General features: G+C 71.7%; 61 protein-coding genes and 2 pseudogenes. 20 read left to right on the top strand and 43 right to left on the bottom strand.

Annotated elements, in window-relative coordinates:
• Positions 1 to 94 precede the first annotated feature (94 nt).
• On the bottom strand, positions 95 to 472 hold the full coding sequence (locus EDF31_RS14155; RefSeq protein ID WP_165901432.1) for a hypothetical protein: 378 nt from the start codon (positions 470 to 472) through the stop codon (positions 95 to 97).
• On the bottom strand, positions 469 to 1,143 hold the full coding sequence (locus EDF31_RS14160) for a DUF433 domain-containing protein (RefSeq protein WP_165901433.1): 675 nt from the start codon (positions 1,141 to 1,143) through the stop codon (positions 469 to 471). The genes EDF31_RS14155 and EDF31_RS14160 overlap by 4 nt, the downstream gene beginning before the upstream one ends.
• Positions 1,144 to 1,329: 186 nt before the next feature.
• Between EDF31_RS14160 and EDF31_RS14165 the strand changes: the two genes are divergently transcribed.
• Positions 1,330 to 2,088, top strand: coding sequence for a glycoside hydrolase family 16 protein (locus EDF31_RS14165; protein ID WP_131846575.1), 759 nt, complete (start codon positions 1,330 to 1,332; stop codon positions 2,086 to 2,088).
• 11 nt (positions 2,089 to 2,099) lie between these two features.
• Here EDF31_RS14165 and EDF31_RS14170 read toward each other — a convergent pair whose 3' ends face one another.
• From EDF31_RS14170 to EDF31_RS14185, 4 genes are all read right to left on the bottom strand, one after another.
• Complete coding sequence (locus EDF31_RS14170; protein WP_131846576.1) at positions 2,100 to 2,402, bottom strand: antibiotic biosynthesis monooxygenase family protein; 303 nt, start codon at positions 2,400 to 2,402, stop codon at positions 2,100 to 2,102.
• Positions 2,403 to 2,482: 80 nt separating this feature from the next.
• Positions 2,483 to 3,367 carry a biotin-dependent carboxyltransferase family protein gene (locus EDF31_RS14175; protein WP_131846577.1) on the bottom strand — a complete coding sequence of 295 codons (885 nt, stop codon included), beginning with the start codon at positions 3,365 to 3,367 and terminating at the stop codon, positions 2,483 to 2,485.
• Positions 3,364 to 3,996, bottom strand: a complete 633-nt coding sequence (locus tag EDF31_RS14180; protein WP_131846578.1) for an allophanate hydrolase subunit 1 — start codon at positions 3,994 to 3,996, stop codon at positions 3,364 to 3,366. The genes EDF31_RS14175 and EDF31_RS14180 overlap by 4 nt, the downstream gene beginning before the upstream one ends.
• Complete coding sequence (locus tag EDF31_RS14185; RefSeq protein WP_131846579.1) at positions 3,993 to 4,754, bottom strand: 5-oxoprolinase subunit PxpA; 762 nt, start codon at positions 4,752 to 4,754, stop codon at positions 3,993 to 3,995. Before EDF31_RS14185 ends, EDF31_RS14180 begins: the two co-directional genes overlap by 4 nt.
• A gap of 172 nt (positions 4,755 to 4,926) precedes the next feature.
• Between EDF31_RS14185 and EDF31_RS14190 the strand changes: the two genes are divergently transcribed.
• Positions 4,927 to 5,109, top strand: a complete 183-nt coding sequence (locus tag EDF31_RS14190; protein ID WP_123291734.1) for a hypothetical protein — start codon at positions 4,927 to 4,929, stop codon at positions 5,107 to 5,109.
• 132 nt (positions 5,110 to 5,241) lie between these two features.
• On the opposite strand, the gene EDF31_RS14195 is transcribed toward EDF31_RS14190, so the two are convergent.
• The gene (locus EDF31_RS14195; protein ID WP_131846580.1) at positions 5,242 to 5,826 is read right to left on the bottom strand and encodes a TetR/AcrR family transcriptional regulator; all 585 of its coding nucleotides are present in this window, start codon (positions 5,824 to 5,826) and stop codon (positions 5,242 to 5,244) included.
• 132 nt (positions 5,827 to 5,958) lie between these two features.
• Between EDF31_RS14195 and EDF31_RS14200 the strand changes: the two genes are divergently transcribed.
• The 3 genes from EDF31_RS14200 (at position 5,959) to EDF31_RS14210 (ending at position 9,404) form a co-directional block, all read left to right on the top strand.
• The gene (locus tag EDF31_RS14200) at positions 5,959 to 7,323 is read left to right on the top strand and encodes an MFS transporter (RefSeq protein ID WP_123939344.1); all 1,365 of its coding nucleotides are present in this window, start codon (positions 5,959 to 5,961) and stop codon (positions 7,321 to 7,323) included.
• A gap of 99 nt (positions 7,324 to 7,422) precedes the next feature.
• Positions 7,423 to 8,256: a sugar phosphate isomerase/epimerase gene (locus EDF31_RS14205; RefSeq protein ID WP_131846581.1), complete on the top strand. Its 834-nt coding sequence runs from the start codon at positions 7,423 to 7,425 to the stop codon at positions 8,254 to 8,256.
• On the top strand, positions 8,253 to 9,404 hold the full coding sequence (locus EDF31_RS14210; RefSeq protein ID WP_131846582.1) for a Gfo/Idh/MocA family oxidoreductase: 1,152 nt from the start codon (positions 8,253 to 8,255) through the stop codon (positions 9,402 to 9,404). Before EDF31_RS14205 ends, EDF31_RS14210 begins: the two co-directional genes overlap by 4 nt.
• 102 nt (positions 9,405 to 9,506) lie before the next feature.
• Here EDF31_RS14210 and EDF31_RS20400 read toward each other — a convergent pair.
• From EDF31_RS20400 to EDF31_RS14225, 4 genes and pseudogenes are all read right to left on the bottom strand, one after another.
• Positions 9,507 to 9,629: pseudogene (locus EDF31_RS20400) on the bottom strand (DivIVA domain-containing protein); the annotation flags it as partial.
• A gap of 36 nt (positions 9,630 to 9,665) precedes the next feature.
• Positions 9,666 to 9,761: pseudogene (locus EDF31_RS20405) on the bottom strand (DivIVA domain-containing protein); the annotation flags it as partial.
• Positions 9,762 to 9,836: 75 nt separating this feature from the next.
• A complete protein-coding gene (locus EDF31_RS14220; RefSeq protein ID WP_131846583.1) occupies positions 9,837 to 10,181 on the bottom strand; it encodes a hypothetical protein in 345 nt (114 codons plus the stop codon).
• A 146-nt stretch (positions 10,182 to 10,327) separates the two neighbouring features.
• Complete coding sequence (locus tag EDF31_RS14225) at positions 10,328 to 11,158, bottom strand: alpha/beta hydrolase fold domain-containing protein (RefSeq protein WP_131846584.1); 831 nt, start codon at positions 11,156 to 11,158, stop codon at positions 10,328 to 10,330.
• A gap of 64 nt (positions 11,159 to 11,222) precedes the next feature.
• Here EDF31_RS14225 and EDF31_RS14230 point away from each other — a divergent pair, with 64 nt between their 5' ends.
• Positions 11,223 to 11,831, top strand: a complete 609-nt coding sequence (locus EDF31_RS14230; protein WP_131846585.1) for an LppP/LprE family lipoprotein — start codon at positions 11,223 to 11,225, stop codon at positions 11,829 to 11,831.
• Here the strand turns inward: EDF31_RS14230 and EDF31_RS14235 are convergent.
• Positions 11,822 to 12,487, bottom strand: coding sequence for a hypothetical protein (locus tag EDF31_RS14235; RefSeq protein WP_131846586.1), 666 nt, complete (start codon positions 12,485 to 12,487; stop codon positions 11,822 to 11,824). The two genes, EDF31_RS14230 and EDF31_RS14235, sit on opposite strands and share 10 nt — an antisense overlap.
• Positions 12,484 to 13,167 (bottom strand): hypothetical protein, encoded by a 684-nt coding sequence (locus tag EDF31_RS14240; RefSeq protein ID WP_131846587.1) that lies wholly within the window; start codon positions 13,165 to 13,167, stop codon positions 12,484 to 12,486. Before EDF31_RS14240 ends, EDF31_RS14235 begins: the two co-directional genes overlap by 4 nt.
• 57 nt (positions 13,168 to 13,224) lie before the next feature.
• Here EDF31_RS14240 and EDF31_RS14245 point away from each other — a divergent pair, with 57 nt between their 5' ends.
• Entirely contained in the window at positions 13,225 to 14,256 is a 1,032-nt protein-coding gene (locus EDF31_RS14245) for a putative sulfate exporter family transporter (protein ID WP_131846588.1), read from the top strand.
• Positions 14,257 to 14,276: 20 nt separating this feature from the next.
• Here EDF31_RS14245 and EDF31_RS14250 read toward each other — a convergent pair whose 3' ends face one another.
• The 10 genes from EDF31_RS14250 to EDF31_RS14295 are packed head-to-tail and all read right to left on the bottom strand — an operon-like array spanning position 14,277 to position 25,481.
• Positions 14,277 to 15,095: a GntR family transcriptional regulator gene (locus EDF31_RS14250; protein WP_131846589.1), complete on the bottom strand. Its 819-nt coding sequence runs from the start codon at positions 15,093 to 15,095 to the stop codon at positions 14,277 to 14,279.
• Positions 15,092 to 15,748, bottom strand: a complete 657-nt coding sequence (locus EDF31_RS14255) for a TetR-like C-terminal domain-containing protein (RefSeq protein WP_131846590.1) — start codon at positions 15,746 to 15,748, stop codon at positions 15,092 to 15,094. Before EDF31_RS14255 ends, EDF31_RS14250 begins: the two co-directional genes overlap by 4 nt.
• On the bottom strand, positions 15,745 to 16,368 hold the full coding sequence (locus tag EDF31_RS14260) for an isochorismatase family protein (protein WP_131846591.1): 624 nt from the start codon (positions 16,366 to 16,368) through the stop codon (positions 15,745 to 15,747). The genes EDF31_RS14255 and EDF31_RS14260 overlap by 4 nt, the downstream gene beginning before the upstream one ends.
• Positions 16,369 to 16,414: 46 nt before the next feature.
• Positions 16,415 to 17,872, bottom strand: coding sequence for an MFS transporter (locus tag EDF31_RS14265; protein ID WP_165901434.1), 1,458 nt, complete (start codon positions 17,870 to 17,872; stop codon positions 16,415 to 16,417).
• A gap of 43 nt (positions 17,873 to 17,915) precedes the next feature.
• Positions 17,916 to 19,592 (bottom strand): amidase, encoded by a 1,677-nt coding sequence (locus EDF31_RS14270; RefSeq protein ID WP_131846593.1) that lies wholly within the window; start codon positions 19,590 to 19,592, stop codon positions 17,916 to 17,918.
• The gene (locus EDF31_RS14275; protein ID WP_131846594.1) at positions 19,589 to 20,500 is read right to left on the bottom strand and encodes a carbon-nitrogen hydrolase family protein; all 912 of its coding nucleotides are present in this window, start codon (positions 20,498 to 20,500) and stop codon (positions 19,589 to 19,591) included. Before EDF31_RS14275 ends, EDF31_RS14270 begins: the two co-directional genes overlap by 4 nt.
• Positions 20,497 to 21,597 (bottom strand): pyrimidine utilization protein A, encoded by a 1,101-nt coding sequence (rutA, locus tag EDF31_RS14280; RefSeq protein WP_131846595.1) that lies wholly within the window; start codon positions 21,595 to 21,597, stop codon positions 20,497 to 20,499. Before rutA ends, EDF31_RS14275 begins: the two co-directional genes overlap by 4 nt.
• A gap of 55 nt (positions 21,598 to 21,652) precedes the next feature.
• Complete coding sequence (locus EDF31_RS14285) at positions 21,653 to 22,690, bottom strand: ABC transporter permease (RefSeq protein WP_131846596.1); 1,038 nt, start codon at positions 22,688 to 22,690, stop codon at positions 21,653 to 21,655.
• Complete coding sequence (locus tag EDF31_RS14290; RefSeq protein ID WP_243650060.1) at positions 22,690 to 24,303, bottom strand: sugar ABC transporter ATP-binding protein; 1,614 nt, start codon at positions 24,301 to 24,303, stop codon at positions 22,690 to 22,692. Before EDF31_RS14290 ends, EDF31_RS14285 begins: the two co-directional genes overlap by 1 nt.
• Positions 24,300 to 25,481, bottom strand: a complete 1,182-nt coding sequence (locus EDF31_RS14295) for a sugar ABC transporter substrate-binding protein (protein WP_131846597.1) — start codon at positions 25,479 to 25,481, stop codon at positions 24,300 to 24,302. The genes EDF31_RS14290 and EDF31_RS14295 overlap by 4 nt, the downstream gene beginning before the upstream one ends.
• 624 nt (positions 25,482 to 26,105) lie before the next feature.
• On the opposite strand from EDF31_RS14295, the gene EDF31_RS14300 reads away from it, so the two are divergent.
• On the top strand, positions 26,106 to 26,621 hold the full coding sequence (locus EDF31_RS14300; RefSeq protein ID WP_123341258.1) for an NAD(P)H-dependent oxidoreductase: 516 nt from the start codon (positions 26,106 to 26,108) through the stop codon (positions 26,619 to 26,621).
• Positions 26,618 to 27,121, top strand: a complete 504-nt coding sequence (locus EDF31_RS14305; RefSeq protein WP_123673676.1) for a flavin reductase family protein — start codon at positions 26,618 to 26,620, stop codon at positions 27,119 to 27,121. Before EDF31_RS14300 ends, EDF31_RS14305 begins: the two co-directional genes overlap by 4 nt.
• An 83-nt stretch (positions 27,122 to 27,204) precedes the next feature.
• On the opposite strand, the gene EDF31_RS14310 is transcribed toward EDF31_RS14305, so the two are convergent.
• From EDF31_RS14310 to EDF31_RS14330, 5 genes are all read right to left on the bottom strand, one after another.
• Complete coding sequence (locus EDF31_RS14310; protein ID WP_131846598.1) at positions 27,205 to 28,281, bottom strand: ABC transporter permease; 1,077 nt, start codon at positions 28,279 to 28,281, stop codon at positions 27,205 to 27,207.
• Positions 28,278 to 29,159, bottom strand: coding sequence for an ATP-binding cassette domain-containing protein (locus EDF31_RS14315; RefSeq protein ID WP_131846599.1), 882 nt, complete (start codon positions 29,157 to 29,159; stop codon positions 28,278 to 28,280). Before EDF31_RS14315 ends, EDF31_RS14310 begins: the two co-directional genes overlap by 4 nt.
• A gap of 315 nt (positions 29,160 to 29,474) precedes the next feature.
• Positions 29,475 to 30,182, bottom strand: coding sequence for a response regulator transcription factor (locus tag EDF31_RS14320; protein ID WP_131846600.1), 708 nt, complete (start codon positions 30,180 to 30,182; stop codon positions 29,475 to 29,477).
• Complete coding sequence (locus EDF31_RS14325) at positions 30,164 to 31,438, bottom strand: sensor histidine kinase (protein WP_243650062.1); 1,275 nt, start codon at positions 31,436 to 31,438, stop codon at positions 30,164 to 30,166. Before EDF31_RS14325 ends, EDF31_RS14320 begins: the two co-directional genes overlap by 19 nt.
• Positions 31,439 to 31,448: 10 nt before the next feature.
• A complete protein-coding gene (locus EDF31_RS14330; protein ID WP_131846601.1) occupies positions 31,449 to 32,123 on the bottom strand; it encodes a peroxiredoxin-like family protein in 675 nt (224 codons plus the stop codon).
• A gap of 146 nt (positions 32,124 to 32,269) precedes the next feature.
• Here EDF31_RS14330 and EDF31_RS14335 point away from each other — a divergent pair, with 146 nt between their 5' ends.
• Positions 32,270 to 32,608 carry a YciI family protein gene (locus tag EDF31_RS14335; protein ID WP_131846602.1) on the top strand — a complete coding sequence of 113 codons (339 nt, stop codon included), beginning with the start codon at positions 32,270 to 32,272 and terminating at the stop codon, positions 32,606 to 32,608.
• Here EDF31_RS14335 and EDF31_RS14340 read toward each other — a convergent pair.
• A complete protein-coding gene (locus EDF31_RS14340; protein WP_165901435.1) occupies positions 32,514 to 33,767 on the bottom strand; it encodes an MFS transporter in 1,254 nt (417 codons plus the stop codon). The genes EDF31_RS14335 and EDF31_RS14340 overlap by 95 nt on opposite strands.
• Positions 33,768 to 33,790: 23 nt before the next feature.
• On the opposite strand from EDF31_RS14340, the gene EDF31_RS14345 reads away from it, so the two are divergent.
• Together EDF31_RS14345 and EDF31_RS14350 are read left to right on the top strand one after the other, a co-directional pair.
• Entirely contained in the window at positions 33,791 to 34,351 is a 561-nt protein-coding gene (locus EDF31_RS14345; protein WP_131846604.1) for a TetR/AcrR family transcriptional regulator, read from the top strand.
• Between the two features lie 140 nt (positions 34,352 to 34,491).
• Positions 34,492 to 35,385, top strand: a complete 894-nt coding sequence (locus EDF31_RS14350) for a hypothetical protein (protein ID WP_207896233.1) — start codon at positions 34,492 to 34,494, stop codon at positions 35,383 to 35,385.
• 118 nt (positions 35,386 to 35,503) lie between these two features.
• Here EDF31_RS14350 and EDF31_RS14355 read toward each other — a convergent pair whose 3' ends face one another.
• The 3 genes from EDF31_RS14355 to EDF31_RS14365 are packed head-to-tail and all read right to left on the bottom strand — an operon-like array spanning position 35,504 to position 37,125.
• Positions 35,504 to 35,986 (bottom strand): RimK/LysX family protein, encoded by a 483-nt coding sequence (locus EDF31_RS14355; protein ID WP_131846605.1) that lies wholly within the window; start codon positions 35,984 to 35,986, stop codon positions 35,504 to 35,506.
• 33 nt (positions 35,987 to 36,019) lie between these two features.
• A complete protein-coding gene (locus tag EDF31_RS14360) occupies positions 36,020 to 36,652 on the bottom strand; it encodes an RES family NAD+ phosphorylase (RefSeq protein ID WP_131846606.1) in 633 nt (210 codons plus the stop codon).
• Entirely contained in the window at positions 36,649 to 37,125 is a 477-nt protein-coding gene (locus tag EDF31_RS14365) for a hypothetical protein (RefSeq protein ID WP_123939325.1), read from the bottom strand. The genes EDF31_RS14360 and EDF31_RS14365 overlap by 4 nt, the downstream gene beginning before the upstream one ends.
• A 338-nt stretch (positions 37,126 to 37,463) precedes the next feature.
• Here EDF31_RS14365 and rimK point away from each other — a divergent pair, with 338 nt between their 5' ends.
• The 4 genes from rimK to EDF31_RS14385 are packed head-to-tail and all read left to right on the top strand — an operon-like array spanning position 37,464 to position 43,496.
• Positions 37,464 to 38,642 (top strand): 30S ribosomal protein S6--L-glutamate ligase, encoded by a 1,179-nt coding sequence (gene rimK, locus EDF31_RS14370; RefSeq protein WP_123291758.1) that lies wholly within the window; start codon positions 37,464 to 37,466, stop codon positions 38,640 to 38,642.
• Positions 38,643 to 38,695: 53 nt separating this feature from the next.
• Entirely contained in the window at positions 38,696 to 39,802 is a 1,107-nt protein-coding gene (locus EDF31_RS14375; RefSeq protein WP_131846762.1) for a 3-oxoacyl-ACP synthase III, read from the top strand.
• A complete protein-coding gene (locus tag EDF31_RS14380; protein ID WP_243650064.1) occupies positions 39,799 to 42,513 on the top strand; it encodes an alpha/beta fold hydrolase in 2,715 nt (904 codons plus the stop codon). Before EDF31_RS14375 ends, EDF31_RS14380 begins: the two co-directional genes overlap by 4 nt.
• A complete protein-coding gene (locus EDF31_RS14385; RefSeq protein ID WP_131846607.1) occupies positions 42,510 to 43,496 on the top strand; it encodes an NAD-dependent epimerase/dehydratase family protein in 987 nt (328 codons plus the stop codon). Before EDF31_RS14380 ends, EDF31_RS14385 begins: the two co-directional genes overlap by 4 nt.
• Here EDF31_RS14385 and EDF31_RS14390 read toward each other — a convergent pair.
• From EDF31_RS14390 to EDF31_RS14440, 11 genes are all read right to left on the bottom strand, one after another.
• Positions 43,472 to 44,122 carry a gamma-glutamylcyclotransferase family protein gene (locus EDF31_RS14390; protein WP_243650065.1) on the bottom strand — a complete coding sequence of 217 codons (651 nt, stop codon included), beginning with the start codon at positions 44,120 to 44,122 and terminating at the stop codon, positions 43,472 to 43,474. The two genes, EDF31_RS14385 and EDF31_RS14390, sit on opposite strands and share 25 nt — an antisense overlap.
• Positions 44,123 to 44,195: 73 nt before the next feature.
• Entirely contained in the window at positions 44,196 to 44,387 is a 192-nt protein-coding gene (locus tag EDF31_RS14395; protein ID WP_111084762.1) for a hypothetical protein, read from the bottom strand.
• 38 nt (positions 44,388 to 44,425) lie between these two features.
• Positions 44,426 to 44,842 (bottom strand): MFS transporter permease, encoded by a 417-nt coding sequence (locus EDF31_RS14400; RefSeq protein WP_131846608.1) that lies wholly within the window; start codon positions 44,840 to 44,842, stop codon positions 44,426 to 44,428.
• Positions 44,839 to 45,921 (bottom strand): Asp23/Gls24 family envelope stress response protein, encoded by a 1,083-nt coding sequence (locus EDF31_RS14405; RefSeq protein ID WP_131846609.1) that lies wholly within the window; start codon positions 45,919 to 45,921, stop codon positions 44,839 to 44,841. The genes EDF31_RS14400 and EDF31_RS14405 overlap by 4 nt, the downstream gene beginning before the upstream one ends.
• Before the next feature lie 76 nt (positions 45,922 to 45,997).
• Positions 45,998 to 46,171, bottom strand: coding sequence for a CsbD family protein (locus tag EDF31_RS14410; RefSeq protein WP_131846610.1), 174 nt, complete (start codon positions 46,169 to 46,171; stop codon positions 45,998 to 46,000).
• A 98-nt stretch (positions 46,172 to 46,269) separates the two neighbouring features.
• Positions 46,270 to 46,833 carry a hypothetical protein gene (locus EDF31_RS14415; RefSeq protein ID WP_131846611.1) on the bottom strand — a complete coding sequence of 188 codons (564 nt, stop codon included), beginning with the start codon at positions 46,831 to 46,833 and terminating at the stop codon, positions 46,270 to 46,272.
• Positions 46,830 to 47,405 carry a DUF6286 domain-containing protein gene (locus EDF31_RS14420; RefSeq protein WP_123673696.1) on the bottom strand — a complete coding sequence of 192 codons (576 nt, stop codon included), beginning with the start codon at positions 47,403 to 47,405 and terminating at the stop codon, positions 46,830 to 46,832. Before EDF31_RS14420 ends, EDF31_RS14415 begins: the two co-directional genes overlap by 4 nt.
• A 9-nt stretch (positions 47,406 to 47,414) precedes the next feature.
• Positions 47,415 to 47,732, bottom strand: a complete 318-nt coding sequence (locus tag EDF31_RS14425; protein WP_123291765.1) for a hypothetical protein — start codon at positions 47,730 to 47,732, stop codon at positions 47,415 to 47,417.
• A complete protein-coding gene (locus tag EDF31_RS14430; RefSeq protein ID WP_123291766.1) occupies positions 47,729 to 47,920 on the bottom strand; it encodes a DUF2273 domain-containing protein in 192 nt (63 codons plus the stop codon). Before EDF31_RS14430 ends, EDF31_RS14425 begins: the two co-directional genes overlap by 4 nt.
• Positions 47,917 to 48,384 (bottom strand): Asp23/Gls24 family envelope stress response protein, encoded by a 468-nt coding sequence (locus tag EDF31_RS14435; protein WP_131846612.1) that lies wholly within the window; start codon positions 48,382 to 48,384, stop codon positions 47,917 to 47,919. Before EDF31_RS14435 ends, EDF31_RS14430 begins: the two co-directional genes overlap by 4 nt.
• Positions 48,385 to 48,546: 162 nt before the next feature.
• The gene (locus EDF31_RS14440; protein WP_165901436.1) at positions 48,547 to 49,755 is read right to left on the bottom strand and encodes a helix-turn-helix domain-containing protein; all 1,209 of its coding nucleotides are present in this window, start codon (positions 49,753 to 49,755) and stop codon (positions 48,547 to 48,549) included.
• 114 nt (positions 49,756 to 49,869) lie between these two features.
• Between EDF31_RS14440 and EDF31_RS14445 the strand changes: the two genes are divergently transcribed.
• From EDF31_RS14445 to pgi, 4 genes are all read left to right on the top strand, one after another.
• Complete coding sequence (locus tag EDF31_RS14445; RefSeq protein WP_111084793.1) at positions 49,870 to 50,160, top strand: metal-sensitive transcriptional regulator; 291 nt, start codon at positions 49,870 to 49,872, stop codon at positions 50,158 to 50,160.
• 65 nt (positions 50,161 to 50,225) lie between these two features.
• The gene (locus tag EDF31_RS14450) at positions 50,226 to 50,414 is read left to right on the top strand and encodes a heavy-metal-associated domain-containing protein (protein ID WP_123338494.1); all 189 of its coding nucleotides are present in this window, start codon (positions 50,226 to 50,228) and stop codon (positions 50,412 to 50,414) included.
• The gene (locus EDF31_RS14455; RefSeq protein WP_131846614.1) at positions 50,411 to 52,648 is read left to right on the top strand and encodes a heavy metal translocating P-type ATPase; all 2,238 of its coding nucleotides are present in this window, start codon (positions 50,411 to 50,413) and stop codon (positions 52,646 to 52,648) included. Before EDF31_RS14450 ends, EDF31_RS14455 begins: the two co-directional genes overlap by 4 nt.
• A gap of 167 nt (positions 52,649 to 52,815) precedes the next feature.
• A complete protein-coding gene (gene pgi, locus EDF31_RS14460; RefSeq protein ID WP_131846615.1) occupies positions 52,816 to 54,537 on the top strand; it encodes a glucose-6-phosphate isomerase in 1,722 nt (573 codons plus the stop codon).
• Positions 54,538 to 54,663: the final 126 nt, after the last annotated feature.

The following is a 54,663-nucleotide window of genomic DNA, read 5'->3' on the forward strand; positions in this document are numbered from 1 at the left end:
ACCGTCTACCGGGCAATCCAGCGCGGCGGAGCGAACCCGCCCGCCAGCTGACGACACGGAGCGAAGCGAGAAGGACGACACCGAGCGAAGCTGCTCACACGCTGAGGGACATCACGAACGGCGGGCTGGCCTGCACCAGCCGATGGATGGACCGCTCGTGCTCGAGACACAAGTCACCCATCACTCCAGCGGTGATCTCTCCCCGTGCAAAGGCGATGACTCTCGCGTCATTCATGTAGATCGCCTGTGCTTCGAGCGGCCGGCTGGCCACGCGGTGGTCCTTTGCCAGCAGAAGGAACCCGCCGCGAGTGCCCTCGGCAATCCACTCTTCGTCGCGCATTCGTTGTGCGCGGTCGTCGCCGTACACCTCTGCGAGCGTGCGAGCGTCCCAGCCTGCTTCGCGGAGCCTGCGGACGAGGAGTCGCCCTCCGACAGATCGGTCGAGAAGAAACTGGGCAGACAGCACGATCACGCTGCCTGAACGAGCAGTGATTGCAACTCTCGCTTCGCCAGACCGAAGTCTTCGGCGACATCCGCCATCGGTTCTCCGGCACGGACGCGGCTGACGACACTCTCGACGCTCACGCCGATCCGGTCGATCGTCGGCTGGCCCGAGTTCCGGAGCGGATCAACGACGACCTCTGCCCGCTCGTAGGTCGGGAGTCGTACGGACTGGACGAATCCGTTGCGGTAGGTGATCGTCCGGAGGTACTCCGCGACGACGTCCCGGAACACGCCCTGCTTGTTCCGGACGACGACCAGCTCGTCGTCGCCATTCTCGAACAGGATTTCCGCACCGTCAGTCTTGAGGCGTTCGCTCAATAGCGCGTTCTCGATGCCGATCTCGTTCCGGAGCGCGGTGATCGCCGGACGGATCCGCGCCATGGGCAGCCCGGCTCGGCGGAAGGTCTCGACGATGTACCCCTCGGCAAGGGCGTTGAACGGGACGGTGTAGCCACGTCCTTCGCGCACTCCGGTGAGGATCGGTTCGCTCCACCCCCACTCGCCTTCGCGCCGTTGTCGGAACTTGTGTCCATGGGCCCAACGCGCGAACGAACTCGACGGCGCACGGACGATCTGCGCGGCTTCGTTCAACGCGTAGATGGGGGTGGTGTAGACACCGTCGACGACCGACGTTTGCATGCAAGATACCGCCGACGGGGGAGCTGCGCAGCCCCTGGTCGGGAGTGTGCCGCTCTGCAACATCGCGAGCAGTGAGTGTCAACCCCCTGTATCGGTTGCAGAATGCACCTACCCTCGGTGCGCAGCCGAGATCCGGCTGGGTGCCCGAGGGGAACGGGTGCCACCAGTCACACCAGGGAGTGACACATGCAGCACCGCAGGATCAGGCGGACAGCACTCATCGCCGCACTCATCGGAGCCGTCGTCGTGGCGGCACCGCTCGGAGCGGGAACCGTTGCCTACGCGGGGGTCACCGCCCCGGTCGGCAACGTCGGCAAGTTCAAGCAGACCTTCGTCGAGAACTTCAGCACGACGGCCTCGGCGAACGGCCAGTTCGCGAAGACCTACGCGAACTCGTGGCAGCCCTACCCGGACGGGACGGGCGGCACGTACTACTCGGGCTCGCAGGTCAGCGCCCGCAACGGCTACATGGACGTCACGCTCGACGGCAAGCACGGAGCCGCGGGGACCTTCGGGACCCTGAACGGCGCCTGGTCGCACGTGGGCGGCAAGTTCAGCGTCCGCGCCAAGGCCACCGGCGGCGACGGGAACGGTGCAGCGTTCATGCTGTGGCCGTCGTCCAACGTCTGGTCGGACGGCGAGATCGACTACCCCGAGGCAAACTTCGAGGGGTCGCCGATGCTCCACCACCACTCGATGGTCGCCGGGCAGGAAGCGAACTCGACGAGCATGAGCACCGGGGTGACCTGGCGCAGCTGGCACGTCTACTCGGTCGAGTGGATCCCCGGCAAGTCGGTGCAGTACCTGCTCGACGGCAAGGTCATCAAGACGGTCACGTCGAATGTGCCGAAGACCGCGCACCGGTACATGTTCCAGGTCGGCAACTGGGGTGCCGCCGGGCACCTCGACATCGACTGGGTCAGCACCTACGAGTACACGGGCTGACCCACAGCAGGTCAGCGGATCGCGATCGTCCGGGCGAACGTCCGTGCGACGGGCGGAGCGGCGACGATCGGTCCGATCGCTGCGGCACCGTCCGGGGTCGCCCGCCATGCCTCGTAGGCGTCGTGGGCGGCCCCGCTCGTCCAGGACTCGACGACGACCATGCGCGTCGGGTCGGCGTCGTCGACCAGCACCTCGAGGGACTCGCAGCCGTCGAAGGCGCGGGTCTGGGCGAGCGTCTCGCGGATCGCCGCCTCGACGGTGTCGGCTGGGACGTCGCTCCGGAACTGGACCTCGAGCAGGACGGTGATCGACATGTGGTGCACCTTTCGTCGGCAGTGTCCGACTCAACCCGCAGCGGCGCCGACCTGTTCCGGATCGGTCAGCGAGCCGGTCGTCAGTGGACGAACCGGAAGCGGATGGTGTCGCCCGGCCGGAGCTGCGCGGCACGGTCGACCGACTCCGGCGTGAGGACCGCCACGACGGGGTAGCCGCCGGTGACCGGGTGGTCGGCGAGGAACAGCACCGGGAAGCCCTCCGGCGGGACCTGCAGCGAACCGGTCTCCACCCCTTCGCTCGGCAGCTCGACCGTCACGGCGCGGACGAGTGGCTGCGGAGCCGTGGTGCGGACCCCCACGCGGTCGCTGTCCGACCCGACGGTGAAGTCCTGACGGGTCAGGGTGTCGCGCCAGTCCGGCGTGAACCAGTCGCCGCGGGGGCCCGCGGTGACGTCGAGGACGACCGGGTCGTCCGGCCAGTGCTCGTCGGGTTGCGGCACGGCGTCGACGATCGGCCACGAAGCGCGAGCGTCGCCGACCGGCAGGACGTCACCCGACGACGACGGCGGAGGCCCGAGGCGTGCAAGTGAGTCCCACGAGCGACTACCCAGTACGGGGTCGACCGCGAACCCGCCGAGGACCGCGATGTAGGAGCGCAGCCCGGCGGTGGCCGTACCGATCCGGAGCGTGTCACCCGGTGCGAGCATCAGGACCTCGTGCGAGGCCGCACCGCGGACCCGGCCGTCCGCCCGCTCGATCTCGACCGGGCAGGCGGCCCCGGCGGTGGCGACGACCACGTACGCGTCGGTCCGCAGCGTGACGGAGCCGAGCAGGGCCTCCAGGACGGCCGCATCGGGACGGTTGCCGACCAGCCGGTTGGCCAGTGCTGCGGACCCGCGGTCGGCGGCGCCCGCCGCGCCGAGGCCCATGTCACTGAAGCCGGGGCGCCCCAGGTCCTGCGTTGCCGCGCCGTAGCCGACCTGCAGGACGGTCAGCGCGCTCATGCCGCACCCGCGTCGACGAACCGGACCCGTGTGCCGGCGGGTGCCAGCGCCGGCGGTTCCCGCTCGAGCGACCACATCGGCACGTCGGTGCGGCCGATGAGCTGCCAGCCGCCGGGGGAGACGCGCGGGTAGACGGCGCTGAACTCGCCCGCCAGTGCGACGGCACCGCTCGGCACGGCGGTGCGCGACGTGCTCCGGCGCGGCAGGTCGAGTGACGGCTCGGTGCCGGTGAGGTAGCTGAAGCCCGGGGCGAAGCCGCAGAACGCGCTCGTCCAGAGTTGGCCGGTGTGCCACGCGATCACGCGGTCGCGGCGCATGCCGGTCAGGGTGACGACCTGGTCGAGGTCCTCGCCGTCGTAGACCACCGGGATGACGAGCGGGTCCGTGGCGCTCGCCGCATCGGCGTCGGCGGACGGCACGACTCGTTCGAGTGCGCCGCGGAGTCTGACGGCGTCGGTCGTCGCCGGGTCGTAGCGGAGCAGCAGCGTCCGCGCGCCGGACACGACCTCGGTGAGGCCGGGCAGCCGAGCCGCGGTCAGCCCGGCGCGGAACGCGACGACCTGCGGCAGTGAGTCGAAGGTGGCGAGCAAGGCGGTGCGCCCAGCGGGCCGGAGGTCGAGGACGGTCACGGTGCGAACGGCGCGATCGCGACGCCGTGCTCGGTCAGCAGGGCTCGGATCGCGCGGGCCATCGCGACGGCACCGGGGGAGTCGCCGTGGACGCAGACCGAGTCGGCACTGACCCGCAGCTCGGAGCCGTCGACGGCGGTCGCGACGCCGTCGGTGACCATGCGGAGGACGCGGGCGGCGACCTCGTCTGGATCGTGGAGCACCGAACCCGGCGTGCTGCGGGACACCAGGGAGCCGTCGGGTTCGTAGGCGCGGTCGGCGAAGGACTCCGCGACCGCGCGCAGCCCGTGGCGTTCGGCAGCGAGCAGGAGTTCGGAACCCGGCAGCGCGAGCACCGCGAGCGAGCTGTCGACGTCGGCGATCGCCCGGACCACGGCCTCGGCCTGGACCGGGTCGGCGCACGCCGTGTTGTACAGGGCGCCGTGGGGCTTGACGTAGGTGACCGCGGTGCCGGCGACCCGCGCGGTGGCGGCCATCGCGCCGAGCTGGTGCACGACGTCGGCGTGGAGTTCGTCCGGGGTGACGTGCACCGGACGGCGGCCGAAGCCGGCGAGGTCGCTGTAGGCGACGTGCGCACCGATCGCGACCCCGCGCTCGGCGGCAGCGCGGGCGGTGGCGAGCATGATCGTCGGGTCGCCGGCGTGGAATCCGCAGGCGATGTTGGCGCTCGACACGACGTCGAGCATCGCGGCGTCGTCGCCCATCGTCCAGGCGCCGAACCCCTCGCCGAGGTCGCTGTTCAGGTCGATCGTCGTCACGGGGACTCCCTGTCGTCGCGGGTTGTTGAACAATCTACCGAGCGGCGACTCCTCTGTCGACCGATCGGGGCACGCGGCTGGTGGGTGGATTCCGAGCAGCGGCACGTAGCGTCCGAGGTCAGCACCTGCCGGGGGCGTCGCCCTCGGTTCGACCACTGCACTGGAGCAGACCATGACCGACAGCAGCAACACGCACGACGACGACGCCAAGGCCCCCGTGAACGACTCCGAGGGCATCGAGAAGCCGGGCGGGCTCGGCGATGACAACACCATCCCCAACGACCCGGACGGCCTCGCCGCTGGGCACGTCGGGGACGACTCGCACTTCAACCCGGAAGAGGACGGCGAGGAGTAGGGGTCGTTCGTCGACTCGGAACGACGTCCTCGTTGTCGTACGACGACGAGGACGTCGTTCCACGTCGACCCGGTGTCGTTCCGAGTCGACCCGGTGTCGTTCCACGTCGACCCGCGACCGCCCGAAGGCCCCCTACAACACCCGCTCCAGCAACCGCAGCGTCCCCGCGATGTCCACGTTCCGGTCCAGCAGCCACTGCACCTGCAGCCCGTCGAACGCCGCGATGATGAGCGACGCCACCTGCTCGAGGTCGGCGTCCGAGTGCCGCCCCGACGCCGCGAGCTCGTCGTGCAGCTGGGCGACCAGGTTCCCCCGCGCCTCGTCGAACCGGGCGGCGAAGAACTCCCGCGCCGTCTCGTTGCCGGACTCCACCGAAGCCCCGAGCAGGGTCGTGTAGAGCGTCACGAGTGCCGGCTCGCTGACGTTCCGGGCGGCGACGAAGGCCAGTCGGGTGAAGACCCCGGCCGTGTCGCCGAGTGCCCGGTCCGAGGCGGCATCGCGTTCCCGCAGGACCTCGACCAGCAGCGCTTCGCGTGACGAGAAGTAGTGCTTCAGTGCCGCGTGCGAGACCCCGATCGCATCGCCGATGGCGCGCAGCGAGGTGCCGTCGATCCCGCGCGAGGCGACGACGTCGAGCGTCTGGTCGAGGATCTCCCGCCGACGCTGCACGCCCTTGGCGTAGGGGCCCCTGGTGCCGATTCCATCGTTGGAGGTCACGAGTGCCAATCTACCGGCGCAACAATCGGGACAAAAACTTCCGGTCGGAGGTTTCCGGTGCTACAGTCCCGATCACCTAGCAGCACTAGGTATTCGAGGGCCCCGAAGCCCCCTATGACTCGAGGAGGAGTCATGTCGACACCGACGTCGAAGGAAGAACCCACCCGCGGCATCGCCGGGACCGCATCACCAGCGGTCACCGCAGCCGCCGGTGCCACCGCCTCGGACGCCGCGGCGCCCCGAGCGTTCTCGGTCGAGGGGATCACGCAGTCCGTCAGCACGATGCGTGTGGGCCGCGGCTACCTCTGGGGCCTCAGCTTCGCCCAGTTCGGCCTGTTCGTCGCCCTGCTCACGCCGGTCTTCGTGAGCATGTCGATCAAGGCGACCGAGCTCAACCCCACGAGCCCCGAGACCGTGGTCGGCTCCGTCCTGCCGTTCGGTGCCCTCGGTGCACTGTTCGCCAACCCGCTGTTCGGCGCGATCTCCGACCGCACCCGCAGCCGGTGGGGACGTCGACGCCCGTGGATGCTCGGCGGCGTCATCGTCTTCGTCGGTTCGCTCGCCTGGCTCGCGTTCTCGCCGAACGTCCTGCAGCTCACGCTGGCCTGGGTCCTCGCGCAGGTCACGGCGAACGCCGTCCTCGCCACGCTGACCGCGAGCTTCGCCGACAACGTGCCGGAGTTCCAGCGCGGCAAGGCCTCGAGCGTCATCGCCCTCGCGCAGAACATCGCGATCCTCGCCGGCCTGTACCTGGCCGTGTACCTGGTCGGGAACCTGCCGGTCCTCTTCATCGCCCCGGGTGTCCTGGCGATCATCGCGATCCTCGTCTACTGCTTCGTGGCCCGCGACGACCTGCCGACGACGCCGGTCAAGCCCTTCAGCTGGATCAACCTGATCAGCTCGTTCTGGACGAACCCGTTCAAGCACCGCGACTTCGGACTCGCCTGGTGGGGTCGCTTCCTCATCACCTTCGGCACGTTCATGTTCACGACGTACCGCCTGCTCTACATGCAGGACCGCATCGGTCTGCCGCAGGCCGAGGCAGTCGGGGTCGTCGCGTTCGGCGTCCTGCTGTACACGGTCGCCCTGCTCGTCAGCGCCGCCGTCTCCGGTTGGGTGTCGGACCGCGTCCAGCGCCGCAAGGTCTTCGTCTGGGGCTCCACCGCACTGACCGCGGTGGGCCTGGTGATCCTGGCCCACGTCGACACCGTCGGCGGCTTCTACTTCGCCGAGATCGTCCTCGGCTTCGCCTTCGGCATCTACGCCGCCATCGACACCGCCCTGATCGTCGACGTGCTGCCCGACCCGGAACGCCCCGGCAAGGACCTCGGCGTCATCAACATCGCGAACGCGCTGCCGCAGTCGCTCGCTCCGGCCGTCGGCCTGTTCCTGCTCGGCATCGGCGGTGGTCAGAACTACACGCTCATGCTCTGGGGTGCCGGCGTCGCCGTCATCCTCGGCGCCCTCGTCATCCTGCCGATCAAGTCGGTCCGGTAGGCACCGCACCAAACCAGCCGCCGGGAGGCGCGACTCGCGTCCGCAACGCGAGTCGCGCCTCCAGGCAGTCACCTGTACCACCTCCGGAAAGGACCCGACATGGCTCCCGCCATCTCCCTGCAGCTCTACACGGTGAACGCCGCACTGGAGCCCGACCTCGACGGCGGCGTCCGCCGCCTGGCCGAGATCGGCTTCGACACCGTCGAGGCGTTCGCGTTCGTGGACCGAGCAGCGCAGCTCAAGTCCGCGTTCGACGCCCACGGCATCACCGCGAAGACCGGCCACGCGTTCCTGGTCGAGGAGACCATCCCGCTGCCCGACGGCACCGTGATGACCGCTCCGTCGCACGCCGACACCTTCGCCGCGGCGAAGGAACTCGGCCTCGAGATCGTCATCGACCCGTTCGTCGGGCCCGACGCGTGGACGACCCGCGAGGGCGTCGAGCGCGTCGCCGCACGACTGAACGCCGCTGCCGTCGAGGCCGCCGAGCACGGTCTGCGCGTCGGCTACCACAACCACGACCACGAACTCCGGCCGCAGATCGACGGGCAGCCCGCGCTGCAGGTGCTCGCGTCGCTGCTCGACCCGGCCGTGGTGCTCGAGCTCGACCTGTACTGGGCATCGGCCGCGGGCATCGATGTCGTCGCGTTCATCGAGGAGCTCGGCGACCGCATCGTCGCCGTGCACGTCAAGGACGGTCCGATGCGCGACGACATCTCCACCGCGACGATCCCCACCGACCAGACCCCGGCCGGCCAGGGCGACGTCCGGCTCGCCGAGGCGCTGCGTGCGGCGACGGCCCTCGAGTACGCCGTCATCGAGTTCGACGGGTTCGACGGGGACGTCTTCGACGGTGTGCAGCAGTCGTACGAGTGGCTCGCGACGCAGCTCGCGCCGGCCGGTTCGTCGTCCGCATCGGAGGTGTCCGCATGACCCGCACCGGACGCGTCGGCATCGGCTTCATCGGCGCCGGCATGATCAGCGAGCAGTACCTGGCCAACCTCACGACGTTCCCCGACGTCGAGGTCGTCCGGATCGGCGACATCGACACGGAGCGCGCCGCGGCGTCGGCTTCGAAGTGGGGTGTCGCGGCCTCGGGCGACGGCGCATCCGTGCTCGCCGACCCCGACGTCGAGATCGTCGTCAACCTGACGCTCCCCGCCACGCACGTTGCCGTCTCGATGGACGCACTGCGTGCCGGTAAGCACGTGTGGAGCGAGAAGCCGATCGGCGTGGACCGTGCCTCAGCCGCGTCGCTCGTCGAACTCGCCGACTCCCTCGGCCTGAAGCTCGGCATCGCGCCCGACACCGTGCTCGGTCCGGGGTGGCAGACCGCCAAGCGCGCGATCGAGGCCGGTGCGATCGGTACCCCGCTCACCGCGGTCACGAGCATGCAGTGGCAGGGGCCGGACGTGTTCCACCCGAACGCGTCGTTCCTCTACGCCAAGGGCGCAGGCCCGCTGTTCGACATCGGCCCGTACTACTTCACGGCGCTCGTGCACCTGCTCGGACCGATCGACTCCGTCGTCGCGACTGGGTCTCAGTCGCGGTCGACGCGGCAGCTGGTCGTCGGACCGAACGCGGGCGACTCGTTCCCCGTCGAGGTGCCGACCCACGTCTCCGTCCTGACCTCGTTCGAGCAGGGTGGCAACGCACAGTCGCTGCTGTCGTTCGACACCCCGCTGTTCCGGCACGGCGTGTTCGAGGTCAACGGGACCGAGGGCACGATCGTCCTGCCCGACCCGAACACGTTCGGTGGCGGGCACCCGATCCGGATCGCGCGACCGCTGACCGCGGACGCGACGTTCCCCTTCTCGCAGGAGTGGGACGTGCTGCTCGACGAGGAGCCCACCGTCGGCCGTGGGCTCGGCGTGCTCGACATGGCGCGGGCCATCCGTGGCGGAGGCTCGCACATCGCGACCGGTGAAGTCGGGTACCACGTGCTCGACACCATGGTCGCGGTCGAGGAGTCCATCGCCGCCCGCTCGTTCATCGAGGTCGAGTCGACCGTCGCACCGATCGCGTCGCTGCCCGAGGACTTCGACCCGCTCGCGGCGACGCTGGAGGGCGCGCAGGTCTGAGGGCTGGATCGACTGCCGGGATCGACCCGGAACGACATCCCCGTTGTCGCACGACGACGGGGATGTCGTTCTGCGTCGGTGTCGGTCTCAGCGCACCGCGTGCTGGCGGAGCGCGACGACGACCTCGTCGAGGAAGTCGTCGACCTGGTCCTGGTCGTAGCCCTCGCGGAACTTCGTGGGCTGGAACCGAGCTGCGGACACCTGCTCCGGTGTGAGCGGATCCACCGGCCGCCCCTGCTCGTACCCGGCGAGGGTGGTCTGGATCCGGTCGAGGAACGCATCGACCTCGCCCTGGTCGTAGCCCTCCCGCCACTTCGTCGGTCGGAACCGCTTGTCGGACACGTCCTTCGCGAGCATCTGCTCCCCCTTCTGCATGCCCGTCATGCTCTCACGGGCCCGCGAACGGGCAGGGGCAGCGGCGGTACCGGCAGTTCAGCGCAGTGGGAGCCGGCGGCCGAACACGGCGTCGAGGAACCGCGCGAAGCGGGACTCGGACGGCGGCGCGGTCGGGACCGCGCGCGTCGGCGACCGGAACGCCAGGTCGTGCAGCATGTTCCGCTTCGAGCCGTCCCAGTTCGCGAACAGGTAGGTGCCGCCGATGAACGACATGCTCCGGACCGGTGTGCGCTTCCAGGAGTCGGCAGCCACGTAGTAGCCGGTGTGGCCGGAGCGGATGTGCTGGATCACGGTGTCGACGTCGATGACGCTGGTGGTCGTCACGACGGCGGTGATGCCCGTGCGGTCACGGGCGACGTACTCGATGAGGTGTTCGGTCACAGTAGGACTCTTCGTCGCAGAGGCGGGACGCCACGACGGTGAACGTGGCGAAGGGTGTTCGGAACCGCCGTTGCTTCCGACAGCAGAATACGTCCGGTTCGCCGTGGCGTCACCGGAATGTCCGACGGTCGCACACGCTCGAACGTTCAGACGGGCCGACGGACCACCCACGAAGCGATCAGGTCGACGGCAGCGGCGAAGTCGATGCTGCCCGGTCGGTTGAGGAACGCGTGCCGGCTGTCGGGCAGGACGTGACGTTCGAGATCGACCCCCGCGGCACCGAGTTGCCGTGCGAACCGGTCGCCGGATGCGCGCATCGTGTCCCGCTCGGCGTCGAGCACCAGGGTGCGCGGGAACGTGCTGAGGTCCTCCGGTGCCGGGAACGCTCCGGCGCCGAGCGGCCCGGCGTAGGTGCGGTTCGCGGCGTCGAGCAACAGTGGAGCGTGCGTGATCCGCCGGTGCCCGCGCACGAGACGCTGCACCGCTGGGTCGCAGGGGATCCGCGCGTGGAAGAACCCGTACGCGAGCACGGCGCCGGCCAGCGCGGGTCCGGACGGGATCGCGGTGGTGGCGAGGCACGCTCCAGCGCTCGCGCCACCCAGCACCAGACCGGCCGGACACTCCTCTGCGAGCGAGTGGAGCACCGCCACGACCTCGTCGCGTGCATGCGGTGCACGTCGGCGTGCTCGTGGACCCGTCCGCCCGATCCAGGGCATGCCGGGCAGCGGACCGAGGCGGTAGTCGACGGTGACCACCGGGATGCCGCGGGCGCTGAGTGCCCGGGCCACGGCGTCCGACTCGGGCAGGTCCAGGTCGCCCCGGAAGAACCCGCCGCCGTGCAGCCAGACCAGGGCCGGAGCGGCTGCCGGATCCTGCGGTCGGTAGCGCCGGATCGGGACCGGTCCGTGCGGGCCGGGGAGCACGTCGTCCATGACGTCGACCGTCCCCACCGACGCCCCGATGCCCTCTCCCCGCATGCCAGCAGACTACGGGCCGGTAACGATGCGAGCGCCGACACGTCGGTCGGTGCACCGTGGAGTGGTGCGCACCTCGAAGACTGCTCTGTTCCTGACCGGCGCGGCCGTGGTCGCCCTGCTGACCGGCTGCTCCGGTGGCGGGGACGGCGGCGAAGGGACCCCGACCGTCACCGAGACCGTGACCGCAGCGCCGACGGACACGGCAGCCACCCCGTCGCCGACGAGCACGCCGAGCCAGACACCGACGCCCACCCCGACCTGTGGTCCCGCGACCGGCTCCGAGGCAGCAGCAGCGGGGATCGCTGCGCTGCCGCTGCCTGCCGGCCTCGAGGACTTCCGATGGGACGCCGGAAACGCCGATTACTCGGGATACGACCCGTGCGCTGCTCTGTCGTGGTCTGTGGTCACGCTCGATCACGGCACCGCAGGTACACCCTTCGCGATCCTGCTCTTCCACCAGGGCCGGTACCTCGGCACCGCGACCTCCGAGCAGTACGCGTTCGAGCCGGCCATCGAGCGGTTGGCCGACGCCTCGATCGCCGTCACCTACTCGTATGCGAAGGCCGGCGAGCCCAACGCAGAACCGTCCGGTCGCACCACCGCAACGTACATCTGGAACGACGGCACCGAGCGCGTCGACATGACCGGCGAGGTCCCGCCCGCTCAGGGCTGATCGGCGGCAGCACCCCGACCGCCGAGCTCGCGCTGCAGTGCGCGGAGGACCCGAACGATCGTCGCGAGCTTGTCCGGGCCGCCCTCGAACCCGCGTCCGAGTGCTGGTCGCGGCTCCACCACGACGTCTTCGCCGACCGTCGTGCTGATCCAGACGCCGAAGTCGACCCGTTGTCCGCGTGCGTCCTTCGTGGCGACGGAGAACTTCCGGATGTGGGTCCAGGGCAGGTCGAACACCGGCTCCGCCCGCGACGGCGCCCACGCGTGCAGACCGGACGCGTCGACGGTCCAGATCTCGGGTCGGGGGCACGGCAGGTCGTCGGTCGCCCGCAACCCCGACGCGGAGACCGGCAGGTGGAACCGGGGCGCGCGGCGTTCCCGGATCCGTGCCAGGGTGCGGCGATCGGTCCGACCGGCGCTCCAGGTCACCACCGCCAGCAGCAGGCCGAACCCGGCGACGAACAGCGGCCACAGGACGAAGTTGGCCTGTGTGCGGGCGCTGTCGAGACCGCGCAGGAAGTCCGGCGACGCGAACTCGGCGACGAGCACGCCGAGCCCCGCTGCCGTCGTCACCGCGGCCACGAGCAGGACCGGCCACCGCTTCGGCATCTCCCCGTCGCGCAGCCGCTGCACCCACCGCTCGTCGGGTGTCGTCATCGATCGGCCGGGGCTCGACCGGAGCGCCCGGTGTCGTGGTGCGGATCGAACTCCCGCCGCAGCGACCGGAGCACCTGCATCAGGATGTGGATCTTCGTCACGCTCGCGCCGAACGGCCGCCCGATGACTGCGCGCGGCAGCAGCACGAACCGGCCCACCGCCTCGGTGACGATCCAGATCCCGGTGTCGGTGCGTTGTCCGCGGACGTCCGTCGAGGCCAGCTCGATCGTCCTGACGTCGTCCCACACCAGGTCGAACACGGGATCGTCGCGCTCGGGTGACCACGCGTGGAGACCCGCCGCGTCGACCGTCCACAGCTCCGGCCTCGGGTCCGGGAAGTCGTCGGCGGCGTAGGGGCCCGTGCGGAGGACGGGCAGGTGGAAGCGCGTCGAGGTCCCGTTCCGGCGGATCCGGTCCAGCACCACGCGGTCGCGCCGCCCGCGCAACCAGGACAGCACCGCGGCTACGGGCCCGAATCCCAGCAGCAGCACCGAGAACAACGGGACGGCGAACGGGCGTCGGGCGTCCGAGTGCAGGATGCCGTCGAGGTGGGTCGCCGAGAAGTACACCCCGATCCCGCCGGCCACCGTGACGATCGTGAGGCCGACCAGGAACGGCCACCGCTTCGGGGTCTCCCCGTCGCGCAGCCGCTGCACCCACCGCTCGCCCGAGTACTCCACCGCACCATCCTGCCCGGCTGGACCGCACGACGGCCGCGAGCACGAGATGCTGTTCCCATGCAGTTCGCCCGCACCACCGCACCCGGTGTCGCCGTCGCCGTCGCGATCGGCCTCGTCGCGACCCTGATCGGATCGGTCGTCCCGGTCGTGGGCGGGCCCGTCCCCGCCGTCCTGATCGGCGCGGTGCTCGGTTGGCTCGTCCGTCGGCGCACCGGCGGCACCCTCGCCGTGCTCGCTCCCGGCGTGAAGTTCTCGTCGAGTCGTGTGCTGCAGTTCGCGGTGGTGCTGCTCGGCGCGCAGCTGTCGATCGGCGAGGTCCTGCGCATCGGCGGCGAGACCCTGCCGGTCATGCTGACGACCCTCGTGGTGTGCCTCGGTGCCGCCTGGGGGATCGGCCGGCTGCTGCGGGTGTCGAGCGCCCTCCGCACCCTGATCGGCGTGGGGACCGGCATCTGCGGGGCGTCCGCGATCGCGGCCGTCACACCCGTCATCGGTGCGGTCAGCGCGGACGTCGCCTACGCGATGTCGACGATCTTCCTGTGCAACATCGCCGCGGTGTTCGCCTTCCCCCTGCTCGGCCACGCCCTCGGTCTCAGCCAGCACGCCTTCGGCGTCTTCGCGGGGACGGCGGTGAACGACACGTCGTCCGTCGTCGCCACGGCGACGGTCTACGGTCGCCAGGCGACCGACACGGCGGTCGTCGTGAAGCTGGTGCGCACCCTGATGATCATCCCGATCGTCATCGGGCTGGCCGGACTGGAGGCCCGACGCGCCTCCCGCGAGCAGCTCGCGCCCGACACGGGGTCGCGCAGCGGGTTCCGCGTGTTCCGGTTGGTCCCGTGGTTCCTGATCGGGTTCCTGGTGGTGGTGCTGCTCCGGACGGTCGGGGCCCTGCCGGCTGCGGCTGCCCCGGGGTTCTCGACGGCGGCCTCGTTCCTCATCACGGTGGCGCTCGCGGCGATCGGGTGCTCGACGGACTTCGCGGCGCTGCGACGAGCCGGGTTCCGTCCGATGCTGCTCGGCATCGCGCTCTGGGTGCTCGTGGCGGGCACGAGCCTCGGCGCGCAGGCGGTCTTCGGCCTGCTGTAGGACGCGGAGCCGCGCCGGGGTCAGATGATCCGCGAGTCGATCACCGCCCGGTCGCCGCGGTACCGCGAGAACCCGTACTCGACGGGCGTCCCGTCCGCCAGGCACATCAGCCGTTCGATGTGGAAGATCGCCTGCCCGGGATCGATGTCCAGCAGGTCGGCCGTCCACTGGTCGGCGTTCACGGTGCTCAGCAGCAGCCGCCGAGCCTCCGGACGCGCACCAGCCTTCCGGACCAGCACGTCCGGCACGTACTCGGTGAGCGGTTCGGCGACCAGATCGGGGAAGCGCTCGTGCGGCACCCAGCTCGTGCGGACCCGGCTCGGTTCGCCGTCGAACGAGATGAGGCTCTCGACGAAGAACGCGCTGCTGCCGGTCATCTGCAGGTTGCGTCGGACGGTCTCCGGCGCAGTCACTTGCTGCACGCACAGGTGCACGATGCTGAGCCGGGGTGACTCGAACACGCTGCCGCCGGCCGTCTCGCCGTAGATCGTGACCTCGTCGGACGTGCGGGCCAGGCTCACCGAGGCGACGGGCCGGACACCGAACGTGCCGGATCGTGGTGCACGGGTGAGCAGCCGCTGTTCCTTGAGCAACGTCAGCGCAGCCCGCAGGACGTTCCGCGTCGTGCCGTACAGGTCGAGCAGCTCCCACTCGTACGGCAGCGGGCCGGTGAACCGGCCGGCGACGATGTCGGCCCGGATCAGGTCGGACACCTGGCGCGCCGCGTCGGAGCGTCGGTTGAACCCGATCCAGTGCCCCGGCGCCGACGGGGTCGTCCCGACGCCCATGTCGGTCCAGGCCGCGGTCGGGGCGAACTCCTCCGGCACGATCCCGGTCACGAGGCCACCCCCACCGTCGAGACGTCGCCGGTCCAGCCGGCCCACCGCAGGAACTCCCGGGCCAGGCGCACCGGGTAGTCGGGCGCCTGGATGTCGAGCGAGACGAACACGCGTCGGTAGAACGTCGGTCCGCCGAGCAGGTCGACGGCGATGCCGAGGTCGACGTCCGGGCGCAGGTCGCCGGCGTCCATCGCCCGCTGCAGCATCGCGTTCACCCGCAGCCGCCGGTCCAGGTGCCACTCGGTGACGGCCTCGGCGACGCGCGGCTCGTGCGACGCGGTCTCCACGATGAGCGGGAGTGCGCGGCCGACCGGCGTCGCGACCAGGGCGTGCACCCACCCCCGGGTGAGCCCGAGGACCCCCTCGGCGATCGGGGCGTCCTGGATCGTGGGGATGTGCTCCTCCATCAACCGGATGACGGTCTCGGTGAGCAGCACCTCCTTGCTCGACCACCGCCGGTAGATTGTCGCCGCCCCCACCCCGGCCGCGTCGGCGACGGCCCGGATCGTGAACGCGCGCGGGTCGCCCTCGGCCAGGATCTCGACGCACGCCGTGTAGACGGCCTCGCCGACGGCGGCACTCCGAGGCCGACCGCGGACCGGCGCCGCGGTGCTCGTCACGGTGCTCGCCGCGGTGCTCGTCGCGGGGCTCATGCCGCGTCCCAGTGCTCGAGGACCCGGTCCATGCTCCAGACCTCGCCGATCTTGGCGGCGATGTCGAACAGGTTCGCCTCGTGCACGCTCGGCAACCGGTCGCCCACCGCCTCGCGCACGACGATCGGGACGAACCCGTGCTGCATGGCGTCCGTGGCGGTCGCGCGGATGCACCCGCTCGTCGACAGCCCCGCGATGAACAGGGTGTCCACACCGCGGGCGACGAGGTCGGCGGCCAGCGAGGTGCCGAAGAACGCACTCGGGTACTGCTTGGGCACCAGGGTGTCCCCGTCCTGGGGCTCGAGCCCGTCGACGAACGCCCCCGTGGACGCCCCCGGCAGGTACGCGGCGAGTGCCGGCACCTTGCGGAAGAACACCCCGGCGTTCGACCCGTCGGCGGACAGCGCCATGGTGGTGATCGCCACGTGCACCCCGGCGGCGCGGGCAGCGGTCGTGAGCTCCCGCATCCGCTCGACGGGTTCCTCGACCCCGGCGTAGAGCCCGCAGTCGGGGTCGACGTAGGCGCGGACCGGGTCGACGACGACGAGCGCAGCGCGTCGTCCTGGCTGCAGCGCGCCGGTGAACCCGGCCGCCGCGTAGTCCTGGTGGTCGTCGGTCATGGGGTCCTGCTTCCGTCGTGGGTGGTCGTTGCCAGGGTGGGGACGGTCACGTGGACGCCCCCGGCTCGGGGACCGGACCCGACCTGTCGGGCCGGAGTGGTGCCTCCCGGTCGGGTGGTCCGAACGGACCGAACGCGACGATGAGCGCACCGAGGGCCGCGCAGCCGGCGAAGGTGAGCGCTGCGGCGCGGACGCCGTCGACGAACACCTGGACGTCGCCGGCCGGCAGGCCGAGCAGGCTGCCGTCGTAGGCGGCTGCCGCCTGTGAAGCGGACAGGCCGCCCGTCGCGATCGCGAGTCCGAGGGCCGTCGAGAACAGGAAGCCGGCGTTCTGCAGGGCGGAGCGGATGGCGTTGGCGATGCCGCGTCGGTGTTCCGGGACCCGGGTCATCAGTGCGGACGTGCTCGGCGTCATGAACACGCCCGTCCCGACCCCGACCGCGCCGAGGCCCGTGGCGGTGACGACGTAGGCGCTGCCGTCGGCGAGGGAGACCGCGAGCACCGCGGCGCCGAGGGCGATGAGGAGCATGCCGATGGTCGACAGGGTCCTGGCGGCCACGCGACGGGCGAGGAACCCCGCGGTCACGGCGGCGACGGTCGTGCCGATCGGGGTCGGGAGCACCCAGAGGGCGGCCTCGACGGCGTCCTTGCCGTCGACGGCCTGGAACGACAAGGACGCCAGCAGCACCAGTGCGTAGCTGGACAGGGCGCAGAGCCCGGCTGCGGAGAACAGGGTGATGGTGGCGCGGTCGCGGAAGATCGCCGGGTCGACCAGGGGGTGCGCGACCCGGCGCTGGGTCCACACGAACACGCCGCCGAGGACGACTGCGCCCGAGGCCATCGCCACGACGGGCACGGCCGACCAGCCGATCGAGCCGCCCATCGAGACGGCACCGACGAGCAGGCCGACGGCCGCGACCGACAGGATCGACCCCGGCACGTCGAGGCGCTCGCCGGAACGGGGACGGGTGTTGTGCGGGATCAACCGGAGCGACCAGACGAGTCCGGCGAGCGAGATCGGCACACCGGCGAGGAAGATCCAGCGCCACCCGAAGGACTCGGCGACCAGCCCGCCCACGACCGGGCCGATGACCTGCCCCACCGCGGCGACGGTGGCGTTCAGGCCGAGGCCGAGCGACAGGATCGACTCCGGGAAGACGTCGGTGAGCAGCGCGGTCGTGTTCGTGACGATGGCCGCCGCACCCACGCCCTGCACGAGCCGGGCACCGAGCAGGACGGCGGCGTCCGGGGCGAACCCGCACGCGAGCGAGGCGAGCAGGAAGACGAGGATGCCGGCGATGTACAGGCGGCGCCGACCGACGAGGTCGGCGATCCGTCCGAAGACCAGGATCAGGGTGGTCGTGGTGAGCATGTAGCTGAGGAGCACCCAGCTGGACTGCACCGCGCTGGCGTCGAGGTCGCGGCTGACGTCGGGGAGTGCGACGAGCAGGGCGCTCGAGGAGATGAAGACGAGGACGACGCTCAGGCTCGAGGCGCAGAGCACCTGCCAGGCGCGTCGTCGGGCGGCGCCCTCGTCGATGGTGCGGCTACTGATCGGTCGGCCCTCGCACGGCGGACGACGGCGGCACCAGGCGGTGGTGCGTCGTGACCCGCTGGAAGGCGGCGGCCGTGGACAGCACCAGGCGGTCGTCCCACGGCCGCGCGACGAGCTGCACGCCGACGGGCAGACCGTCGGGCGCGGTACCCGCCGGCATCATCAGTGCCGGGAACCCCACGTAGTCGAACAGGCGGGTGTTCCGGGGGATGACGTCGTGCAGGTTGAACCGCTCACCGTCGACGGACATCGTCAGGTCGTCGAGTCGAGGAGCGGTGGCCCCGATGCCGGGGGTGAGCACCACGTCCACGCCCGCCTCGTCCATCCGCGCGACCATCGCGGCCTGCACGAGCGGGCGGCGGCGGAGCGCCCGGAGGTAGTCCGCCGCGGTCGGCAGGAACGACACGTCGAACCGGGCTCGGGTCCCGGCGTCGAACAGGTCGGCCGTGGCGGTGTTGGCCTCCTGGTTCGCGGCGAGTTCGCCGTAGAAGACGGTCCAGCACTCCGCGTCGATCGACTCGAGGTCGTCGAACTCGATCGGCACGAGGGTCGCTCCGAGGGCGCGGAACTGCTCGATCGCGGCGGCGTGGGCGTCGAGCACCGCGGTGTCGACGCGTTCGGTGAACCAGCCGCGCGGCACCCCGATGCGGAGCCCCTCGACCCGTTCCGCTGCCGCCTCGATGAGCGGGACGGCGGTGAACGTCGTCGGGTCCTCGCCGTCGGACCCGGCGATGACCGCCAGGACGAGCGCGAGGTCCTCGGCGGAGCGGGCCATCGGTCCGACGTGGTCGAGGGTCCACGACAGGCTCGCGACCCCGGTGCGCGGCACGAGGCCGTAGGTCGGCTTGATCCCGGTGGTGCCGCAGAGTGCGGACGGCACGCGGATCGACCCGCCGGTGTCCGATCCGAGCGCCAACGGGACGATCCGGGCGGCGAGCGCCGAACCCGACCCGGTCGACGAGCCACCGGTCCAGCGCTCGGGGTCCCAGGGGTTCCGCACGGCACCGTAGCGGGCGTTGTGCGGCCCCCCGCAGGCGAACTCCGTCGTGGCCGCCGTGAACACGGGGATCGCGCCGGCTGCACGGAGTCGGGCCACGACGGTCGCGTCGGCCGGGGCCACACGGTCGCCGGTCTGGAGCGAGCCGCTCGTGACGATCGTCGCCGCGACGTCGATGATGTCCTTCACTGCGAACGGGATGCCCTCGAGCGGCCGGGCCTCGTCGTCCGCCCAGCGGCGGGTGGACTCGGCGGCGGCTGCCTCGGCTCCGTCCACCAGGCGCAGGACCGCGTCCGACCAGACGTCGTCGCTCGTCCAGTGCGGAGCGAGTGCGGCCAGGACGGCGGACGGGGTGGTGGTGCCGGAACGGTAGGCGTCGAGGAGCTCGACGACCGTGGCAGCGGCGGGGTCGGCGGCGGCGGGGCGGGACGCCGACGGCGCGTCTGCGGGCCGGGCCGGGGTCGTGTCGGCGCCCGTGCCCGGTGTCGCCGCCACGGCCGGCGCCGCGTCGATCGCTGCGCCCAGGAGCCGACCGAACAGCTGCGCACTGTGTGCCGGTTCCGCGCGCAGCGCCGACGGGGCTGCCGGCAACGGGTTCGCGCGGCTGACGGCCAGCGCCCGGTCGAGCTGCGGGGCGATGGTGCCGCGGACCACGGCGGCGACGTCCGTCACGCGGGGACCGCCGCCGGTGCGTGGGCGTCGGCGAGGTACCGGAACACCCCGGGCTGGCGGTCGCGTCCGAGCGGGAAGTCGTGGCGTGCCGCGGCGACCTCGCCGACGTCGACGGTGGCCCGGATGATCGGCCCCGCCTGGTGGGCCGGTGCCGAGACGACCAGGTCGCCCCGCGGTGAGACGACCGACGACCGACCGAAGTAGCTCACGGTCTTGCCGTCGACGGTCTCCTCGCCACCGCGGTTCGGGGCGACGATCCACGTCTGCGTCTCGAGCGCGCGGACCTGCAGTTCCTGGGTGAACAGGGTCTCGCGGAAGCCCATCGACGACACGAGCACGAGCATCACCTCGGCACCGGCGGCCCGCGATGCGAGCCAGTACTCCGGGAAGCTCCGGTCGTAGCAGATGAGCATCCCGAAGCGGGTGCCGAGCGCGTCGAACACGACCGGCCCGGAGCCGGCGGCGAAGTAGTGCTTCTCGTCGACGTCGGAGATCGCGTTGGTCGGGATCGAGGTCTTGCGGTACGACGCCACCTGCTCGCCGTGCACGTCGGTGCCGTGCACGAGCGTGCCGTCGGCGTCGATGAGCACGGCGCTGTTGTACTGCGCGTCGCCCGCGTCCTCGTACAGGCCGAAGGCGACGGCGGTGCCCAGACGCTTCGCCGCCGCTGCGAACCGTGCGGTTGCGGGGCCGGGGACGGGCTGCGCCCAGGCCTTGCGGCTGTCGTTGACCACGCCGCAGAAGTAGGGCGTGGTGCAGAGCTCGGGGAACACGACGAGGTCGGCGCCGTCGGCCGCCTGTTCGAACAGGGCGATGAGCTCGTCGAGCGCGACGTCGCCGTCGGCCGGGGTCTGTCCGGCCTGCACGACCGCGACCTCGATGACCGGTCGGCTCCCTGCGGCGCTCATGCGGTGACCGCGCTCGGAGCAACGGACTCCACGCCCTCGCGGGTGCGCATCAGCGGCTGGATGCGGGTGCCGAAGTCGTCCATGCCCTGCAGGAAGTCGTCGAACACGACCATGATGCCCTTCGTGCCCTCGACGACGGCGGCCTCGTCGAGCATCGCAGCGACCTGCTCGTACGAGCCGACCAGCGTGCCCATGTTCATGTTCACGGCGCCCTCGGGCAGGGAGATCCGCTTGGCGGTGTTGCCCTCCTCACCCTCGGTGTCGGTGAGCGCCTGGCCCGTCATCCACGAGATCGCCTCGACGTCGACGCCGTCGTTGTAGAGCGCCCACTTGGCCTGGGCGGCCTCCTCGGTCTCGTCGGCGATGATCATGAACAGCACGTACGAGCCGACGTCACGACCGGTCTTCGCCCGCGCCTCGATGAGGGCCTTGTTCTGGTCGGCGTAGGCGGTCGGGGTGTTCACGCCGACGCCCATCGAGAAGTTGTAGTCGGAGTACTGGGCGGCGAACGCCATGCCCTGCGACGACTGGCCGGCCGAGACGATCGGGATGTGTCCGGTCGGCTTCGGCAGCATCTTGCAGTCGTTCATCGTGAAGTAGTCGCCCTTGAAGTCGGACTCGCCGTGCTCCCACAGCTCCTTCATGACCTGCATGTACTCGGTCTGGTAGGCGTAGCGGCGCTTGAAGTGCACGTCGTCGCCGGGCCACAGACCCATCTGGTCGTACTCGGCCTTCTGCCACCCCGCGACGAGGTTCAGGCCGAAGCGACCGTGCGAGATCGAGTCGACCGTCGCCGCCATGCGCGCCGCGATCGCCGGGGGGATCGTCAGGACCGCAGTCGTGGCGAACAGGCGGATCCGCTCGGTGCGGGCGGCGAGACCGGCCATCAGCGTGAACGACTCGAGGTTCTCGTCCCAGAACCCGCTCGGGCCGCCGTACCCGTGCAGCTTGATCATCGACAGCGCGAAGTCGAAGCCGTACGCCTCGGCCTTCTGCACGATCTCGAGGTTCAGGTCGAAGGACGGCTTGTACTGGGGCGACGTGGTGGAGATGAGCCAGCCGTTGCTGCCGATCGGGATGAAGACTCCGATGTCCATGGGGGACTCGCTTTCTGTGGTGGGTGTCGAGCAGGGAAGGGGAGGACGAGGTGGGTCAGGAACGCTTCGCGGCGGCCTTGGCGGCGGTCGCGACGGAGTGCCGCCGGATGGTCTGCGACACGGCGACGGCGACGATGAGCGCGCCGCCGTAGAACAGCTGCTGCACGAAGTTGTCGGCGCCGAGCATCTGCAGGCCGACGACCCCGGAGAACAGGAAGTACACGGCGATGAAGGTGCCGATCGCGTTGAACCGGCCCGGGATGATGGCGGTCGCGCCGAGGTAGCAGGCGGCGAACGCCGGGAGCAGGAACGACTGTCCGCTCGACGGGTCGGCGCCGCCGAGCGTGCCGGCGTAGACGACCCCCGCGACCGCGGCGGTGAGGCCGGCGCCGACGAACGCACCGACCCGGAGGCGTCGGACGTTCAGCCCGGACAGCTCGGCGACGGTGCGGCCGGTACCGACGAACAGCAGCCGTCGGCCGACCGGGGTGGCGCTCAGCAGGACCAGGACGACGACGGTGGCGATCAGGCCGTACACGAACGCCAGCGGCAGCCCGGCGAGCCCGCGCCACCCGACCGTGGCCTGCACGAGCGCGGGGTCGATGCCCGTCACCGACGACGAGGCGCTCATCCACTGGATGATCCCGATCATGAACGTCGAGGTGCCCAGCGTGACGATGAACGAGTCGATGCGGAACCCGACGGTGAGCAGGCCGTTGACGAGCCCCACCACGACGCCGATGACGAGACCGGCGGCGATCGCGGGCACGAGCGGGATGTCCATCTTCGCGTTGAGCACGGCGATGGTCATGGCGGAGAGCGACATCGTCGAGGCGCCGGACAGGTCGAACTCGCCCGCGGTCAGCGGGAAGAGGAACCCGAGCGCCAGGATGAGCAGGACCGACTGGGACCCGAGGATGTTCTGCAGGTTGCCGAGGGTCGGGTAGGTGTCGGGCAGCGCGATGCTGAACGCGATGACGATGACGAGCCAGGCACCGAGCAGGGCGTAGCGCTCGGTGTGCCCCCATGAGAAGCGCGGGCGGGTCGGACGGACGATCGAGGTCTCGAGGACGGGGTCGGCGGTGGTGGACATCAGGCGTTCTCCTTGACGAGGGAGGGAACAGCAGCAGGGGACGGAGCAGCGGCGGACGGAGCAGCGGGTTCGGCCGCGTCGACGAGGCTCGCCACGACGGCGGCCGCGATGACGTCGCGGTCGACGCGCTCGTCGGTCAGCACGTCGTGCACGCGGCCGTGGGCGAGGACGACGACGCGGTCGCACAGTTGCGCGAGCTGGTCGTAGTCGGTGGAGGCGCAGACGATGGCGACGCCCCGCTCCGCACTCCGGCGGAGCATCGAGAAGATCGCCGAGCGGGCGCCGACGTCGATGCCCTGGGTCGGTTCCTGGAGCAGCACGAGCCGGGGGTCGTCCTGCATCCACTTCGCCAGGACGGCCTTCTGCTGGTTGCCGCCGGACAGCGTGCCGAACAGGGCGGACGGGTCGGCGGGTCGGACGTCGTAGTCACGGACCAGTCCCGCGACGTGCGACCGTTCCCGTGCGGGGGAGAGGCCGAGCAGTCCTCGGAGCTTCCCGAGGACGGGGAGCGTGACGTTCTGCTCGACGGACAGGGTGAGCGCCCCGCCCTCGCGCTTGCGGTCGGCGGGGACGTACACGACACGGCGGGCGATGGAGGAACCGGGCGACACCCGGGTCAGGTCGATCGGGGCGGCCTGCACCCCGTCGTCCCGCACGGTGAGCGATCCGGTCGCGGGTCGAGCGCCGTACAGGCCGGGCAGCACGTCCTCGACTCCAGAGCCCGCGAGGCCCGTGATGCCGACGACCTCGCCGTCGGCGACGTCGAACGACAGGCCGTCGACGACACCGACCCGGAGGTCGCGGACCGCCACGACGGCGTCACCGGTGGTCGCCGGCCGAGGGGTCCTGGCGGCGGCGCCGTCGAGCCCGCGCCCGACGATGAGCGCGACGAGTTCGTCGGCCGTCGTCGTGGCGGTGTCACGGTGCGCCTGGACCCGGCCGGCCCGCAGGACGGTGACCCGGTCGGCGTGCTCGAGGACCTCCGACATGTCGTGCGACACCAGCAGTGCCGAGGTGCGGCCGTCCGCCACCAGGTCCTTGACGACCCGGAACAGCAGGTCGGCGTCCTCCTTCGGCAGGAACACCGTCGGTTCGTCGAGCACGATGAGCGCGCGGTCGTCACCGAGTTCGGCGACGGCCCGCAGGATCGCGACGAGCGCCTTCTGGGTGTCGGAGAGCTCGTCGATCCGTGCGCGGGGGTCGATGTCGACCCCGTACCGTGCGAACAGCTCGGCGGCGGCTCGGTGCTCGGCGCCCCAGCGGACGAAGGGGCCCCGGCCGGCCACGACGGTCGCGAGCCGCAGGTTTTCCGTCACGCCCAGGGACGGGACGAGCGCGAGGTCCTGGTGGACGAAGCTGATCCCGACGCGGCGGAAGTACCCGGGCGGCACCGGCAGTGGCAGTCGGGCGCCACGGACCTCGATCGTCGCTCCCGGCTCCGGCGCGTAGGTGCCGGACAGGATCTTGATGAGGGTCGACTTGCCGGAGCCGTTCTCGCCGAGGAGCGCGTGGACCTGGCCCGGCAGGACCTCGAGGTCGACGTCGTCGAGTGCGGTCAGTCCGCCGAAGCGCTTCGTGAGTCCGCTGATCCGCAGCACCGGCACGGCGGTCACTCGGCCGCGCCCCAGATGGCCTCGTACCCGGTCTTGTACGCGTCGCCGTAGCCCTTGCTCGGCGCCGGCGGGGTGCCGGTCTCGTCGACGTTGTCCTTCGTGAAGACCTTGAGCGGGGTCTTCTCGTCGCCGTCCTCGATGATCGGGGTGTCGGTCAGGACGCGGCCGGCCTGGTCGAGCGTGGCGTACGCGAGCCACTCCATGTTCTCGCCGATGTCCATCGTGAGGACGCTGCCGTCCTGCAGGATCTTCAGCACGGCGGGGGTGCCGTTGTACGACGAGGTGAACACCTGGCCGGTCTTGCCCGCCGCGGTCACGCCGGCCTCGACGTAGAGGGTCATCGAGTCGTAGACCGGCAGCACGTAGTCGAGGTTCGGGTTGGACTGCACGGCGGACTGCACGGTCGACGAGATCTTCGTCGCCCAGTCGGCGACCGGCACGTTCGTCACCTTGACGCTGCAGCCGTCGCACTGCGCCTCGAACTCGTCCTGCATCGCCTTGACGATGCCGTCGGACGGGGGGACCTCGGAGGACGTGATGATCAGGACGTCGCCCTGACCCTTCGTCTCCTTGATGGCCCAGTCGGCGTTGAGCTTCGCGGCCTCGTGGAACGGGGCGGTCACCTGCGCGGCGACGAGGTCCTGCAGCTGGTCCGGCAGCGCCTCGCCGGTCTGGTAGGTGTGGCTGATCAGCACGGGGATCCCCGCGGCCTTCGCACGCTTCAGTGCCGGGACGATGAGCTCACCGTTGACGCCCTGCGCCAGCACGATGATGTCGGCGCCGCGGCTGATCGCCTGGTCGATGCCGGCGGAGTGCTCGGTGGGCGTGCCCTGGTTCGTGTACTCGATCCACTTCGCGCCGTACTGCTCGGCGACCTTCTCGCCGGCCTCGTCGACCGCGGTGATGAAGGGGACGGCGGACGAGTTCGGGATGTTGAAGATCGTCTTGCCGGCGATCCCCGACATGTCGAAGGGCTCGCCCTTGAAGGTGAACTCGGGGTCGACGCTGGCCGCCTTGATCTGGCTCGTGGCGTGCTCGACCCCGGCGGTGTCGTCGCCGGAGGTCGTCGACGCGGTCGAGGTGGCCGAGCAGGCGGACAGGAACAGCACGCCGGAGAGTGCGGCGGCGAGGAGCGCGGGGCGGGGGAGACGCGTTCGGGACGGTGCGGGGGACGACATCGGTCGGGGACCTCCTGGACGGGTGGAGCAGGGAAGGTGCGGGGAAGCTGCAGCGGGTACGACGAACACCCCGCGGCGCGGGGTGGCGTGTGCAGGGAGCCGGGAGACGTTCACCGGCGGCGGGGCGTCGGGGTGACGCCGGCCGCTGCAGTGGGGCTGATGCGAATGTAACGGCAGTGGGGAGCCAGCAGACGGTCGCCCGGTAACGGTCCTGTTAGGCGTTTGTTTCGCTGGTGTTAGGCCACCCGCCGCGATGGTGCGCGCGGGGCGTCCGCCGCGTGGTTCCGCGGGGGACGACTGCGCCACCGCGGCCTGTGCACGCGCGGATCCGGGCGGTGACGGGGCGGCGACGGCGGGGCGAAACACGCCGGACGCATCCGAGGCGACTTCCGGTAACGGCGCTCTCACAATTCGGTGCGACGGCCGCGCACGGCGGCTGGCGGAATGCCCAGGGGCCCCGGCCGCACAGCCCGGCTGACCGGGACATTCCGGCGTTGCCGGTCCGGGGGCCGCTGGCGTAACCCAGCCGATACGGATCCGGCACGGCGGCGAAACGAACGAGCGGTGGACTGCACCAACGACCCGCTGCACCGACCACCCAGCCACCACGACAGGAGCACCCCGATGATCACCACCGTCGTCGCCGGCAACCCCAAGCCGGCCTCACGGACGCTCGACGCCGCGACGGTCGTGCTCGAACGCCTCACCGGTCGCGCCCCGGACCACGTCGTCGACGTCATCGACCTCGGCGCCGGCCTCCTCGGCTGGGGCGACACAGCGGTGTCCGACGCCGTCCGGACCGTCGCCGGCTCCGACCTCGTGGTCGTCGCGTCGCCGACGTTCAAGGCGACCTACACCGGCGTGCTCAAGCTGTTCCTCGACCAGTTCGGCACCGCAGACGGACTCGCCGGCGTCGTCGCGGTACCACTCATGCTCGGTGCCGGTCCCGCCCACGCGCTCGCCCCGGAGGTCTTCCTCAAACCGGTGCTGGTCGAACTCGGCGCGACCGTCCCCGCCCCCGCTCTGTACCTGAACGACAAGCAGTACTCGGACCCCGCATCGACCGACGTCTGGCTCGCCCGCTGGCGGGACGTCGTCCTCGGTGCGACCGCCAGCCACCAGGAAGGAACCGCGTCATGATCAGCCCCTACTCCACCGAGGCCCCGGACCTCTCCGCACTCAAGCAGGCGTTCTCGGGCTTCCCCTGCGGTGTCGCCGCTCTGTCCGCCGTCGTGGACGGCGAACCGACCGTGCTCGTCGCGTCGTCGTTCACCGTCGGGGTCTCGCAGGACCCGCCGCTGGTGATGTTCGCGGTGCAGCACACCTCGACCACGTGGCCGGTGCTCCGCGACGCCGGCACGATCGGCGTCTCGATCCTCGGCGAGGGGCACGCGCAGGTCACGCGGCAGCTCGCCTCACGCGACAAGTCGGTCCGGTTCGTCGGGGTCGACACGACGGTCGCCGACACGGGAGCGGTCTTCCTGCAGGGGGCCCCGATCTGGCTGGAGTGCTCGGTCGAGCACACCTACCCGGCCGGCGACCACGACATCGTCGTGCTCCGGGTGCTCGGACTCATGTCCGACTTCGCGCACAGCCCGCTGGTCTGGCACCGGTCCGCCTTCGCGACGCTGAGCGCCTGACCGGCGCGGGCAACGGACAGGAGGCCCGGATCACGTGAGCCGACCTGCTCACGTGATCCGGGCCTCCCGGTCAGATCGCGGCGTCAGCCGCGCAGCGCCTCCGTCAGCTTCACGCGACTACCCGTCCGCAGCAGCGCGTTCTCGTAGACGCGGGCACCCACCAGGACGACCACGACCACCGCGGCGACCACGATCAGGAGCGACAGGATCGGCTCCCACCACTCGGCCGTGCCGAGGAAGATCCGCATCGGCATGCCGATCGGTGCACTGAACGGCACGTACGACATGATGCCGAGCACCGTCGGGTTGTCGTACGCGACGATGATCAGGATGTACGGGATCATCACGAGCATCATCACCGGCGTGGTGACGCTGCCGACGTCCTCCTGACGCGACACCAGCACGGCCGCCGCGGCGAACAGCGACGCGATGAGCACGAAGCCGACGGCGAAGAACCCGACGAACCACAGGATGCTCGGGCCGAGCATCGAGAACATGTTGTCCTGCCCGGTCACCGCCAGGGTGACGACCGCGGCGATGGCCACGGCGACGATCTGCGCGAACGCCATCACGCTGTTGCCGAGGACCTTGCCTGCGAGCAGCGCCCTGGCCGAGATCGCGGACATCAGGATCTCCACGACCCTGGTCGACTTCTCCTCGACCACGCTCTGCGCGATGGACTGGCCGAAGGTCACGGCCGAGGCGAAGTACACGACGCCGAACGCGATGGCGATGAGGTAGACGAGTCCGCCGGGCAGCGCGTCCGGGTCGAGCAGTTCGATCCGCGGTGTGACGCTCAGCGCGGAGACGACGTCGGTCGGGGCCTCGTCGAGGCCGACGACCTTGTAGCCGAGCGGGTCGTCGGACGGCACGATCGCGGCGTCGACGTCGCCGGCACGCACGAGCCGTTCGGCGTCCGCCACCGAGGTGGAGTCCGTGACGTCGAGGCCCGCGGTGGTGGGCAGCGAGACACCGTCGACCACGGCGACCGGCGTGGTGTCGTCGGCGGTGGCCTTGCCGACGATGCCGCCGACCACGATGGACGCGACGACCATGCCGATCAAGATGAGGGCGGAGACCACGAAGGCCTTGCTGCGGATGCGTGCCTGGATCTCGCGAGCGGAGACGAGCCGCACGGCCTGCACGAAGGAGTTGTTCATCGGATGACCTCCCGGAAGACCTCGCTGAGCCGCGGAACCCGCGGGGCGAACGAGCCGACGGTGCCCTGCTGGACGGCCCGCTGCAGGACGTGTTGGGCGGTGGACGGGTCGGCCTCGAAGACGGCGTAGCCGCCGTCGAACTCGCGGACCGTCACACCGGGCTCGTCGCGGAGCCAGGCGACGTCGCCGTCGACCAGCAGCTCCCAGGCGGCGGGCCCGGCCTGCTTGCGGAGTTCGTCCTGCGGGCCGGCGGCACGGATGGTGCCGCCCGCGATCACGACGACGTCGTCGCAGAGCCGTTCGACGACGTCGAGCTGGTGGCTCGAGAACAGCACCGGGACCCCGCGCGCCGCGGTCTCGCGCAGGACGCTCAGCACCGTGTCGACGGCCATCGGGTCGAGGCCCGAGAACGGCTCGTCGAGCACCAGCACCTCGGGGTCGTGGGCGAGCGCCGCGGCGATCTGCACCCGCTGCTGGTTGCCGAGCGACAGCTTCTCGACGGCGTCGTCGGCGTGGCCGGTCAGCTCGAGCCGTTCGAGCAGCTCGGTGGTCCGCGTGGTCGCCGCGCGCTTGTCGACGCCGTGCAACCGGGCCATGTAGGTGATCTGCTCGGCCACCGGCATCTTCGGGTACAGCCCGCGTTCCTCGGGCATGTAGCCGAAACGGCGGCGGTCGGCGGGCCGGACCGCGGTGCCGTCGATCGAGACGGATCCCGCGTCGGCCTGCAGCACGCCGAGCATGATGCGCATGGTGGTCGTCTTGCCGGCACCGTTGCCGCCGACGAACCCGGTGAGGCGGCCGTTGCCGACCGTGAACCCCACGTCGTCGAGCACCCGGCGGTCGCCGAAGTGCTTGGTCACCCCTTCGATGGTGAGCATGTCGTACCCCTCTCGCGACGGCCTGCGCCGCCTGCGTCGACGCTATTGGCCGGGAGGCACGGGGCGCCTCCGCCATCCGGCGGGACTTGGGTGGGGGCGGCTCCACCGCGCGGGGGAGCGGGCGGGCGGGCGGCGGGCGGTGGGCACGGTGCTGGGTTGTTCGGCGGGTGGGGCTCTGGTTGCTCGGTGCGTCGTCGTGGCGGGGCACGGTGCGGTCAAGGCTGCACGGGGTGAGCGAGGGCGCACGGTGCGGGCGTGGTGCGAGCGCGGCACCGTGCGGACTTGTCCTGCCGGTGCCGGGTCGGTCGGGCTCGGTCAGCCGGCGACGCCGTGCTCGAACGCCCAGACGACGGCCTGGATGCGGTCGCGCAGCGCGAGCTTCTGCAGCACGTTCGACACGTGGGTCTTCACGGTGGCGTCACCGACGTACAGCTCGGCGGCGATCTCGGCGTTGCTGAACCCCCGGGCGAGCAGCCGGAGCACCTCGGTCTCGCGCTCGGTGAGCCCGGCTGCTGCCAGGGCGGCGTCGCCGGAGCGGTCGGGGGCACGGCTGCTCGCAGCCGGCGCCGCCGTCGCCCGGCTGATCACCCGGCGCGTGACGTCAGGCGCGAGCAGGGCGTCCCCGGCCGCGACGGTCCGCACGGCGTCGATCAGCCGTTCGGGGGAGGCGTTCTTCAGCAGGAAGCCGCTGGCACCCGCCTCGAGCGCCTGGAACAGCGCGTCGTCGCTGTCAAACGTCGTCAGGATGAGCACCGCCGGCGGGTCCGGCAACGCTGCGATCCGCCGTGCGGCCTCGAGCCCGTCGACGCCGGGCATCTGCACGTCGAGGCACACCACGTCGGGGCGCAGGGTCTGGACGGCCTCGACCGCACGGGCGCCGTCGGGGGCCTCGCCGACCACCCGGAACCCCGGCTCGGACTCCAGGATCACGCGGAACCCTGCCCGCACCAGCTCCTGGTCGTCTGCGAGCACGATCGTCAGGTCGGTCGGGTCGACCGCGTCGTTCACGTCGTCGGCAGCCATGCCCGCACCAGGTAGCCTCCCCGGGCGCGTGGCCCGATCTCGATCCGTCCGTCCACCGCGGCGACCCGCTCCCGCATGCCGATGTGCCCGAGGCCGCTGCCCGACGGGTTCCGCGCAGCACGGTCGCCGTGCCCGTCGTCGGTGACCTCGACCTCGACGCCGTCGTCGAGGTACCGGAGCCGGACGTCCGCGCGGGCGGTGGGGCCGGCGTGCTTGAGGACGTTCGTCACGGCCTCCTGCACGATCCGGTACGCGACGGCGGCGACCGTCGGCGGCACGGGACGCTCGTCGCCCACGACCACGTACTCGGTCGGGTGACCGGCGACCCGAGCGGACTCGGCGAGCTCGACGATGCGTGCGATGCCCTCGGTGCTCGGAGCGTCCCCGACACCGCGGTCATCCGTGCCGGGTTCGTCCGCCGACCGCAGGGTGCCGAGCATCCGCCGGAGTTCCTCGACAGCCGTGCGCGCGCTCTCCTCCACCACGCCGAGCGATGCCGTCGCCTGCTCGGGATCACGGTCGATGACCCGTCGGGCAGCGCCGGCCTGCACACCCATCAGGGACACGTGGTGCGCGACGACGTCGTGCAGTTCGCGGGCGATCCGGACCCGTTCGATGGTGACGGCCTGGGCAGCGCTGCGCTCCCGTTCGGCCGCTAGCTCCGCGGTGCGTTCGTCGAGCTGGTGCCGGGCGACGGCCGAGGCCCACGCCCGGTTGCCCGCGTACCAGGCAACGCCGAAGTAGACGACGTTGATCACGATGTTCAGCAGCGAGTAGGCGATGTACGGCGGGATGAGCGAACCCTCGTCGTTCGGCAGTGCGTTCGGCACCGCCCACCCGAACGAGATCGCGAGGAACAGCCACGCGAACATCCCGCCGATGACGACCCACCGGACCGCCTCGGCACGGACCCGGTCGGAGCACCACGCGCCGACCGAGTACAGCGAGATGAACAGGGTGAAGTTCACGACGAACAGCTCGGGGACGTGCAACAGCTGGGTGGCTGCGAACGCCAGCGCGGACACCACGGCGGCCGACATCGGGAACCGGCGGCGGAACGCGATCGGGACGGCGTTCGCGATGATCATCAGGGCAGAGACCCACCAGGCCGCCTGGTCGTCGCCGTAGATGCCGGACGCCCCGTACAGGACGGTGGTGATCGCCAGGCCCCCGGCGAGGACGAGGGCGAGCACGGCGTCCTGCCGGTGTTCGCGGCGCCCCACCGGCAGCCGTGACCACTCCGCCGTCGTCCCCATGCAGCAAACGCTAGCGGGTGCCGCCCCCGTCCAGGCCGTCGAGGGCCGCGAGGACCGTCGTGACCTCGGTGCGCGTCGTGTAGTCGACGTGCACGTCCACGAACCGGACAACACCGTGCTCGTCGATGACGAAGACCGACGGGAACGGGATCGCGGCGGTTCCGTCGGCGTTGCTGTCGGCGACGTCGAACCCGAGCTCCGTGTGGGCTGCTCGTGCCTCGGTGCTCGGAGCCGTGACGACGCCGAACCGACCGGCGAGCACGTTCTCCGGGTCGGACAGGACCGGGAATGCCAGCTCGCCGTTCGCGATCGACTGCTCGGTGCCCTCGGGGGTCTGCGGCGAGACGGCGACGAGGCGTGCCCCGCGTCCCTGCAGCGCGGGGAGCAACTCCTGCTGGTAGGTGCGGAGCGTGAGGTTGCAGTACGGGCACCAGGCGCCGCGGTAGAACACGATCACGGTCGGCGTGTCACCACGCGCGGCACCCAGTGACGTGGCGGCGCCCGTCGCGTCCAGCAGTGGAGCGTCCGGGGCGTCGTCGCCGACGGTGAGGACACCGTCGGGGACGCCGTCGGCACGGAGGTCCGCCTGTTCCCGATCGAACACGGCGCTGAGCTCGGGGCCGATCTGCGCGGTGAAGCCGTCGTTGAACTCGTCGACTCGACGAGCGATGGTGTCGTGGGGCATCGGGTACTCCGTGGTCGTGGGCGGCCGGGTCGCCGTCGGAGGGAGCGTAGGCACGGCCCGGGCTCGCGGTCCCGTTGCTCGTCACGGAGCGTCACGGAACCGGGCGGTCGGGGAGTAGCCTCCCGCCAACGAGCAGGGGAGTCACCATGCAGTTCCTCGTCAACGTCATCGACGACGGGCAGGCCGACGCCGCCGGTCGGACGGAGTCCGCCACCCAGGCCGAGGCCACTGCGGTCGATGCCCTGAACGAACGCCTGGGCGACGCGGTCGTGTTCGCCGCCGGGGTGTCGGCCCCCGCCGACGGCACCGTCGTCGACGCCCGTGGCGGCGGTTCGGACACCACGCCCGGACTGGTGGCCGACAGCGCCGAGTTCGTCGCGGGCTTCTGGGTCATGGAGCTGCCGGATGCCGAGACGGCGCTCCGTGTGGCGCACGAGGCGTCGCAGGCGTGCAACCGGAAGATCGAGCTGCGTCCACTGCTGTGACGCGGGTACCGCTCCTCGGCCCGCTCCGCTTCCCGACCACGGCGGGCACGGCGCTCGCCGCCGTGACGAGCGCCCCGACCACGAACGTCGGCGCGTAGCCCGCCGTGCCGACGAGTGCGCCCGATGCCGCCGATCCCACGGCCTGGCCGAGCACGAGCGCGACGAAGAGCATCGACGTCCCGGCCGACGACCGCGCAGCGTCGAGTTCGGTCGTCCAGGCGATCAACGCGCCGGTGGCCGCTGTGTAGCCCCAACCGAACACCGCACACGCCAGCATCGCGACCGCCGTGGACTGCGGCGCGGTACCGAGTGCGACGACGGCCACCGCCACGGCTCCCGCGGTCACCGCCCAGAGCGTCCGCGCGCGGAGTCCGCTCGTCCACCGAGCCGTCACGGCGACCGCAGCACCGCCGCCCCCGAGCGCGATCCACGCCGACACCGACACCACGACGGGCGCGCCCGCGTCGACCAGCGCGGAGCGGCCGTAGGTCCACACGACCGCCGATCCGGCACCGAAGAGCAGCGCGAGCGCGATGACCCGTCGGTGCGCCGCGAACCACGCCGTCCCCGGTGCGGCTGGTCGGTCACCGCCGGACCCGCTCCCACGGGACACCACCAGCAGCACGACGCCGACGACGAGTGCGAAGACCCCGGACCACGCCCAGGCCGCCCGCCAGTCCGGCAGGAGCACGAGTGCGAGCGCCCCGGCGGCGACCAGCCCCGGACCGGTTCCCGAGTTGACGACCGCCTGCGCCGTCCCCTGCACGGACCCCGGCACCGCGCGCGACACGAGCTGCACCAGGGCTGGTGAGGCGAGCCCGGCCCCGGTCGAGGCGACCACCGCGGCGATCCCGAAGGACCACGGCCCCGCCGCCGCCGCCATCGCGAGCGCACCGACCCCGGCGACCCCGGCGGCTGCGGCGACGAGCACCCGGGGGACGCGTGCGGCGACCAGGAACCCGACCACCGCGCCGATGCAGTACATCGCCGAGGCCCCCGAGGAGACCCATCCGGCGGCGTCCGGGCGCAGGCCGAGGTCGCGTTGGACGTCGGGCAGGAAGAGGCCGAACGCCAGGCGCACCAGCCCGTACGTCGCGGCGATCAGGGCCAGCCCGCTGCCGAGGAACACCCACTGTCGTAACGAAAACGATCGTTTCACTTTTGAGAGCCTAGGGTGCTTGCATGGCGATGCGTCCAGGAACCGAGCAGCGGCTGCTCGACGCGGCCGAGGAGCTCTTCTTCACGCGGGGCATCGCCGCCACCCCGATCGACGCCGTGCTCGACCGCGCCGGGATCTCGAGCGCCACGCTCTACCGCGGGTACGCGAGCAAGGAAGCCCTGGTCGCCGCGGCCCTCGACCGCCGGCACGACGACTGGCTCGCCACGTGGGACCGCGCGGTCAAGGCCGCTCCGGACGACCGTGGCCGCCTGCTCGCGGTGTTCGACGCGCTCGACGACTACCGGTCGACCGCCGCTGGTTCACGCTGGTGCGCGTTCCTCGGGACCGCTGCCGAGTACGCGGACGCCCCAGCCGAGGTGCACGAGGTGCTCGACCGCGAGACCGGTGCGCTCCGGAGCCGGCTGACCGAACGTGCCGCGCCCGTCGTCGGCGAGCACGCCGGGGCCCTGGCTGACCAGCTGTTGCTCGTCGTCTCCGGGTACCTGGCGATGCGCCTGCGCGATCCGTCGGTCGGCACGGCGACGGCGCGTGCGGTCGCCACGGCGCTCGTCGCAGCAGCCTGACCGCTCGCCGCAGCAGCCTGACCGCTCGTCAGCGCCCCGGGGTTCTCCGACGCTGCGCTGGGTATCTTGCCCGGTGTGCAGCGACTCTCCTCGACCCTCGTGATGCAGCGCGTGACCTCTGACGGAACGGTGCCCCTCGGATGACCCGTTCGCGCGCGTCGACGATCACCCGCAGGTCGCTGCTGATCGGGGGAGTCGGCATCGTCGCCGCGGGTGCAGCCGCCGAGGCGGTGAACCTCGACCTGCTGCCGGGTCGGGCGACGATGTACCGCGTGCTCGGGCTCAACGGTGCCGACGGCACGATCCCCGATGTCGACCCAGTCCCCTCGGTCTCCGGCACCTTCGTGTCGACCGCGCGGAAGGGACGGACCGTCGGGTGGACCATCGCCGCTCCGGAGTCGGACACCCCGCTGCCGGTGGCCGTCGCGTTGCACGGCTACGGCGACGACCACTCGGCGTTCTTCGGGCGGGAGCTCGGCTGGGACCGGTTCCTCGCGGCGCACATCACGGGTGGCGGCGCTCCGTTCGCGATCGCCTCGATCGACGGCGGCAACCGCTACTGGCACCACCGTTCCGACGGGGATGACCCCGCGGCGATGGTCGTCGACGAGTTCCTGCCCCGGATCGCGCGGCGCGGATTCGACACCGACCGGCTCGCGCTGACCGGGTACTCGATGGGCGGGTTCGGCGCCCTCCGGCTCGGCGGGGTGCTCGGTGCGTCCCGCGTCCGCGCCGTGTCGGCGATCAGTCCGGCGCTCTGGACGTCAGCAGCGGACACCGCCCGCGGAGCCTTCGACGACGCGGCCGACTTCCGTGCGAACACGGTCCTCGGTCGGCAGCGCGCGCTCGACGGGGTCGCCGTCCGTGTCGACTGCGGCAACGGTGACGGGTTCGCTCCGGCGGCGCACGCCTACGTCGACGGTTTCGCGACGCCGCCCGCCGGGGGCTTCGAGCCCGGCGCCCACACGCACGGCTACTGGCGCCGCCTGGCACCGCAGCAACTCGCCTTCCTCGGCCGTCACCTCGGTCGCTGACCCAGCCCGCGCCCTGGGCGGTCGCCGAGGCGGACGGGAGGCCCGTGGCGGCCCCGCACCGCGCCTCCAGGCCGCCGATCGGTCGCGCCCACGGCCCGTGCCGCGTGGCGAGCAGCGCTCAGGCTCGCCCGCGGTTGCGGCGCCGGATCTCCTTCGGCGCCCGACCGGCCATGAAGGACCTCGCAGGGTCGACGAGGAAGCCCTGTCGGAGGGCCTCGCGCCCGACGAGCATCCGGAACCCCATCTGGTCGCGGTTGCTCAGGGTGACCTCGGACACGACGGCGCGCCCGGCCAGGGTGATCGTGGTGAGCACGACGATGCGCTCCTGGGTGTGCCCGGTCGAGCTGCGGATGATGCGCCGGTCGTGCACATCGCACTCGATCGTGACGGCGTCGGCATCGGTGTCCTGCCATGGGTGCACCGAGAACCGGACCCGGTCGCCCGGGAGTTCTTCGAGGTCGAACGCGTGCAGTGCCGAGCTGCGTGCACCGGTGTCGAGCTTGACCTTGATCCACGGCAGCCCGAGGTCCGGCAGGCCGGCCCACTCGCGCCAGCCGGCGACGACGAGCCCGCCGTCGGGGGGCTTCGGAGCACGGGCCATGTGCCCATCCTGTCCCATGCGCGACTGTGCCGGTCAGGCGGGCGGGTTCGGCACCATCCGGACGGCGCTCTTCCGCGGCGGCCCGGGCAGCACCGAGACGCCGGCTGCCTCGACCGCACGTGCTCCGTCGATGACCGCGGCCGCGCCGCCGAGCGACGGTGCCGGCCCCGCGGTTCCGAACAGTGCCCACGCCTCGCCCCCCGGGTCGAACCGCGAGTCGTAGCGGAGCGCATCGACCCGGTCCTTGAACAGCTCGGCCCATGCCTGCGTCACGGCGTAGTCGCCCATGGTCGTGAGTTCGCTCGTGACCCCGAAGCGTGCAGCGCCCGCGCCGCTGACGTGGGCGGAGCTCGCATCGGACGGCGGGGTGATCGTCGAGACGCGGAGGACGGCAGCGTCGGCAGCGCTCACTTCGTTGCGGCGGACCTTCGGGCCGAAGAACTCTCGGACAGCGGTCGAGGCCGCGGCTGCGAAGCAGCACGTGCCGTTCGGTTCCCGGAGGTTGAAGCGGCCGTAGGGGTGGCTGGCGAAGTACCAGGGCGCGAACTCGGCGAGGTGCGCGCGGAACACCTCGGCGGGGAGTCTGCGCCCGTCGGGGAAGCCGGTCAGGTCGAGACCGGCCGGTGGTGCGGTCTGGACGACGTCGGTGCGTGCGACGGTGGTCATCCGAGTCGGAACGCTCCGGCGAGTGCGGCGAGACGGACCGCTTCGTCCGCGCGGTCCGTCCGGAGTGCCTGGGCCGGCGTGAGTCCGTCGAGTTCGTCCGCCGGCGCGTTCAACCACACGGCATCGCCCCAGGGGTCGACCCGGTCGGGGTCCAGGCCGGCCAGGACATCGCGCAACCGTGGCAGCAGGATGCCCCGTGCATCGAACTGGAACGACGGGTAGAGCCGGAAGCCGTCGGCCGACAGTACGCAGAGCACGTCGCCGACCTTGGCCTGCGCGTCGAGGGTCTGGCGGCTCATCCGGAACCACTTCCGCAGGCCGGCAGTGTCGTAGAACGGTCCGACGCGGTCGTCGAGCACATCGGCGCCGGGGATGCTGGCGAGCATCCGCTCCGCGACGGCGTCCATCGATCCGTTCACCCGCTCGACCTCGGCGAGGTCGATCAGGTCGACGTGCCGCAGGAGCGCGGCCACGAGGCGATCCCTGAGGTCGTCCGCCGGACCGGTGGAGGTGGTGGTCGGTGGCGCGACCGCCTCGGTCGAGGAAGGTCTCCGCGATCGGACACGCCACTCGGACGACGCGGATCGCCGCGACGTTGACCGTCCGGACCCTGCGAGTCGAGGGGTCCGATTGCTCCGGGTCGCCCGGAGACCGTGCTGGTTCTTCGTCATTGCGCGCACCGTCCGATCAGTCAAGCCACGATAGCGCAAACGCGTCAAAAGAGTACAACGCGCGGTGGTCGGCGGCGCCGCGGCGCGGGCGTGCTTGGATGGACCGTCGCCGTCGATCCCACCCCGCGGAGAACCCCTCGATGAAACTCGCCATCCTGTCCCGCGCCCCGCAGGCGTACTCGACCCAGCGCCTCCGTGCTGCGGCGCTCGACCGCGGCCACGACGTCAAGGTGCTGAACACGCTGCGCTTCGCGATCGACCTGTCCGGCGAGGACCCGGACCTGCTGTACCGCGGCAAGCTCCTGAGTGACTACGACGCGGTGCTGCCGCGCATCGGCAACTCGATCACCTACTACGGCACCGCGGTGGTGCGGCAGTTCGAGCAGATGGACGTGTACACGCCGAACACCGCGACGGGCATCACGAACTCCCGCGACAAGCTCCGGGCGAACCAGATCCTGTCCCGCCACCACATCGGCATGCCCGCGACGACGTTCGTGAACAGCCGGGCCGACGTCCGCGGCGCGATCGAACGGGTCGGCGGTGCTCCGGTCGTGATCAAGCTGCTCGAGGGCACGCAGGGGATCGGCGTGATCCTGGCGCCGGAGGAGAAGGTCGCCGAGTCGATCGTCGAGACGCTGCACTCGACGAAGCAGAACGTCCTGATCCAGTCGTTCATCTCGGAGAGCCGTGGCCGTGACATCCGCGCGCTCGTCGTCGGCGACCGGGTGGTGGCCGCGATGCGCAGGACGGCGTCGGGGGACGAGTTCCGCTCCAACGTGCACCGTGGCGGCACCGTCGAGAAGGTCACGCTGTCGCCGGAGTACGAGGCGGTCGCGGTCCGGTCGGCGCAGATCATGGGGCTCAAGGTCGCCGGTGTCGACATGCTCGAGGGCAACGACGGTCCGCTCGTGATGGAGGTCAACTCGTCGCCGGGGCTCGAGGGCATCGAGCGTGCGACGGGCCTGGACGTCGCTGGCGCGATCATCGACTTCATCGGCAACCAGGTGGCCTTCCCCGAGATCGACGTGCGCCAGCGGCTCAGTGTCTCGACGGGCTACGGCGTCGCCGAGCTGCTCGTGCACACCAACGCCGACCTGGTCGGGAAGACGATCAAGGAGTCCGGACTGTGGGACCGGGACATCACCGTGCTGACCCTGCACCGGGGCGCGACCGTCATCCCGAACCCGCGCAGTGGCGTCGAGCTGCAGGCCAGTGACCGGCTGCTCTGCTTCGGCAAGCTCGAGGAGATGCGCTCGATGGTGCCGGACCGTCGACGCCGTCGAAGCAAGATCCGGAAGCTCCCGAAGGACGCCTGACACCGCGCGTCCAGCCGAGCCGGACTGCACACACAGGTGAAATGAGGAAGTATGTGTCGGTGACGATCATGACGGAACGGCCGGTCGACCGGGCAGCGAGCAGTGACCGGGCGCCGAGCAGTGGACCCGAGCAGCCCGGCAACGCCACGGCGAAGCACCGGAACGTCTCACTGCTCTCTGTGGCGACCACCACTGCGGAGCGTGTGACGACCTCGGCCGACATCGAGGCGAAGCTCCGCGGGGTCCTCCGCCGCCTCCGCCTGCCGATGGGACTGCTCGAGCGGGTCGCCGGTGTGATCGAGCGCCGCAACTGGGGCGAGGGCCAGACCTTCCAGGACGCCGCCATCGACGCCGGCCGTCGGGCCATGGCCGAGGCAGGGGTGCGCCCGGACGAGATCGGGCTGCTGATCAACACCTCGGTGACCCGTCCGCACCTCGAGCCGTCGGTCGCCGTGCGCCTGCACCACGGGCTCGGTCTGCCGTCGTCCGCGATCAACTTCGACATCGCGAACGCCTGCCTGGGGTTCGTCAACGCCATGAGCGTCGCCGCGGGCATGATCGACTCCGGTCAGATCAAGTACGCGCTCGTCGTCGACGGCGAGGACGCCGACCAGGTGCAGCTCAACACCATCGACCGCCTGAACCAGGGTGGTCGGAACCGCAAGGACTTCATGAGCGAGTTCGCGAGCCTGACCCTCGGGTCCGGTGCCGCGGCCGCCGTGCTCGGCCCGGCGGACCTGCACCCCGAAGGACACCGGATCGTCGGCGGCGTCACCCGCGCGGCGACCCAGTGGTACGACCTGTGCGTCGGCAGCGTGGACGGCATGTTCACGGACGCCAAGATGCTGCTCAAGGGCGGCATGGAGCTCGTCGTCGCGGCCTGGACCGAGGCCCGTGCCCACTTCGACTGGGCCGACATGGACCGCTACGTCCTGCACCAGGTCTCCGACGTGCACACCAACGCGTTCGTCGAGGCAATCGGCATCCCGCGCGACAAGGTCCCCACCACCTACCAGCGCTTCGGCAACGTCGGCCCGGCGTCGATCCCGATCACCCTGGCCGACGAGGTCGAGTCCGGCGGCATCCGCCGCGGTGACCGCGTGTTCCTGGGCGGCGTCGGTTCCGGCATCAACACGGCGATGATGGAACTCCACTGGTGAGGTCCCGGCTGCCCCGCGTCGCCGCGAGCACGGCTCCGGCGACGCAGCCGCCCTCCTTGCCCGGACTCGACCCGGCCTGGTCGCGCCTGGTCACGGTGCCGGAATGGTCCGAGAACCGTTCGGGAGGCACGGATCGCGCCGCGCGCACCTGGCACCTCCTCGACACGGCCGGGTCCCTGGCGGCGCTCGGCGTGGAACCGGTCGGCACCATCCTGTGCGTGCACGGCAACCCCACGTGGTCGTACCTGTGGCGGTCGGTGCTCCGCACCTCGCTCGAGGTCGCCCAGGCCGGTGGCCCGGCCTGGCGCGTGGTCGCCGTCGACCAGCTCGACATGGGCTTCTCGGAGCGCACCGGGGTGGAACGGGGGCTGCCGCAGCGCGTCGCGGACCTCGGTGCCCTGACCGACGAACTCGGGCTGACCGGCCCGGTCGTCACCCTCGGCCACGACTGGGGCGGAGTCGTGTCGCTCGGATGGGCGGTCGACCACCCCGACGTCCTGGGTGCCGTGATGACGTGCAACACCGCCGTGCACCAGCCCGACGACGCCCCGATCCCCGCGCCGCTGCGGCTCGCCCTGGGGCCGGGGCTGCTCGGCCGTGCCACCGTCGTGACGCCGGCGTTCCTCGAGACGACGCTCGGCATCGCGCACCCGAAGCTCGACCGCGCCGTGGCCGACGGCTACCGTGCCCCCTACCGCGGTGCCGCACGTCGTGGCGGGATCGGTGGGTTCGTGGCGGACATCCCCGTCGACGCCCGGCACCGGAGTGCGCCCGAGCTCGACCGGATCGCCGCCGGGGTCGCTGCGCTCGACGTCCCGGCGCTGCTGCTCTGGGGTCCCCGCGATCCGGTGTTCCTGGAGCGCTACCTCGACGACCTGTCCGAGCGGCTGCCGCAGGCCGACGTGCACCGCTTCGAGGGTGCCGGCCACCTGCTGCCCGACGACGCCGACGTGGCGGGCGCGGTGTTCGACTGGATCGGCGACCGTCTGCCGGGCGGACACGTGCCTGCTCCAGCCGAGAAGGGCCTCCCGGTCGACGTCGACCAGTCGACCGACGTGAGCCGCCCGCTCGGCGCCGCGCTCGAGGACCTGCGCGACAGCGACGAACCCGCCCTGGTGGAGATGGCCGCGGCCGGCGGTCCCCGCACGATCACGTGGCGCCTGCTCGCCCGTCGGGTGGACGAGATCGCCGCCGGGCTGGACGACCTCGGTGTCCGGAGCGGTGACCGTGTCTCGCTGCTCGTCACCCCGGGAGCCGACCTGACGGCCGTCCTGTACGCCTGCGTCCGGATCGGCGCGGTCGTCGTGGTGGCCGATGCCGGACTGGGGCTGCGCGGCCTGACCCGTGCGGTGCGCGGAGCCCGGCCCGACTGGATCATCGGCGCGCTGCCCGGCCTCGGAGCCGCTCGTGCACTCGGCTGGCCGGGGCGGCGCATCGCGACCGTCCCGCTGCCCGCGCCCGCACGGCGTGCGCTGCGCGTCGAGCACACGCTCGTCGACGTCGCCCGGCGGGGTGCCCGTCGGCTCGCCCACGGTTCCGTGCTGCCCACGGTGCCGGCGTCCGACGCTCCTGCCGCGATCCTGTTCACCTCCGGGTCGACCGGACCGGCGAAGGGGGTCGTCTACACGCACGGACAGCTCGGTGCCGTCCGCGACGTCCTGGCGGCCCAGTACGACATCGGCGTCGGCACCGGCCTCGTGGCGGGCTTCGCACCCTTCGCGCTGCTCGGGCCCGCCCTCGGGGCCCGGTCGGTGGCGCCGGACATGGACGTCACCGCGCCCCGGACCCTGACGGCGCGCGCCGTCGCGGCCTCGGTGGCCGCGGCCGACGCGACCGTGGTCTTCCTGTCGCCGGCGGCGTTGGCGAACGTCGTGGCGACGGCATCGGTGCTGACCGACGTCGACCGTGCGGCGCTCGCGCGCGTCCGGTTGTTCCTGTCGGCGGGCGCCCCGGTGTCGGCCGCGCTGCTGACCGCGGCGACCGAGCTGATGCCGAACGCGAGTGCGCACACCCCCTACGGCATGACCGAGGGGCTGCTCATGACCGACGTCGACCTGGACGGCGTCCGTTCGGCGGCGGCCTCGGACGACAAGGGCATCTGCGTCGGACTCCCGGCGGCGAACGTGCGGGTGCGGATCGCGCCGCTCGACGCCGCGGGTGCTGCGACCGGTGCGCTGACCGACGCGGCGGGCGTCACCGGCGAGATCGTCGTCGTCGCACCGCACGTGCGCGACCACTACGACCGGCTCTGGCGGACGAACCGGGTCGCGCGCCTCGGGGTCGAGGACCCCCGCGGACACCGTACGGGCGACGTCGGGCACCTCGATGCCACGGGGCGGCTCTGGGTCGAGGGGCGGATGCAGCACGTGCTCACCACCCCCGAAGGCGTCGTCACCCCGGTCGGACCGGAGCAGCGCATCGAGGGCGTACCAGGAGTCGGCCGTGCCGGCGTCGCGGGGATCGGCCCGCGCGGGACGCAGCAGGTCGTCGCCGTCGTCGAGACCACCGACGGGCGACGTGCTCGACGGCCCGCCCTGGCTCCGCCGGCGCTGGCTGCATCGGTCCGTGCCGCGGCCGGGGTCCCGCTCGCAGCGGTGCTGACCGCGCCCGTGCTGCCGACCGACATCCGGCACAACTCGAAGGTCGACCGCTCCCGGCTGTCCCGCTGGGCGACGGCGGTGCTGTCCGGTGGACGGATGGTCCGCCCGTGACGGTGCTGGTCACCGGGGCCAGCGGGTTCCTCGGTCGGGCGACGGCCGCAGCGGTACGGGACGCCGGGCACGAGGTCCGCACGTTCCAGCGGCGTCCTTCCGGGGTGCCCGGGGTGCAGGACGTGTCCGGATCGATGACCGATGCCGCCGCGGTGGCACGCGCGGTCGACGGTGTCGACGCCGTGGTGCACCTCGCCGCGAAGGTCTCCCTGGCGGGTGACCCGGCCGACTTCGTCCGCGTGAACGTCGACGGCACCCGAGCGCTCGTCGACGCCGCACGGCGTGCCGGTCCCCGGCGGTTCGTGTTCGTCTCGTCGCCGTCGGTCGCGCACACCGGATCGTCGCTCGTCGGCGCCGGAGCGGGCGTCGCCGAACCCGCTCGTGCCCGTGGCGACTACGCCCGCACGAAGGCCGCGGCCGAACTCCTCGCGCTCGAGGCCGACGCTCCCGGGTTCGCCGTCGTCGCCGTCCGCCCGCACCTGGTGTGGGGGCCGGGCGACACCCAGCTGATCGGCCGGATCGTCGAGCGGGCACGGGCCGGGCGACTGCCGTTGCTCGACTCGGGTGCTGCGCTCATCGACACCCTGTACGTCGACAACGCCGCGTCCGCCATGGTGGCCGCCCTCGAGCACGCTGCCGACGACGGGGTGCACGGCAACGCCTACGTCGTCACGAACGGCGAGCCCCGGCCCGTCGCGGACCTGCTCGCCGGGATCTGCGCGGCCTCGGGGGTCGCGGCACCGCGGTGGCACGTGCCGGCTGTCGTGGCCCGGGCCGCGGGGTCGCTCGTCGAGGCCGTGTGGCGGGTGCGTCCTGGGCAGGACGAGCCCCCGATGACACGGTTCCTCGCCGAGCAGCTCTCGACGGCGCACTGGTTCGACCAGCGCCGCACCCGAGCCGACCTGCAGTGGTCCCCGTCGGTGTCGATCGACGAGGGCCTCGCGCGCTTGGCGGCGGCTCAGACCTCGTTGGCCGCCACGTAGACCCAGGCCGACAGACCCGAGGTGAGCTCGACCCGGATGCGCTGGTAGTCAGCGACCTCGTAGTCGTCGACGGCGCGGAGCTGCCACTCGTAGCCGAGGGTCAGGGCGACACCTTCGACGACGTCGTCCGGTGCACCCCGGCGGAGGATCGGGTGCAGGTCCGAGCCGCTCGTCCGGACCACCTCGGGGTCGGTGATCGCCACCCAGTCGAGCCGCCACCCGGGCAGCGTGTCCGGGGTGGTCGGGACGTGGCCGCCGAACAGCGACTCCTGCACGAGCGGCTGCCGCAGCGTGCCGTACGAGAACACCCGGTGCGTGGTGCCAGGCCATGGCTCGGGGCGGCGGATCGGCTTCGGGCCGATCGTCGGGGTCGACGTCCACACGAGTGCTCCGGTGACGCCGGTCAGACCGAGGTGGAGCAGCCCGACGACGCCGAGCACGCTTCCCCAGACGACGCCGGAGGTGTCACCGGGGCAGGCTTCCCAGAACCCGTCCTCGGACGAGCCGCACATCGCGTGTCCGTTCGCGACGCCGACGGCGATCGCGATGATGCCGACGACGAGACAGACGAGCGCGAACGCGCCGAGACCGATGACCCAGCGCTGGCCGGGGGAGAGACGCTTCACGTCGCGAGGGTAGCGGACGTGGGGCCCGGATCACGCGCGCCGATCGGCGCAGGTGATCCGGGCCTCCAGGTCGTCAGCTGTGCCGCTTGGCGGCCTTGGCGATCTTCTTGCCCAGCTTCTTGCGGGCCTTGCGGGCGTGCGGGTCGTTCCAGGCCTTGCGGACGGTCTCGCCCTTGGACGTCTTGATGACCGGGCGGTTCGCGCGGGAGCCGAACCAGAACCCGATCAGGACGATCAGGCCGATGACGATGATGCGGTTGCGCATGGTGGGACTCCTTGGTCGGTGGTGCAGGTGCCGGCGGATCAGCCGGTGAAGCGTTGCCAGAGCTCGCTGACGATCGGCCACACGTCGCCGGCGCGGTCGGCGGACCCGACGGCCACCAGGACCACGGGGACGACCGTGACGGCGATGCTCACCAGGACGGCGAGCACGACCGAGATCGTCGCTGTCGTGGTGTGCCGACGAGTGAGCGCCAGCGCGAGGAGCGCCAGCACGACGATCAGCCCGAGGACCGCGACGACCGTGACCCGCACGAACGGGAACGGCACGAGGCCGGCGGTGGTGGCGGTGACGCCGCCGAGGAACCCGACCAGGGGCAGGAACGCCCCGAGCAGGACCCCGGCGACCAGGACCACGCCGATGCCACCGGCGATCCACACACCGCGCGGCCGGGGCCGACGGGTGCGGGGCCGACGACCGCCGGACCAGGCGGTGGTCACGGTCGGTCCGTGGTCGGGTCGGTCGGCTGGTCGCCGTCGCGGGCGGCTGCCCGCGCTGCCTCGCTGGCGTCGGCTGCGGCGTCGGCGGCGTCCTGCGCGGCGTCCTCGGCGGAGTCGGCGGCGCGCACGGCTGCGTCGGCAGCCGTCTCGGAGGCCACGACGGGGGTCGCAGTGTCCTCGTCGACGACGGCCGCACGTGCGCTGCTGGCCGCGTCGCGCGCGGTGTCGGCGGCGTCCCGTGCGCCCTCGGACGCACGGTCGAGCGCGTCGGACGCGGCTTCGTGCACACGGCCAGCCGTGGCGGTCGTCGCGTCCACGGCCTGTTCAGCGGCGTCCGCGGTGACGTCGGCGGCACGCTTCGTGGCGTCAGCGGTCGCGTCGGCAGCCTGCTTGGTCGCCTCAGCGGTGGCCGAGGCAGCACGCTTGGCGGTGTCGACCGTCGCGTCGGCGGCACGCTTGGTGGCGTCTGCGGTGACCTCGGCTGCCTGCTTCGTGACGTCGGCGGTGGCGTCGGCGGCACGCTTGGTCGCCTCGGCCGTCGCGTCGGCCGCCTGCTTCGTGGCGTCGACGGTCGCCGTCGCCACGCGCCTCGTGGTCTCGCTCGTCGCCTTCGCGGCGTCCTGCACGGCATCGCCGACGGCGGTGGCCGCACGCTCGACGGGCGAGGGCTCGTCGTCGAACGGCCCGTGCACGTCGAGGACGCGGACGTCCACGGTCGTCGGCGCGGATGCGACCTGGCCGGCTGCTGCAGCGACCTGTCGTTTCACCTCGTCGGCGACCTCGCGGACGTTCTGCGGGTAGGTCACGATGACGGAGACCTGCACCGCGAAGGTGCCGTCCTCGTCGTCGACCTGCACACCGGCGGTCCCGGCGGAGCGGCCGAGCCGCTTCCGCACTTCGTCGGCGGCTCGGGACACGGTCCCGCCGAGGTGGTGCACGCCGGGCACGCCGAGCGCCGTCTCCGCCGCGGTTCGCGCGATGAGCATCGCGGGGGTCGCGTCGTCGGGCAGCGGCTCCGTCAGTTCTGCGGGCAGGGCCACCTCGGTGACCTGCGTGTGCGCATGGGGGTCGTGCTGCATGGTTCCTCCTCGTTCGGGTCCGCGGAACGCATCGGGGCACTCGACGTCGCGAGTGCCCCGACACGCATCGAGCGTCCTAGTTCTTGAAGACGTCCTTGACGTCCTCGCCGGTCTTCTTGACGCTCGCGGAGGTCTGGTCCTTCTGGCCCTCGGCGACCTTGGAGTCGTCGTTCTGGGCCTTGCCCACGGCTTCCTTCGCCTTGCCGGCGAGGTCCTGAGCAGCGTTCTTGATCTTGTCGTCGAGTCCCATGACGGGTCCTTTCATCGGTCGGGCGTGCGCCCGGTGGTGGGTGTTGCGTGGGTCTTCGGTGGGCCGGGAGTCCCGGGGTCGCGTCCGGCTGACGGGTGTCAGTGGACGCGGGTCGACTTCGCGAGCGCCGAACGGGTCCCACCGGTGAGGTGGACCAGGACGGGCACCTGGCGGCCGAGCGTGCGGTCGAGGACCGCAACGGCGCGGTCGACGGCGTCGAGCACCGAGACGGCGTCCCCGCCGCGGCGGACCGCGACGCGGATGCGAGCGGCACGCTGCTTCCGCACCAGGTAGGTGTCGACGCGGGAGCCGACGACGTCGCGGACCCCGGCGAGCTCGTGCTCGACGACGTCGCGGACGAGTGCGACGTTCACCGTGACGGCGTCCTCACCGGAACGCTCGCGGACGGCGACGGACGTGCCGCCCCCGCCGCGGGTGAACACCCAGACCAGGGCGAGCACGATGACGACGGCGCAGGCGACGGCGACGATCCAGAGCGAGGACGCGGGGACGTCCAGGTTGCTCGGCAGGTCGACGGTGGGCTTGATCGCGTCCTGCACGGCGGGCAGCGCGCCCGCGCCGATCGTGAGACCGACGACGACGGCGATCAGGCCGAGGACGAAGAGGATGATCCGGTTCATGGTCCGGTTGCTCTTGGTCATGCGAGGGTCCCCTTCTCGTCGACGCGGACGCGGATGTTCCGGCCGAACCGCTCGTCGAGACCACTGAGGCGGTCGCGGACGGCTGCCTGCACGGCCTGCTCGTCGACCGGGATGCCGGTGACGGGCACGATCCGGACGTCGGTGCGGCGACCGCGGGCGGTGGCCGAGGCGTTGCCCTCGGGGACCCCCGCGGCCGTCCCGGCGGCGTTGGCCGCGGTCGAGGCGACGATGCGGGTGTCGATGACGACGGCGCCACGGTCGTGCTGGACGACGGATCGGTGCTGGCGGCCCGGCTTCAGGGCCAGGACGATCAGCACGATGCCCAGTACCACGAGCACGACGGCGATGACCTCGGCGATCGTGACGAAGGCGGCGTCGGGCTGCAGTGCGGCGTCGACGGCGGTCTGCGGGTCGGCGAGGAGCGGAGGTCGCCCGATCGCCCGCAGGACCGACTCCGTGCCGATCCACGCGGCGACCAGTGCGAGGACCACCAGCGCCACCGCCACTGCGGTCGAGCGGGAGCGGTGCACGCTCCGACGACGGATGCGTCGTTCGACGGAACCGTTGCTCATGATGGTCTCCTACCGGGTTCGGGACTCGCGCTCGCGCACGATCCCGGTGAGTTCGATGTGGGCACTGCCGACGCGGCGGCCGGTGAGTTCGCTCACGCGGCGCTTGACCTCGTCGGCGACCTGGGCCGAACGGGCGACGAGGTCGTCGCCCGCGGCGATGGGGCCGGTGACGTCGAGGGCCATCGCTCCGGCCGCGTCTCCGAGACCGACCCTGACCCGCTTGGCGGGGGCGCCGAGCCGTTCGGCTGCGACGGCCCGCGCCAGCGAGGTCAGTGCACGAGCGGTGATCTCGACGCGGCCCGGGACGACGTCCGGGCCGGCGTTCACCGGGAGCTCCGGCGCCCGGTGAGCACGTCGGTCAGGGCACCACGGTCGATCTTGCCGGTGGCGAGGGCGGCCACGAGGGCCCCGATCGCACCGAAGACGATGACCAGGACGAAGCCCCAGAACCCGAACTGCAGTGCGACGACTGCGAGGACGGCACCGATGAGGGCACCGATCAGTGTGTTGCTCATGCGACTCGCGCTTCCTTCTTCTCGTCGTTGTCGTTGTCGTCGTCGTCGCCCGGGATGAAGACGTCCTGGACGGTCACGTTGATCTCGGCGACCTCCATGCCGACGATCTGCTCGAGGGCACGGGCGACGCTGCTGCGGACGCCGTCGGCGACCTGCTGGAGCGACACCGGGTACTCGGCGACGATGACGATGTCCGCGGCGACCTGCTTCTCGCCGACCTCGACCTTGACGCCCTGACCGAAGTCGCGCTGGCCGATCGCGTCGCGGAGCGCACCGATCGCACGGGCTGCGCCGCCACCGAGCGAGTGCACGCCGTTGACCTCGCGGGCGGCGATGCCGGCGACCTTCGACACGACGGTGTCGTCGATGACGGTCTTGCCGGTGACGCCGCTGTTCGAGCCGGCGTGCGAGGTGGTCCGGGCCGCGGCGGTGGTGGCCGGGGTGGTGGTGATGGAGTCAGCCATGGTTCGTTCCTTCCGATTGACCCGCCGGGCGTTCCCAGCGGTTGCTGTTCACGGATGAGACGGGCTGCACCAGAGATTCGTCACACATGACTTTCCGGATTCGGCAGAGATCCAGGAATCCGCGGGAACACGGGGATGTGGCTGTACCCCCTGGCCGTCCGCTCAGGCGGTGTCGCGTGTTCCGTCCGCCGCGTTGCGTTCTGCAGCGGCGCGGATCGCCCGGGCGCACGCCATCGGGGACTCGCCTCGCTCGGCTCGGAAGAGCTGCTGCAGGCGTCGTGGCAGGACCCCGGCGGCGTCGGCGATGTCCTGCAGGGAGAGGTCCTCGGCGGCGTGCTCCTCGATGAACGCGACCGCGCGGCGGACGCGCCACGAGGACCGACCACTGTCGGGCCGTGCGGACAGCGACGTGCGGAGCGTGGCGGCGGGGTCCTCGCCGAACCGCTCGCGGTAGGCGGTGGCGAACCGGCCCGGGTTGGTGAAGCCCCACCGACGTGCGACCAGGGCGACACCGTCCGCGCTGGGGGAGCGGTCGTCGCCGGCACGCAGGAGCTCGCTCCGGACCCGGTCGAGCCGGTGCTCGCGCAGGAACCGGTGCGGCGTCGAGTCCAGGGTGCGGGCGAACACGTCCTGCAGGCCGCGCTGGCTGAGCCCGCACGCCGCGGCGATCTCAGACACCGCCGGACGCTCGGCCGCGTGCCGTTCGACGTACCGGATGGCGTCGCGCAGGCGGTTGGCGACGGGGACGTCGTCGCCGCGGTTGCGGATCGGGAAGGTGTCGAGCACGACGATCGCCAGCCGACGGTTCAGCGCCGTCCGCATCGGACCGACCACGCGGTCGTCCACGAGCGCCGGGCCGAGCTCCCCGATGAGGTGGCGCAGCGGTTCGCGGCGGGCGATGACCTCGTCCTGCTGGTCGAAGAGCAGCGGGCCGTCCGGCAGCCGGTAGCCGAGGTCGCGCCCGACGGTCCGCAGGAACGAGTCCGCGATGTGCACCCCGTTGTAGACCGTGCCGTCGGACTCGAAGCGGTACGCCTCGGACGCGCTGGCGATGTAGGGGCTGCCCGGCTCGACCACTCGCGTGCGGTCGGGGAAGTGCATCTCGAGCCGACCCTTGGTGAGCCAGAAGACCACGTGGTCCTCCCGCGCCCCGATGACCCCGCCGCGGCGACCGCCCTCGGCGCGCATGGTCCGCAGCGTGAGGTCGTCGTCGCCGACCACGGTGTACTCGTAGCGGGTGTCGTCGGTCGCGTACGTCTCCGAGGCGAAGTCGGACCCGTGGTACTCCGCCTCGAAGATGTCGGAGTAGTCGGAGCCGTCGCCGTCGGCGAACCGCAGTCTGCGGAAGCCGTTCGTCGCCGGATCGGTCATGGTCGAAATCATGACATCGACGGCACGGCGAGGTGAATACCCTCGTTCGTGTCCGCGCATCCATGGGAGGGAATACCCTAGGGGGGTACCGTATTGAGGACCGTGGAGGCCACCATGCACGAACACGTCGGGTACATCGGCGACAAGGACGACCTGCTCAAGCGGCTCCGTCGCGCCGAGGGCCAGGTGCGCGGCATCGCCCGCATGGTCGAGGACGAGACGTACTGCATCGACGTCCTCACCCAGATCTCGGCGGCGAACCGGGCGCTCGAACGCGTGGCGCTGTCGCTGCTCGAGGACCACCTCAAGCACTGCGTCGCCGAGGCGGTCGCCGAGGGTGGCGACGCCGCGGACGAGAAGGTCCGCGAAGCCAGCCAGGCCATCGCCCGGCTCGTGCGCTCGTGACCGCCGCCCGCACCCGAACCACAGGAGGAGACACCGTGACCACCGAACTGCTGCTCGTCGAGGGCATGACCTGCGAGCACTGCGTGCTGAGCGTGACCGAGGAACTCACCGAACTCGAGGGGGTGTCCGACGTCGCCGTCGCGCTCGTCCCCGGCGGTGCCTCGTCGGTGACGGTCACCTCGGACGCACCCGTCGACGCCGGTGCGCTCCGCGGTGCGGTCGCCGAGGCGGGGTACGAGGTCGTGCCGTCGTGACGGACGGCATCGTCGAGCTCGACATCACGGGCATGACCTGCGCCTCGTGCGCGAACCGCATCGAACGGAAGCTCGGCAAGCTCCCCGGGGTCACCGCCACCGTCAACTACGCCACCGAGAAGGCGCAGGTGCAGGTCGCGGCTGACGGCCCCGCCGACCCCGCTGCCCTCATCGCCGCCGTCGAGTCCGCGGGCTACGGTGCGACCGTCCCCGCGCCGCCGGCCGACACGACGGCGCCGGACGACGACGCCGACGACCCGGCCGGTGCGCTGCGCCGACGACTCGTCGTGTCTGCGGTCCTGGCCGTGCCGGTCGTCCTGCTCTCGATGGTGCCGGTCCTGCAGTTCCCGAACTGGCAGTGGCTCGCCCTGACACTCGCCGCGCCCGTCGCGGTGTGGGGCGCGCTCCCGTTCCACCGCGCCGCGTGGGTGAACGCCCGACACGGTGCCGCGACCATGGACACCCTGGTCAGCGTGGGTGTGCTGGCGGCCTTCGGCTGGTCCCTCTACGCCCTCTTCTTCGGCGACGCCGGCACGACCGGCATGCACATGACGTTCTCGTGGATCGCGACCGACCCCGAGGCGGCCGACCTGTACCTCGAGGTCGCCGCGGCCGTGACGGTGTTCATCCTGGCCGGCCGGTACATGGAGGCCCGCGCCAAGAAGCAGTCCGGCGCAGCGCTGCGCGCCCTGCTCGAACTCGGCGCGAAGGAGGCCACGGTGCTGCGCGACGGCGTCGAGCAGCGTGTGCCCGCGTCGGTGCTCGTCGTCGAGGACGTCGTCGTCGTGCGGCCGGGGGAGCGGATCCCCAGCGACGGCCTCGTGCAGGACGGGTCCTCGGCCGTGGACCGCAGCATGGTCACCGGCGAATCCGTCCCCGTCGAGGTCGGCCCGGGCGACCGGGTGACCGGCGCGACGATCAACGTCGGCGGCCGGCTCGTGGTCGGCGTCACCCGCGTCGGCGCCGACACCGAGCTCGCCCGGATGGGACGGCTCGTCGAGGACGCGCAGACCGGCAAGGCCGACGTGCAACGCCTGGCCGACCGGGTGTCCGGCGTCTTCGTGCCGATCGTCATCGCGCTCGCCGTGCTGGCGTTCGTCGGCTGGCTCGTGCTCGGCGGTTCGGTCACGGCGGCGTTCACCGCAGCCGTCGCCACGCTCATCATCGCCTGCCCGTGCGCCCTCGGGCTCGCGACGCCGACCGCGCTGCTCGTCGGCACCGGCCGCGGGTCCCAGCTCGGCATCCTGATCGGCGGCCCGCAGGTGCTCGAGCAGACCCGTGGCGTCGACACGATCGTGCTCGACAAGACCGGCACCGTCACCACCGGCGAGATGACCGTGCGCGCGGTGACCTCCGCCGACGCCGCCCTCGACGAGGATGCCGTGCTCCGCCTCGCCGCGGCCGTGGAACACGGGTCCGAGCACCCCGTGGCCCGTGCGGTCGTCCGTGCGGCAGTGGCCCGGCACCTCGACGTCCCGACCGCCGAGCAGTTCGAGTCGACCCCCGGCGCCGGCGTGCAGGCCGTCGTGGACGGCGACGTCGTCCTCGTCGGCGGTACCCGCTGGCTGACCTCGTCGTGGGCGATCCCCGTCCCCGACGCGGTGACCGCGGCGATCACCGCCGCCGAGACCGACGGCGGGACCGCGGTCGTCGTGGCCCGGAACGGCCGCGTGCTGGGCGTCGTGGTCGTCGGCGACACCGTGAAGCCCGAGGCCGCCGACGCGGTCGCGCGCTTCGTGGCCCTCGGTCTGCACCCCGTCCTGCTCACCGGCGACAACGACGGCGCCGCACGGGCGGTCGCCGCACAGGTCGGCATCGACGAGTTGCACGCCCGCGCCACCCCGGCCGGCAAGCTCGACACCGTCCGGGGCATGCAGGCCCAGGGACGGAGCGTCGCCATGGTCGGTGACGGTGTCAACGACGCCGCGGCGCTCGCCGCGGCCGACCTCGGCATCGCGATGGGCGCCGGCACCGACGCGGCGATCGCGGCCAGCGACATCACGGTCGTGAGCGGTCGGCTCACCGTCGTCGCCGACGCCGTCCGGCTGTCGCGGGCCACGCTCGGCATCATCAAGGGCAACCTGTTCTGGGCGTTCGCGTACAACGTGGCGGCGATCCCGCTCGCGATGGCGGGGCTGCTCAACCCGGTGCTCGCCGGCGCCGCCATGGCGTTCTCGTCCGTCTTCGTCGTGACGAACAGCCTGCGGCTGCGTCGTTTCGCACCCCGGCCCTGAGGCCGACCAGCCGTCGGACGTGACGCGCGCAGCGAACGCAGCCCGCGCCTCCCGTCCGGCGGTGCGCACCACGGTGCCGACGGCACTACGCTCGAAGACGGTCCGCGACGCACTGGTGCGGTGACCTGCGGGCTGTACGTCTCGAACGTGATCCCAGGAGGACCGAAGTGACCGAATCCGCTCCCGTCGACCCCACATCGACCGAAGGCTGGAAGAAGCTCGATGGCATCGCCGCCGACTTCACCCCTGACCTGCGCGGGTGGTTCGACAGCGACCCCGGCCGTGCCGAGCAGTACACGTTCCAGGCCGCCGACCTGACCGTGGACCTGTCGAAGGGCCTCGTCACCGAGGACGTCCTCGCCGCCCTGCTGCAGGTCGCGAAGGACACCGGCGTCGCCGAGCGCTTCCAGGCGATGCTCTCCGGCGAGCACATCAACGTCACCGAGGACCGCGCCGTCCTGCACACCGCCCTCCGTCGTCCGAAGGCGACCGAGGGACTCGTCCCGGCGGCGCCGCTGACCGTCGACGGCCAGGACGTCGACGCCGACGTGCACGCCACGCTCGACAAGGTCTACGCGTTCGCGTCGCAGGTGCGCGACGGCTCGTGGACCGGTGTCACCGGCAAGCGGATCGAGACCGTCGTCAACATCGGCATCGGTGGGTCCGACCTCGGCCCCGTCATGGTCTACGAAGCACTCAAGCCGTACGTCCAGCCCGGCCTCGAAGCCCGCTTCGTGTCGAACATCGACCCGGCGGACATCTACGAGAAGACCGTGGACCTCGACCCCGAGACCACGCTGTTCATCGTCGCCTCGAAGACCTTCGGCACCCTCGAGACCCTGACGAACGCGCGACTCGCACGCCAGTGGCTGTGGGAGCGGCTCGGCCTGACCGACGCCGCCGACGACGAGAAGAAGAACGCCGTCGCGAAGCACTTCGTCGCCGTGTCCACCGCGCTCGACAAGGTCGAGGCCTTCGGCATCGACCCCGAGAACGCCTTCGGGTTCTGGGACTGGGTGGGCGGCCGCTACTCCGTCGACTCCGCGATCGGCACGAGCGTCATCGTCGCGATCGGCCAGGAAAACTGGGAGCAGTTCCTCGCCGGCTTCCACGCCATCGACGAGCACGTCCGCACCACGCCGCTCGAGCAGAACGTCCCGGTCCTGATGGGCCTGCTCAACGTCTGGTACACGAACTTCCTCGGTGCGCAGAGCCACGCGGTCCTGCCGTACACGCAGTACCTGCACCGCTTCGCCGCGTACCTGCAGCAGCTCACCATGGAGTCGAACGGCAAGCGCGTCCGCTGGGACGGCTCGCCCGTCACCACCGAGACGGGCGAGGTCTTCTGGGGCGAGCCCGGCACGAACGGCCAGCACGCGTTCTACCAGCTCATCCATCAGGGCACCCGCCTGATCCCGGCCGACTTCATCACGGTCGCGAACCCGGCCCGTCCGCTCAAGGACGAGACCGGTGACGGCAAGGGCGTCGCACCCGGCACCGACGTGCACACGCTGTTCCTGGCGAACTTCTTCGCGCAGACCAAGGCGCTGGCGTTCGGCAAGAGCGCCGACGAGGTCCGTGCCGAGGGCACCACCGACGAGGGCATCGTCGCGGCGCGCACCTTCCCCGGCAACAAGCCGACGACGTCGATCCTGGCGCCGGAGCTCACCCCGAGCGTGCTCGGCCAGCTCATCGCGCTCTACGAGCACATCGTGTTCACCGAGGGCACGATCTGGGGCATCGACTCGTTCGACCAGTGGGGCGTGGAGCTCGGCAAGCAGCTGGCGCTGCAGGTCACGCCCGCCGTCGAGGGCGACCAGGCCGCGCTCGACGCGCAGGACCCGTCGACCAAGGCGCTCATCGCGAAGTACCTGGAGCTGCGCAAGTAGCGACGCACCCACCTGCGAGACGGGAGGCCCGTGGCGGATCCGCCACGGGCCTCCCGTGCGTCTGCCGGTCGCTGCCAAAGCGACAATTGCGCCCCACGGGGCGCCGTCAGGCCCGTGAAAGCGACA

Origin of the sequence: Curtobacterium sp. PhB142, assembly GCF_004341255.1 — a bacterium.
Classification (GTDB): domain Bacteria; phylum Actinomycetota; class Actinomycetes; order Actinomycetales; family Microbacteriaceae; genus Curtobacterium.

Coding starts and splice junctions, on each gene's coding strand:
- EDF31_RS14160 (WP_165901433.1), bottom strand. CDS start 1,143: ATGCAAACGTCGGTCGTCGACGGTGTCTACACCACCCCCATCTACGCG.
- EDF31_RS14165 (WP_131846575.1), top strand. CDS start 1,330: ATGCAGCACCGCAGGATCAGGCGGACAGCACTCATCGCCGCACTCATC.
- EDF31_RS14170 (WP_131846576.1), bottom strand. CDS start 2,402: ATGTCGATCACCGTCCTGCTCGAGGTCCAGTTCCGGAGCGACGTCCCA.
- EDF31_RS14175 (WP_131846577.1), bottom strand. CDS start 3,367: ATGAGCGCGCTGACCGTCCTGCAGGTCGGCTACGGCGCGGCAACGCAG.
- EDF31_RS14190 (WP_123291734.1), top strand. CDS start 4,927: ATGACCGACAGCAGCAACACGCACGACGACGACGCCAAGGCCCCCGTG.
- EDF31_RS14200 (WP_123939344.1), top strand. CDS start 5,959: ATGTCGACACCGACGTCGAAGGAAGAACCCACCCGCGGCATCGCCGGG.
- EDF31_RS14205 (WP_131846581.1), top strand. CDS start 7,423: ATGGCTCCCGCCATCTCCCTGCAGCTCTACACGGTGAACGCCGCACTG.
- EDF31_RS14210 (WP_131846582.1), top strand. CDS start 8,253: ATGACCCGCACCGGACGCGTCGGCATCGGCTTCATCGGCGCCGGCATG.
- EDF31_RS14225 (WP_131846584.1), bottom strand. CDS start 11,158: ATGCGGGGAGAGGGCATCGGGGCGTCGGTGGGGACGGTCGACGTCATG.
- EDF31_RS14235 (WP_131846586.1), bottom strand. CDS start 12,487: ATGACGACACCCGACGAGCGGTGGGTGCAGCGGCTGCGCGACGGGGAG.
- EDF31_RS14245 (WP_131846588.1), top strand. CDS start 13,225: ATGCAGTTCGCCCGCACCACCGCACCCGGTGTCGCCGTCGCCGTCGCG.
- EDF31_RS14255 (WP_131846590.1), bottom strand. CDS start 15,748: ATGAGCCCCGCGACGAGCACCGCGGCGAGCACCGTGACGAGCACCGCG.
- EDF31_RS14260 (WP_131846591.1), bottom strand. CDS start 16,368: ATGACCGACGACCACCAGGACTACGCGGCGGCCGGGTTCACCGGCGCG.
- EDF31_RS14275 (WP_131846594.1), bottom strand. CDS start 20,500: ATGAGCGCCGCAGGGAGCCGACCGGTCATCGAGGTCGCGGTCGTGCAG.
- rutA (WP_131846595.1), bottom strand. CDS start 21,597: ATGGACATCGGAGTCTTCATCCCGATCGGCAGCAACGGCTGGCTCATC.
- EDF31_RS14285 (WP_131846596.1), bottom strand. CDS start 22,690: ATGTCCACCACCGCCGACCCCGTCCTCGAGACCTCGATCGTCCGTCCG.
- EDF31_RS14295 (WP_131846597.1), bottom strand. CDS start 25,481: ATGTCGTCCCCCGCACCGTCCCGAACGCGTCTCCCCCGCCCCGCGCTC.
- EDF31_RS14300 (WP_123341258.1), top strand. CDS start 26,106: ATGATCACCACCGTCGTCGCCGGCAACCCCAAGCCGGCCTCACGGACG.
- EDF31_RS14305 (WP_123673676.1), top strand. CDS start 26,618: ATGATCAGCCCCTACTCCACCGAGGCCCCGGACCTCTCCGCACTCAAG.
- EDF31_RS14310 (WP_131846598.1), bottom strand. CDS start 28,281: ATGAACAACTCCTTCGTGCAGGCCGTGCGGCTCGTCTCCGCTCGCGAG.
- EDF31_RS14315 (WP_131846599.1), bottom strand. CDS start 29,159: ATGCTCACCATCGAAGGGGTGACCAAGCACTTCGGCGACCGCCGGGTG.
- EDF31_RS14320 (WP_131846600.1), bottom strand. CDS start 30,182: ATGGCTGCCGACGACGTGAACGACGCGGTCGACCCGACCGACCTGACG.
- EDF31_RS14325 (WP_243650062.1), bottom strand. CDS start 31,438: ATGGGGACGACGGCGGAGTGGTCACGGCTGCCGGTGGGGCGCCGCGAA.
- EDF31_RS14330 (WP_131846601.1), bottom strand. CDS start 32,123: ATGCCCCACGACACCATCGCTCGTCGAGTCGACGAGTTCAACGACGGC.
- EDF31_RS14335 (WP_131846602.1), top strand. CDS start 32,270: ATGCAGTTCCTCGTCAACGTCATCGACGACGGGCAGGCCGACGCCGCC.
- EDF31_RS14345 (WP_131846604.1), top strand. CDS start 33,791: ATGGCGATGCGTCCAGGAACCGAGCAGCGGCTGCTCGACGCGGCCGAG.
- EDF31_RS14350 (WP_207896233.1), top strand. CDS start 34,492: ATGACCCGTTCGCGCGCGTCGACGATCACCCGCAGGTCGCTGCTGATC.
- EDF31_RS14355 (WP_131846605.1), bottom strand. CDS start 35,986: ATGGCCCGTGCTCCGAAGCCCCCCGACGGCGGGCTCGTCGTCGCCGGC.
- EDF31_RS14360 (WP_131846606.1), bottom strand. CDS start 36,652: ATGACCACCGTCGCACGCACCGACGTCGTCCAGACCGCACCACCGGCC.
- rimK (WP_123291758.1), top strand. CDS start 37,464: ATGAAACTCGCCATCCTGTCCCGCGCCCCGCAGGCGTACTCGACCCAG.
- EDF31_RS14395 (WP_111084762.1), bottom strand. CDS start 44,387: ATGCGCAACCGCATCATCGTCATCGGCCTGATCGTCCTGATCGGGTTC.
- EDF31_RS14405 (WP_131846609.1), bottom strand. CDS start 45,921: ATGCAGCACGACCCCCATGCGCACACGCAGGTCACCGAGGTGGCCCTG.
- EDF31_RS14410 (WP_131846610.1), bottom strand. CDS start 46,171: ATGGGACTCGACGACAAGATCAAGAACGCTGCTCAGGACCTCGCCGGC.
- EDF31_RS14415 (WP_131846611.1), bottom strand. CDS start 46,833: ATGACCAAGAGCAACCGGACCATGAACCGGATCATCCTCTTCGTCCTC.
- EDF31_RS14420 (WP_123673696.1), bottom strand. CDS start 47,405: ATGAGCAACGGTTCCGTCGAACGACGCATCCGTCGTCGGAGCGTGCAC.
- EDF31_RS14430 (WP_123291766.1), bottom strand. CDS start 47,920: ATGAGCAACACACTGATCGGTGCCCTCATCGGTGCCGTCCTCGCAGTC.
- EDF31_RS14435 (WP_131846612.1), bottom strand. CDS start 48,384: ATGGCTGACTCCATCACCACCACCCCGGCCACCACCGCCGCGGCCCGG.
- EDF31_RS14440 (WP_165901436.1), bottom strand. CDS start 49,755: ATGACCGATCCGGCGACGAACGGCTTCCGCAGACTGCGGTTCGCCGAC.
- EDF31_RS14445 (WP_111084793.1), top strand. CDS start 49,870: ATGCACGAACACGTCGGGTACATCGGCGACAAGGACGACCTGCTCAAG.
- EDF31_RS14450 (WP_123338494.1), top strand. CDS start 50,226: ATGACCTGCGAGCACTGCGTGCTGAGCGTGACCGAGGAACTCACCGAA.